The sequence below is a fragment of the Rothia sp. HMSC064D08 genome, from assembly GCF_001809525.1.
Lineage (GTDB): Bacteria > Actinomycetota > Actinomycetes > Actinomycetales > Micrococcaceae > Rothia > Rothia dentocariosa.
In genome coordinates this window covers 768,965-818,819 of record NZ_KV797900.1, presented here as the reverse complement: position 1 = coordinate 818,819, position 49,855 = coordinate 768,965, and the positions used below count along the sequence as shown (strand labels likewise).

General features: G+C 51.2%; 44 protein-coding genes. 33 read left to right on the top strand and 11 right to left on the bottom strand.

Annotation, left to right across the window (positions count from 1 at the left end):
* The first annotated feature begins 569 nt into the window (after positions 1–569).
* On the top strand, positions 570–1,925 hold the full coding sequence (locus tag HMPREF2625_RS10230) for an S-layer homology domain-containing protein (protein ID WP_070524325.1): 1,356 nt from the start codon (positions 570–572) through the stop codon (positions 1,923–1,925).
* A 93-nt stretch (positions 1,926–2,018) separates the two neighbouring features.
* On the opposite strand, the gene HMPREF2625_RS10225 is transcribed toward HMPREF2625_RS10230, so the two are convergent.
* From HMPREF2625_RS10225 to HMPREF2625_RS10930, 4 genes are all read right to left on the bottom strand, one after another.
* Positions 2,019–2,735, bottom strand: a complete 717-nt coding sequence (locus HMPREF2625_RS10225; RefSeq protein ID WP_013397437.1) for a PspA/IM30 family protein — start codon at positions 2,733–2,735, stop codon at positions 2,019–2,021.
* Positions 2,736–2,922: 187 nt separating this feature from the next.
* Positions 2,923–4,962, bottom strand: coding sequence for a TPM domain-containing protein (locus HMPREF2625_RS10220; protein ID WP_070524323.1), 2,040 nt, complete (start codon positions 4,960–4,962; stop codon positions 2,923–2,925).
* Positions 4,963–5,198: 236 nt separating this feature from the next.
* The gene (locus tag HMPREF2625_RS10215) at positions 5,199–6,032 is read right to left on the bottom strand and encodes a hypothetical protein (RefSeq protein ID WP_246826786.1); all 834 of its coding nucleotides are present in this window, start codon (positions 6,030–6,032) and stop codon (positions 5,199–5,201) included.
* Positions 6,033–6,345: 313 nt separating this feature from the next.
* Positions 6,346–6,507 carry a hypothetical protein gene (locus HMPREF2625_RS10930; RefSeq protein ID WP_168162335.1) on the bottom strand — a complete coding sequence of 54 codons (162 nt, stop codon included), beginning with the start codon at positions 6,505–6,507 and terminating at the stop codon, positions 6,346–6,348.
* 297 nt (positions 6,508–6,804) lie between these two features.
* On the opposite strand from HMPREF2625_RS10930, the gene HMPREF2625_RS10210 reads away from it, so the two are divergent.
* The 3 genes from HMPREF2625_RS10210 (at position 6,805) to HMPREF2625_RS10200 (ending at position 10,173) form a co-directional block, all read left to right on the top strand.
* Positions 6,805–8,139 (top strand): S1C family serine protease, encoded by a 1,335-nt coding sequence (locus HMPREF2625_RS10210; protein WP_070524321.1) that lies wholly within the window; start codon positions 6,805–6,807, stop codon positions 8,137–8,139.
* Between the two features lie 189 nt (positions 8,140–8,328).
* Positions 8,329–9,150 carry an electron transfer flavoprotein subunit beta/FixA family protein gene (locus HMPREF2625_RS10205; RefSeq protein ID WP_070524319.1) on the top strand — a complete coding sequence of 274 codons (822 nt, stop codon included), beginning with the start codon at positions 8,329–8,331 and terminating at the stop codon, positions 9,148–9,150.
* Positions 9,151–9,168: 18 nt separating this feature from the next.
* Entirely contained in the window at positions 9,169–10,173 is a 1,005-nt protein-coding gene (locus tag HMPREF2625_RS10200; RefSeq protein WP_070524318.1) for an electron transfer flavoprotein subunit alpha/FixB family protein, read from the top strand.
* Positions 10,174–10,224: 51 nt separating this feature from the next.
* Here the strand turns inward: HMPREF2625_RS10200 and HMPREF2625_RS10195 are convergent, their stop codons facing one another.
* Positions 10,225–10,842 (bottom strand): uracil-DNA glycosylase family protein, encoded by a 618-nt coding sequence (locus HMPREF2625_RS10195; RefSeq protein ID WP_070524316.1) that lies wholly within the window; start codon positions 10,840–10,842, stop codon positions 10,225–10,227.
* Between the two features lie 4 nt (positions 10,843–10,846).
* On the bottom strand, positions 10,847–11,314 hold the full coding sequence (locus tag HMPREF2625_RS10190; RefSeq protein WP_070524313.1) for a tRNA (cytidine(34)-2'-O)-methyltransferase: 468 nt from the start codon (positions 11,312–11,314) through the stop codon (positions 10,847–10,849).
* A gap of 137 nt (positions 11,315–11,451) precedes the next feature.
* On the opposite strand from HMPREF2625_RS10190, the gene HMPREF2625_RS10185 reads away from it, so the two are divergent.
* The 10 genes from HMPREF2625_RS10185 (at position 11,452) to secA (ending at position 24,463) form a co-directional block, all read left to right on the top strand.
* A complete protein-coding gene (locus HMPREF2625_RS10185; protein ID WP_070524311.1) occupies positions 11,452–12,681 on the top strand; it encodes a cysteine desulfurase family protein in 1,230 nt (409 codons plus the stop codon).
* 97 nt (positions 12,682–12,778) lie between these two features.
* The gene (gene mnmA / locus HMPREF2625_RS10180) at positions 12,779–13,990 is read left to right on the top strand and encodes a tRNA 2-thiouridine(34) synthase MnmA (RefSeq protein WP_070524308.1); all 1,212 of its coding nucleotides are present in this window, start codon (positions 12,779–12,781) and stop codon (positions 13,988–13,990) included.
* Between the two features lie 25 nt (positions 13,991–14,015).
* Positions 14,016–14,405: a chorismate mutase gene (locus tag HMPREF2625_RS10175; protein WP_013397426.1), complete on the top strand. Its 390-nt coding sequence runs from the start codon at positions 14,016–14,018 to the stop codon at positions 14,403–14,405.
* Positions 14,406–14,422: 17 nt separating this feature from the next.
* Positions 14,423–15,682, top strand: coding sequence for a uroporphyrinogen decarboxylase/cobalamine-independent methonine synthase family protein (locus tag HMPREF2625_RS10170; protein ID WP_070524306.1), 1,260 nt, complete (start codon positions 14,423–14,425; stop codon positions 15,680–15,682).
* A gap of 37 nt (positions 15,683–15,719) precedes the next feature.
* Positions 15,720–16,415 (top strand): MtrAB system response regulator MtrA, encoded by a 696-nt coding sequence (mtrA, locus tag HMPREF2625_RS10165; RefSeq protein ID WP_004005047.1) that lies wholly within the window; start codon positions 15,720–15,722, stop codon positions 16,413–16,415.
* A gap of 54 nt (positions 16,416–16,469) precedes the next feature.
* On the top strand, positions 16,470–18,218 hold the full coding sequence (gene mtrB / locus HMPREF2625_RS10160; RefSeq protein ID WP_070524304.1) for an MtrAB system histidine kinase MtrB: 1,749 nt from the start codon (positions 16,470–16,472) through the stop codon (positions 18,216–18,218).
* Positions 18,218–19,960 (top strand): LpqB family beta-propeller domain-containing protein, encoded by a 1,743-nt coding sequence (locus HMPREF2625_RS10155; protein ID WP_070524302.1) that lies wholly within the window; start codon positions 18,218–18,220, stop codon positions 19,958–19,960. Before mtrB ends, HMPREF2625_RS10155 begins: the two co-directional genes overlap by 1 nt.
* Positions 19,961–20,144: 184 nt before the next feature.
* On the top strand, positions 20,145–20,792 hold the full coding sequence (locus HMPREF2625_RS10150; protein ID WP_246826785.1) for a ComF family protein: 648 nt from the start codon (positions 20,145–20,147) through the stop codon (positions 20,790–20,792).
* A 173-nt stretch (positions 20,793–20,965) separates the two neighbouring features.
* A complete protein-coding gene (gene hpf / locus HMPREF2625_RS10145; protein WP_037231053.1) occupies positions 20,966–21,601 on the top strand; it encodes a ribosome hibernation-promoting factor, HPF/YfiA family in 636 nt (211 codons plus the stop codon).
* Positions 21,602–21,853: 252 nt separating this feature from the next.
* Positions 21,854–24,463, top strand: coding sequence for a preprotein translocase subunit SecA (secA, locus tag HMPREF2625_RS10140; protein WP_013397419.1), 2,610 nt, complete (start codon positions 21,854–21,856; stop codon positions 24,461–24,463).
* A 74-nt stretch (positions 24,464–24,537) separates the two neighbouring features.
* Here secA and HMPREF2625_RS10135 read toward each other — a convergent pair whose 3' ends face one another.
* Together HMPREF2625_RS10135 and HMPREF2625_RS10130 are read right to left on the bottom strand one after the other, a co-directional pair.
* The gene (locus HMPREF2625_RS10135; RefSeq protein WP_070524297.1) at positions 24,538–25,167 is read right to left on the bottom strand and encodes an Rv3235 family protein; all 630 of its coding nucleotides are present in this window, start codon (positions 25,165–25,167) and stop codon (positions 24,538–24,540) included.
* A 57-nt stretch (positions 25,168–25,224) separates the two neighbouring features.
* Positions 25,225–26,259, bottom strand: a complete 1,035-nt coding sequence (locus tag HMPREF2625_RS10130) for a LysM peptidoglycan-binding domain-containing protein (RefSeq protein ID WP_070524295.1) — start codon at positions 26,257–26,259, stop codon at positions 25,225–25,227.
* Positions 26,260–26,449: 190 nt separating this feature from the next.
* Here HMPREF2625_RS10130 and HMPREF2625_RS10125 point away from each other — a divergent pair, with 190 nt between their 5' ends.
* On the top strand, positions 26,450–27,025 hold the full coding sequence (locus HMPREF2625_RS10125) for a hypothetical protein (RefSeq protein WP_070524293.1): 576 nt from the start codon (positions 26,450–26,452) through the stop codon (positions 27,023–27,025).
* Here HMPREF2625_RS10125 and HMPREF2625_RS10120 read toward each other — a convergent pair.
* Positions 27,022–27,252 (bottom strand): helix-turn-helix domain-containing protein, encoded by a 231-nt coding sequence (locus tag HMPREF2625_RS10120; protein WP_004005036.1) that lies wholly within the window; start codon positions 27,250–27,252, stop codon positions 27,022–27,024. The genes HMPREF2625_RS10125 and HMPREF2625_RS10120 overlap by 4 nt on opposite strands.
* A gap of 366 nt (positions 27,253–27,618) precedes the next feature.
* Here HMPREF2625_RS10120 and HMPREF2625_RS10115 point away from each other — a divergent pair, with 366 nt between their 5' ends.
* The 3 genes from HMPREF2625_RS10115 (at position 27,619) to HMPREF2625_RS10105 (ending at position 31,578) form a co-directional block, all read left to right on the top strand.
* A complete protein-coding gene (locus HMPREF2625_RS10115; RefSeq protein ID WP_070524291.1) occupies positions 27,619–28,299 on the top strand; it encodes an SAF domain-containing protein in 681 nt (226 codons plus the stop codon).
* Positions 28,300–29,859, top strand: coding sequence for a CpaE/TadZ family protein (locus tag HMPREF2625_RS10110; protein ID WP_070524289.1), 1,560 nt, complete (start codon positions 28,300–28,302; stop codon positions 29,857–29,859).
* Between the two features lie 153 nt (positions 29,860–30,012).
* Complete coding sequence (locus tag HMPREF2625_RS10105) at positions 30,013–31,578, top strand: sensor histidine kinase (protein ID WP_070524287.1); 1,566 nt, start codon at positions 30,013–30,015, stop codon at positions 31,576–31,578.
* Positions 31,579–31,683: 105 nt separating this feature from the next.
* On the opposite strand, the gene HMPREF2625_RS10100 is transcribed toward HMPREF2625_RS10105, so the two are convergent.
* Positions 31,684–31,932, bottom strand: coding sequence for a WhiB family transcriptional regulator (locus HMPREF2625_RS10100; RefSeq protein ID WP_004005030.1), 249 nt, complete (start codon positions 31,930–31,932; stop codon positions 31,684–31,686).
* A gap of 411 nt (positions 31,933–32,343) precedes the next feature.
* On the opposite strand from HMPREF2625_RS10100, the gene HMPREF2625_RS10095 reads away from it, so the two are divergent.
* On the top strand, positions 32,344–32,820 hold the full coding sequence (locus HMPREF2625_RS10095; RefSeq protein WP_013397412.1) for a hypothetical protein: 477 nt from the start codon (positions 32,344–32,346) through the stop codon (positions 32,818–32,820).
* A 2-nt stretch (positions 32,821–32,822) separates the two neighbouring features.
* Here HMPREF2625_RS10095 and HMPREF2625_RS10090 read toward each other — a convergent pair whose 3' ends face one another.
* Positions 32,823–36,566, bottom strand: coding sequence for an FtsK/SpoIIIE domain-containing protein (locus HMPREF2625_RS10090; RefSeq protein WP_246826784.1), 3,744 nt, complete (start codon positions 36,564–36,566; stop codon positions 32,823–32,825).
* A 1,042-nt stretch (positions 36,567–37,608) separates the two neighbouring features.
* On the opposite strand from HMPREF2625_RS10090, the gene glf reads away from it, so the two are divergent.
* From glf to HMPREF2625_RS10020, 14 genes are all read left to right on the top strand, one after another.
* Positions 37,609–38,796 carry a UDP-galactopyranose mutase gene (gene glf, locus HMPREF2625_RS10085; RefSeq protein WP_004005025.1) on the top strand — a complete coding sequence of 396 codons (1,188 nt, stop codon included), beginning with the start codon at positions 37,609–37,611 and terminating at the stop codon, positions 38,794–38,796.
* A 2-nt stretch (positions 38,797–38,798) separates the two neighbouring features.
* A complete protein-coding gene (locus HMPREF2625_RS10080; protein WP_070524284.1) occupies positions 38,799–40,808 on the top strand; it encodes a glycosyltransferase in 2,010 nt (669 codons plus the stop codon).
* Positions 40,805–41,683, top strand: coding sequence for an ABC transporter permease (locus HMPREF2625_RS10075; RefSeq protein ID WP_004005022.1), 879 nt, complete (start codon positions 40,805–40,807; stop codon positions 41,681–41,683). The genes HMPREF2625_RS10080 and HMPREF2625_RS10075 overlap by 4 nt, the downstream gene beginning before the upstream one ends.
* A 5-nt stretch (positions 41,684–41,688) precedes the next feature.
* The gene (locus HMPREF2625_RS10070) at positions 41,689–42,456 is read left to right on the top strand and encodes an ABC transporter ATP-binding protein (RefSeq protein ID WP_004005021.1); all 768 of its coding nucleotides are present in this window, start codon (positions 41,689–41,691) and stop codon (positions 42,454–42,456) included.
* A gap of 265 nt (positions 42,457–42,721) precedes the next feature.
* Positions 42,722–43,984 carry a TadA family conjugal transfer-associated ATPase gene (locus HMPREF2625_RS10065; RefSeq protein ID WP_004005019.1) on the top strand — a complete coding sequence of 421 codons (1,263 nt, stop codon included), beginning with the start codon at positions 42,722–42,724 and terminating at the stop codon, positions 43,982–43,984.
* On the top strand, positions 43,984–44,838 hold the full coding sequence (locus tag HMPREF2625_RS10060; RefSeq protein WP_070524282.1) for a type II secretion system F family protein: 855 nt from the start codon (positions 43,984–43,986) through the stop codon (positions 44,836–44,838). The genes HMPREF2625_RS10065 and HMPREF2625_RS10060 overlap by 1 nt, the downstream gene beginning before the upstream one ends.
* Positions 44,835–45,767 (top strand): type II secretion system F family protein, encoded by a 933-nt coding sequence (locus HMPREF2625_RS10055; RefSeq protein ID WP_004005017.1) that lies wholly within the window; start codon positions 44,835–44,837, stop codon positions 45,765–45,767. Before HMPREF2625_RS10060 ends, HMPREF2625_RS10055 begins: the two co-directional genes overlap by 4 nt.
* Before the next feature lie 61 nt (positions 45,768–45,828).
* Positions 45,829–46,047: a hypothetical protein gene (locus HMPREF2625_RS10050; RefSeq protein ID WP_070524281.1), complete on the top strand. Its 219-nt coding sequence runs from the start codon at positions 45,829–45,831 to the stop codon at positions 46,045–46,047.
* A gap of 4 nt (positions 46,048–46,051) precedes the next feature.
* Positions 46,052–46,462, top strand: coding sequence for a TadE/TadG family type IV pilus assembly protein (locus tag HMPREF2625_RS10045; protein ID WP_070697263.1), 411 nt, complete (start codon positions 46,052–46,054; stop codon positions 46,460–46,462).
* Between the two features lie 133 nt (positions 46,463–46,595).
* Positions 46,596–46,958: a pilus assembly protein TadE gene (locus HMPREF2625_RS10040; protein WP_246826783.1), complete on the top strand. Its 363-nt coding sequence runs from the start codon at positions 46,596–46,598 to the stop codon at positions 46,956–46,958.
* Between the two features lie 10 nt (positions 46,959–46,968).
* Positions 46,969–47,439: a pilus assembly protein TadG-related protein gene (locus HMPREF2625_RS10035; RefSeq protein ID WP_070524275.1), complete on the top strand. Its 471-nt coding sequence runs from the start codon at positions 46,969–46,971 to the stop codon at positions 47,437–47,439.
* A 68-nt stretch (positions 47,440–47,507) separates the two neighbouring features.
* Positions 47,508–48,635, top strand: coding sequence for a peptide chain release factor 2 (gene prfB / locus HMPREF2625_RS10030; protein ID WP_013397399.1), 1,128 nt, complete (start codon positions 47,508–47,510; stop codon positions 48,633–48,635).
* A gap of 14 nt (positions 48,636–48,649) precedes the next feature.
* Positions 48,650–49,144, top strand: coding sequence for an SsrA-binding protein SmpB (gene smpB, locus HMPREF2625_RS10025; protein WP_070524274.1), 495 nt, complete (start codon positions 48,650–48,652; stop codon positions 49,142–49,144).
* Between the two features lie 208 nt (positions 49,145–49,352).
* Entirely contained in the window at positions 49,353–49,829 is a 477-nt protein-coding gene (locus HMPREF2625_RS10020; protein WP_070524272.1) for a DUF4190 domain-containing protein, read from the top strand.
* Positions 49,830–49,855: the final 26 nt, after the last annotated feature.

The following is a 49,855-nucleotide window of genomic DNA, read 5'->3' as shown; positions in this document are numbered from 1 at the left end:
TCGGTTGCACCCGACCTGGCCCAACATGTAAAACTCAGGGGTTCACGAAAGAATAAATATTTTTCCGTGAGCTCCTGAGCGAACCCTTCAGGGTATCTTAGAAGCAAACTCTCTATAACCATGTGATCATTATCGCAATGGTATAAGAATAAAATCAGGACACCTTTACTTTAAAAATCTATTGAGAATTAGAAAAAGCTACAAACCGCGATATAGTGCGATTCTGCTGTGATAGCAGGTGTACATTGTCTCTCATGTATATTCTTGCCAAACGTCAATTCTTAAGAACCTCTTGATCGGCATACCATACCGAAAATTTCACCTATGTTTTTATTTAATATTATTTAACTGGTAATTTAACTCTATTGAACGCTTTACTCCGCTATTGCAGACTTCGTAAAGCTCCCAAATCTGAGGGGACTAATATCAAGTCCCAGCAGATTATCACTGCTCCGTAGGCGGAATTAGTCCTGCCGGAGTCTATCACTCACAACACAAACATAGCGGCTGAATTCAGCGCACATTATTCAGCACATAGCGACAAGAAAATCGAGAACCGAGGACTATCTATGACCCGCATCAGAAAGATGCGTGCCGGAACCCTGGCCGCGCTTACCGTACCCGCTATTGTGGGCGCTACCCTTACTGCACCCGCCCATGCAACCGTCGCATCCGGCACATACCGCAGCTACACCGCCCCGAACGGCCTTAACTCTCAGTACCATGTGTATGCAAACGGTATCGACTGGTCAAAACCCGTGGGCGTAGTCTTCTACATTGATGGCGACTATTGGCGTAACGACCAGTCTAAGATTCACAGCCCCGAGCAGGGCATGCTCCCCGCTATGGGCCGTATAGCAAATGCCCGCAACATGGTTTTTGTACCCGTCGTGTCTCCAGATAAAAATGCATCCGGTAACGGCATTACCTGGTGGGAAAACCTCGACGCCAACGGCGACTATTTCCGCTCCTTTGCGCAGCAATTTATTTCGAGTAACGGAATCGACCCCTCACAGGTGTGGACGATGGGTTATTCCGGAGGCGCCGAGTTTATCACTTATGAGCTGAATGCGGATCGTCAGGGCACTTGGCGCTCTGGCGGCGGTTCTATCCTCGTTGCGGGCGGCGGTTATGAACGCATGCAGACCGAGGCACCGCAGAACATTAAGAACCAGCCTATGTACTGGTGGGTCGGCGCCGCCGATACTTCTGGTACAACGAACCCTCCAACGTGGAGCGCCCGAGGTGCTGTTGAACAGGGCTACGCTGCGTACCGCAACAGCGGCTTTACCAATACCCAGATGAAACTGATCCCAGGTTTTAGCCACCAAGATTATGACCTGCCGCTCATCATGGCGCAGTCCCTAGATGCAGGCGGTCACCGTTTTGGCGCAGGGTACAGCGACCTTCCGACCACGAATCCGTTCTACACAGAGATTAGTTGGAACTCAGATCGCCGCATTATGACCGGTTTTGCCGATCGCACTTTCCGTCCGTACAGCGCTGTAAATCGCGCCCAGGTGGCAACGTATCTCTACCGTCTTGCGGGTAGCCCTGCCGTGGAGCTTCCCGCGACTTCTCCGTTCCCAGATGTTACGCCGAACCACCCGGCATATAAGGAAATCGTGTGGCTTAAACAGCAGGGAATTACGACCGGATGGTCTGACGGTACCTTCCGCCCACATGATGCTATCAGCCGTGAGGCACTGGCGGCGTTTTTCTACCGTTTCAACGGTTCTCCCGCGTATGCACCGGGTGCACAGCAGTTTGCTGATGTAAACCCCTCTACTATGTTCTATAAAGAAATCTCATGGATGGCAGATCAGGGTATTACTACTGGCTGGCCTGACAGCACTTTCCGACCTGGCGAAGCTACCTCACGTGAGGCCATGGCGGCGTTCCTGTACCGTGTCTCTAAGCTTTAGAATCAGGTTTTCAGTGTAGAACGTAAAGCGCAGATGCTCCCCAACCTAAGGTTGGGGAGCATCTGCGTAATCTAGCAGCCGATCAGGCTAAGACTATGCGTTCTTGTTTTTGAGAGCCGCAAGACGCGCATCAAGTTCAGACTGACGACCAAGCTCTTCAAGGTCATTGAACTGAGCGTCCAGGGAGGAAGCTGCAAGTTCCTGCTGACCCTGCACGCGAGCCTCTTCGCGGCGAACCTTCTCTTCAAAGCGTGAGACCTCGCTCGTGGGGTCCATAACATCGAATGCCTTGAGTGCATCATTCACCTGAGACTGAGCGGCAGCGGTCTTCTGGCGGGCGTTAAGCTCATCGCGCTTGGACTTAAGCTCATCCAGTTTTGCACGCATCTTGGTGAGACCGTCTTTGAGCTGCTCAACCACCTGGGTCTGCGATGCGATCTGCGGTTCTGCGGCCTTTGCCTCACGTTCAGCCTGCATCTGCTTGCCCAGAGCAATTTTTGCGAGATTATCGAACTTATCCGCGTTAGCGGTGTCGCCTGCAGCACGGAACTCATCGGCTTTATTGGAGGCAGCCAGAGCCTTAGAACCCCACTCATCGGCGTCGCGCAGGTCTTCTGCATGATCCTGCTCCAGAAGACGCAGGTTACCAATAGTCTGAGCCACAGCTGCTTCTGCTTCTACAATGTTATTTGTATAGTCACGAACCATCTGATCTAACATTTTCTGCGGGTCTTCTGCCGCATCAATGAGGGCGTTAATATTAGCCTTTGCTAGCTGTGCGATACGACCGAAAATGGACTGTTTTACCATGTTATTTCCTTTTCTTTCACGCGGCACCGGGAAGGAGCTTATTCGCACGTACAGCGCCGCAACTTTTCTTATTATCGTGGGTCAGCCTGAAAAATTACTGGGAAAATATCGCCTATAAGGTGACGAGTACAAGAACATGAGGTTAACGAGAGCCCTAACACGTTTCTGGTGCTTATATTCTTGAACGTTAGAAGCTGCCGCCGTCTCCACCGCCGAAGTCGCCGCCACCGCCTCCGAAATCCCAGCCTCCACCGGAGTCACCGCCGCCCCAGTGATGACCGGTGGAAGCTGAAGCAGAGTGTGAGCCCATCGCGCTAAAAATAGCACCTAAGAGCATGCCTTGCGCTAGGGAATCGCCGCCGTAGCTTTGACCATAACGGTTATCGTCCCAGTAATTGTTGACATCCTGATTTGCGGAGTTCTGCGCATCGCTCGCCAAAGAAATAGCTTCATATGCCCTGTTGAGCGAATTTACCGGATCGGACTCCCGCAAACGGTGTGCATCGTTCAGGGCAGTTTGCGCCTCAGACAGATAGGTACGAGCTTGTGAACCGACACCGCGCCGACGGTTGTTAATGAAGTCCGATGCGCTGCGCACCTGAGCCTCTGCAGAACGTAAGGTACGAGACAGACTTTCTTTAGCCGCCTGCTCACGCTCACGGTCGGCGCGAAGCGATGACATGGAACGATTCAGCTCGCTTGTGAGCTGATGCAGTTGTTCCGTGAGGGCAATAGGATCATTCGGGCGTTCTTGTGCCTGTTGTGAAACCTGCCCAAGAATAGCCTCCATACCGGCTGCCGTCGCGGCGAGTTCGGCACGGTTCTGAGACTCCGCGAGGCTCTTAGCCTCAGCTACGTCACGTTGAATACTCAAAATATCGGTGCTAAGACTGGATTGTGCAGATTCCAAAGCTGAGGCGTGATTGCTGACTGCTTCTGTTAGCGACGTAATTTGGGCCGCAGACTCTTCTGCGTTGCGCAGATGCACAACAGCTTCGGACCGGGAAGTATCTACTAAACGAGATGCCTCCTGAAGTTCCTGAGCCACCAGGCTTTGGTGTGAATCCAACAGAGCTGCAGATTTATTGATCGGTTCTAACGCACTCGGCAAGTACTGGTCTTTGAGTCGCGCGTATGTATGCTGCGCGGTTTCGACTATCTGCTGAAGTTCCGGTATACGCCCCTGGAGCCTAGCAATAGCCTGGGGAGCTTCATGTTCCAGATTGCGCATTTCAGAGAGCTTCTGCGCCTGATCTCGGGAAATATCAGAAATCTCCTGAGAATTATCGATAATTTCGCTCAGCCAAGCGCGCTGTTCCGCAACGGTGTCCGGAACATCATCGTTGAGAAGTTTCTGGCGGTGGAATGATGCCTGCATGAGCTCTTGGGCGCGTGTTAGCTCCTCTTCAAAAGGCTTGACGTGTTCATTACCGTATTGGGCGCGGGCAAATTCAAGTTCCTGCTTCGACTGCACCATAGAATTATCTGCCTGAACAAGTGCTGCACCGGCACGGGTGCGCAGCTCCTCCAACGAGACTTCAGGTACTTTAGATGTTGAGTATGCAGGCGTACTTCCCGGCTCGTTTTTGGAGCGACGGCGTTTCATAATGTAGTACCCAGCGCCCGCTACACCTGCTACACCTAGGGCGCCGCCGCTTATAGCGACAGCGGGGCTAATGCCCCCTTTTTGAGCGTTAATACCGTTGACCGCCTCAAGAGCTGCACCTTTGTAATCCCCGCTTTGCAGTTTTGGCTTGATGTATTTTTGGTACACCTCCGACTGCTGATCAGAACTGAGCGCCTTATTACTCCCAGCGGCGAAGTAAGCACGGCGGCTTTCTGTCGCTATGACAAGAATGGCGTCCGCATTACCGTAGCTGTTCTTTTTCGCTGTCTCTTCAGTCCATGCCTTAGCCTCTTCGGGGCTCTCAAACTTATCAATAGTCAGCACATGCAGATCAATATTGTGGTTTTTAGAGAGTTCGCTGATTTTAGAGTTAAGTTCTGAGGTATCGCCCAAGACATTGGTCGTGTCTTGTACTCTACCTGTGATAGTCATGGGAGTTTGGGCTTGCGCGGTACTGATACCGGGCGTCAAGAACGAAGAGCCCGCCATCGGTAGCGCGACGGAAAGCATAGTGGCGCCAAAAGCTAAAGCACCTACGCTGAGGGCACGTCGGATGCGCCGAGAACCAAACGGACGGTCAGCATTCGTGATATTACTCAAAGGAAGACTCCCATTCTTTCGCATATGCCGCGCGGTGATTATCCACGGCGTGGGAGGAATAAACCCACACGTACTTCCATCTTACCGGTCACCAACCTGTCATGAGCTGTAGTCATCACAGAGCGTACATAACTGAAGAAATTCCGGGCTAATTCTCAGGATACGATCGTCGACTGTTTACTCCAGGAGTACCGCTTTTGTTCACGATGCGGTACTTATTGGATGAATAATATTGGCTAATTCAGATCGTAGCCGCGGTTCTTCATATATTCCGTATCCGTCACCATATGGTGCCCGGGACGATTCGGCATTTGATACTGCTGAGGAACTTGTACCTGCGAAGGATCGCGGAGCGGCAGGTCGTTCTGCCATTTTTGTAATTCTGCCGTTTTTCGACGGTTTTTACGTACGATGCGGATGATGAGGACAGGAATTCCAAGCAGAATAAACAGGACAAAAACCAACACGCCTGCGGCAACAAGAAAATTTTCGAACCAGCCATCGGCTTCGGAAATATCGCTTAGCCCTTGGGGGATATTGCCGTCATTGCTCGCGGAGTAGTCATGATCCCCGATAAAAATATCAGTGAACATGCGCCCGGCGGTACCGTAAAGACCATGATCCGCGATAACACGCTTGATACTGCTGTTTTGGGAGCCCGAATTGTCTTTAACGTACAGGGCGTGTGCCCATGCATCGCTCATAAAACTCTGGTCATTGCTGATAATAGTGCCTTGATTCTTAGACGTATCGATAAGCAAAACTACTGTGCGTGGGCGAGCATGGTTGAGACTCAAGAATTCTTGACCCCACTCCTTGAGCGGTTTGCCATTGGTCCCGGAGACCAACACCATATAGGCTTCTACCGAGTGAAGGGCATTACTGGTACTCAAACCTTCGGTGAGCTCGTCTTCAAGCCCATCCGATAGGGCATTAAGAGTTCCGTCCCGGTCAATAATAGGGGTTTGTGGATTTAGCGTGACCTCGAAAGGTGCTTGAGCGTGGGCCGCCGTCGGGTAAGCAATGAAACTAGCGCCGATACCTGCTAATGCGCATACGAAAGACAGCATGAGGGCGACCACAATACGGGGCAGAGGTCTTTGAGGTAAACGGGGTCTAGATGTGGCACCATAAAAATTTTGAGAGACAGTGTTTCGGCGATGAATAGTCATACCAATAAACATACCCTGTTTTAGACCGGCTTAAGGGAATTTTTCTGAAGAAATATCACCTTGCGATATGACTCAGCTGCACCACGAGTTGTTTAGAGACTCTACGAAGCTTAAGAAAAGGTGACGTTACCCCACTTAGTAGACGGCACTTCTTAGCTTGTATTACGAGCTTTCGTCGTTGGTGCGTGTAATACTAAGATCTTCGTGATTTTTATAAGCTGGTCGCCGAGCTAAGTTGCTGCTCAAGCGCAGAAGAACAAGACTGCGCACGCGCCAAACGACGATGCACTATGCCTGCACAGCACGCTACCAGGCCGGTACCTAAGCCAAGAATAACGGCCAGCACGGTACCAATAATGAGTGCTGTCAGCATGTCTGTTCCTTTCTTGATGCGATCTCGTTAAACCTTAGAGCCCGTCTTTAAGCGTAGGCTGTGAAGTTGACTCTGGAAGGCTGTACCTCTTGAAATATTTTTGTGGAGTTACCCCGGAAATTGAGGGTTCTCAGCAAACTCCCAGGAAATTCCGGGTGCAACCTCAGAGAAAACGGAGGTATAAAACAAGAACTGCGTTTACAGTAGAAAAAGACGCGTGCCTGTTGGCGCTGTCGCCAATATGGTTATTTAGATATCACCTAAGATTTATTGAGAGCCCCTCAAGGAGAGACCACAATGACCCAATACCCTGGTGGCTGGAACCAAGATTCTGGCGCTAACGGTTATAACGATGCAACCCGTCCGATGCAGCAGTCTGCACCCGGATCCTATGCTCAACAGGACTACCAGAATACGGGTTATCAACAGCAGGGCTACCAGCAAAATTACCAAACTTCCGGGTATCAACAGAGTTCCCAGAACCCCCAGAATGGATATCAGAACCAGTACTCCGGGCAGAGGCAGAATCCTCAGCAAGAGCCCAAGAAGAAATATGGAACCGGTGTCGTACTTACCGCTGCTTTGCTTGCAGCCCTTGTGGGCGGCGGCGTAGGTGCTGGTGTTGGAGGCGGTATTGCCGCATCTACAAGCAGTAATAGTTCATCCGTCACCGGCAGAAATGCTGGAGGCAGCGCAACAAATCCCACAGTCGTAACCGATACAGCTAAGAAGGTGCTTCCTTCGACCGTCACTGTAGGATCAAAGCTGACCGACGGTAACGGCGTTGGTACAGGTGAAGTTCTCGATAACCAGGGACATATTCTCACTAATAATCACGTAGTCTCTACAAACGGTACCCAGCAGTCCTCTAGAGTCGAAGTGCGTTTGCATGACGGAAGTATTCGCGTGGCAAAGATCGTGGGTACCGATGTAACCTCGGATCTTGCGGTCATTAAGATTGACCCCAGTGGGCTAGACCTTAAACCCATTACCTTTGGCGACTCCTCGAAGGTCGTTCCTGGTGAAACCGTGGTGGCGCTTGGCTCGCCACATAATCTGCAGGATACCGTGACTGCGGGTGTTATATCTAACACCGACCGTGCTGCAGAAGCAGAAAAAGACGGCGTATACATTCCCATGATTCAGACCGATGCGCCAGTGAACCACGGTAACTCGGGCGGTCCTTTGGTGAACTCCAGCGGGGCGCTCGTGGGCATCAACTCTCAGATCGAGTCTGAAGGCGGCGGTAATGAGGGCATCGCGTACGCCATTCCCTCGAACTACGCTAAGCGTATTTCTGACGAAATTATTAGCAAAGGCAAAGCAACCCATGGGTACCTAGGCGCGAATATTGAAAGCGCTCCTGGGCAGACCAATGAGGGAGAATCTCGGTTCTTCCCGGATGGTGTGCGGGTCACCAATATCTCTAGCGGAAGCCCCGCAGAAAAGGCTGGTCTGCAGAAGGGAGATGTTATCGTCGAGGCGGATGGTCACCGCATCGAACAGAGTAAGACCCTCAACGGCGTAGTGCGTGCACAAGCAGCAGGTGCCACAGTGGATATGAAGATTAAACGGGGGTCAGAGACAAAGAACATCAAAGTGACGCTCGGCGACGCCGATAATCAGCATTAACAGAGCTATAAAACCGCCCGAGGCGGCGTTTCACATGAAGAAACGCCGCCTCTCCTTTGTCTGCTGTGTTCAGGAATATACCGCTCTCATATCCGGGTTTTCCTAACTGAAGATTTCACGGCAAGGTAGAATATAGCCAAACCTAACTAAACCCCACAGACGCGCCGCACACACATGAGGCGCAGGAGGATGAGCGTGAGCGAAAACGCATATCGCATCGCCGTACTTACCAAGTACGTGCCAGACACCCAATTTGAACAAAAACTTGACGATACTTTGCGGGTAGACCGCAGCGAATCGGTGATGAGTGAGCTTGACGAATACGCTGTAGAAGCCGCCATGCAGATCGTCGAAGCGGAAGATACCGATGCAGCGAACTCTGCAGTTATCGCCTTTACGTTAGGCGCAGCAGATGCCTCTAAGGGGCTGCGCCGTGCGCTGCAGATGGGGGCACACGAAGGCGTACACATTCTCGACGATGCTTTCGCAGGGGCTGATGCTCTGGCGACCTCACGCATCATAGCCGCTGCACTCTCCGCCTACGAGCAGGAACACGGCACCTTCGACCTGATTCTGACGGGTATGGCATCAACCGAAGGTGAGACTTCATTGGTGCCCGTTCAGGTGAGCGAACTTTTGGGGCGCCCCGGAATCTCTCAAGTAGCGTCGCTGAGCGTTGAAGGCAGAACTGTTAGGGCACGCCGGGACCTGGATGCTCGCTCACAGCATTGTGAAACTGAATTGCCAGCTTTGATTTCTGTGACCGACCAGGTGAACACTCCGCGATACCCCAACTTTAAGGCGCTGATGGCAGCAAAAAAGAAGCCTATTACGACCGTGAACGCAGTGGATATTGCGGATGAGCTTGCTAAGTTCGGCGGCAGCGCATCGGCCGTTACCGTGATCGAAGCGCAGGCGCGGGAAGAACGCACCGCAGGTGAAACCATCGTGGATGAAGGCGACGGCGGCATACAGCTGGTCGAATTCTTGGCCTCCCGAAACCTCATTTAACCAGTACAGGAGATAACGATGACGACTGCATACCGTGTGCTGGTTATAGGCGGCACAACGAATTTTGCGACCGAACCTAGCGGCGTGGACCGGGAACTTTTAGCGTTGGCACGACTGCGAGCTGGTGTTGGACAGGGCGGAACTCAACTGGGAGTATTGACATTCGCCCAAGGCTCCGCCGATGTTGCACAGTTTTACGCTAAACAGGGCGCGGCACGTGTCTTTGCCCCAGCGCAATCCATGACAGATACTTTGCCTGCTGCCCGAGTGGAACTCGCCGTACAGGCTATTACTGAGTTTGGTCCTGATGTGGTTCTTGCCCCGCATGATATTGACTCGATTGAGCTTCTGGGGCGCGTGGCCGTGCGCCTCGGGAAGTCTGAGGCGGTATCTCGTCCCGTAGGCGTTGTGACGGGCGCTCATGACGTGGATGATGCGCTCAATATTCGTAAGAATGTTTTGGCGGGTGAGTACGACAGCACCGTGCGGGTTGCGGGTCTGCCGCTGGTAACCCTACGCCCCAACTCGGTAGATACGGCGAAGGCGCCCACTGCGATGGGGGAGGGCGTACTCACCACCTATACTCTGCCCGGATACGATACGGTGCACATCACCGAGGTGACCGAGAAGCCTGCATCTGCCCGCCCCAACCTTGAAGAAGCAGCTACCGTTGTGGCGGCTGGCCGCGGTATCGGCGGAAATTTAGCCCCCATTGAGGATCTGGCGGATGCGCTCGGTGCTGCGATCGGCTCGACCCGCGCCGTCACAGACGCAGGATGGCTGGATCACTCTACTCAGATTGGGCAAACCGGCAAGAGCGTTTCTCCCGAACTATACGTTTCCGTGGGTATTTCGGGGGCTCTTCAACAGAAGGTTGGCATGGATACTTCAAAGACTATTGTCGCCATCAACAAGGATGCGGACGCGGCCATATTCGAGATTGCCGACTTTGGCGTCATTGGGGATCTTTTCACTGTCATCCCGCAGGCTGTTGAAGAAATTAAGAGGCGCCGCAACGCCTAGTTTCTAACAGGTCAGCGTCCTGAAAACCTAGTCTAGGTTTTCAGGACGCTTTCACAAGATTAGACTATGTACCAAGATTTTACGTACCCGCTCACGCAGATCGGGTATATTCTCGGCCTCAAACCAGGGATTACGCTTGCGCCAGCCAATATTGAGCGGAGAAGGGTGCACCAGAGGCACAAAACCCGGCAGATAATCCTCTGCGTGTGCCACCGTTTCCGTAAGGCTGCTGCGAAGCCGCGGAGCAGAAACTCCATCGAGATAATACTTCTGCGCGTAGGCACCTACCAGAATGGTTAATTGTGCATGCGGCATCAAAGCGCGCAGTCGCGGATGCCAAAGCGACGCGAAATCCTTACGCGGTGGTAAATCACCATGCTTACCCTTTCCGGGATAATAAAAATCCATCGGCATCAGGGCAAACAGCTCGGGGTTATAAAACTCGTCATCGCTCACGCTCAACCATGTACGAAGTAACCGACCACTCACATCATTCCATGGGATACGAGTCTCTTGTGCAATACGCCCGGGTGCCTGGCCCACCAGAATAATGCGTGATTGGGCGCTCGCCGAATATACGGGCTCCCACCCGCGTGATGTGTAGTCGACGTTCATCGGATCGGCGGCTATATCCTCAAAAAGTAGGGGAACCTGGCGTTTGGCACACATGAAACTAAATCTTTCCTCCCGTAAATCCGTGTTGGCGCCATGCCTCAAAAATTGCGATGGACGCGGAGTTCGCTAGATTAAGGGAGCGGCGCCCAGGAATCATGGGGATTTTTACACGTTCTGTAATATGCTCATCCTGCTGTACATCGGCTGGTAAGCCCACGGACTCCGGACCAAACATCAGTACATCGCCATCACGGTATTCAAGATCCGCATACGAGGTTGCTGCCGTGGTGGTAAAGGCGAAAACACGCGCAGGCATGAGAGCTTTCCAAGCATCCTGCAGGGTCTTATGAACCGTCACGACCGCAAGATCGTGATAATCCAGCCCGGCACGGCGCAGATGCGCATCTTCAAAATTGAATCCTAGAGGCTCGACGAGGTGAAGTTCAGCCCCGGTTACCGCAGCTAGACGAATGGCGTTACCCGTATTCCCCGGGATTTCGGGGGTATAGAAAAGAATCTTGAACACGTACCCCAGTGTACCGCGCCTATTTCCACCGAACGTGAGTCTTCGCAGGTTTAGCCTGCGGCGCATTTATGACGAATTCTTCCCGAAAGTTCGAGGAACAGCGATAGAATAAGGGCAATACGCCAGAGGAGGAAATAGTGAACCGGGTCTATCTAGATCACGCAGCGACTACCGATGTCCTGCCAGCTGCTATAGACGCAATGGTACAGCAGATGCGTGCGGGCGGTAACCCCTCCTCGCTGCACGCTACCGGACGCGATGCCCGTGCCACCGTTGAATATGCCCGCGAACGTATCGCCCGAGCTGTAGGATGCGATGCCGCCGAGGTTATTTTTACCTCTGGAGGAACCGAAGCAGACAACCTTGCGGTTAAGGGGATGTACTGGAAACGCAGGGAAGCAGACCCGGTGCGACGGCGCATCCTAGTATCAAGTATTGAGCATCATGCGGTGGAAGAAACCTGTGAATGGCTGCAGAAGACCGAGGGCGCGGTTATCGACTGGGTTCCGGTGGATTCGCAAGGGCTGGTAGACCCCGAAAGCGTGCGGGAACTGATAGCCCAGAACCCTGCGGATGTTGCGTTAGTTACCGTTATGTGGGCAAATAATGAAGTTGGCACTGTACAGCCCATTCAAGATATTGCCGCCATAGCCTCTGAATACGGTATTCCCATGCATACGGATGCGGTGCAGGCTTTCGGTGCGGTACCCGTTAACTTCCGCGACAGCGGGGTTGATACGATGGCGATTTCCGGGCATAAAATTGGCGGTCCCATGGGCATCGGTGCGCTTATCGCCACACGAACAGCGCAGCTCACCCCGGTTTTGCACGGGGGCGGGCAAGAGCGTTCCGTGCGTTCCGGCACCATTGATGCCCCCGCGATCGCAGGATTTGCCGAGGCCGCCGCGCATGTGATTGAGCATCTTAAAGAAGAATCCATCCGTATTGCAGCACTTCGCAATGAGCTAATAGCGGCGGTACAGGCGGTTATTCCACAAGCTCACCTGAGCGGCATCGACCCAACAACCGAGGCCTTTCCCGGCGAAAAAAGGCTGCCTGCAAATGCTCACTTTACTTTTGAAGGCGCAGAAGGAGACACTATCCTCTTTCTGCTCGACATGCAGGGGATTCAAACCTCAACCGGTTCGGCCTGTAACGCGGGAGTAACAAGACCATCCCATGTGCTTCTCGCCATGGGGCTGGACGTAGACACCGCCCGCAGTGCGCAACGATTTACTCTTGGGCATTCCAGCACCGGCGAAGACATTGCTCGGTTGCTCGCGGCCCTACCCGAAGCCTATGCACAGGCAGCAAAAGCGGGTCTTTCCTCACATCTGCCTGATGCTCAACGCTGGTACGGCGGATAATTGCGAAGAACCTGCGCACATGCAATAAGAAGCGTACAATAGAACCTCACATTTATTCTCACCACGAAACCGTACCCAACGTTTATAAGGAAACTCTGTGAAGATTTTGGCTGCTATGAGTGGCGGCGTCGATTCAGCTGTTGCTGCCGCCCGTGCCGTTGAGGCGGGGCATGAGGTGGTTGGCGTGCATTTGGCGCTTTCTCGCATGCCCGGAACGCTCCGCACCGGTTCTCGTGGGTGCTGCACCCTTGAAGATTCTATGGATGCGCGCCGCGTATGCGCCCAGTTGGGCATACCCTTCTTCGTATGGGACTTCTCGGAGCGTTTCAAGGAAGATGTGGTCGACGACTTTATCGCCGAATACGAAGCGGGACGAACCCCCAACCCCTGCATGCGCTGTAACGAGAAAATCAAATTTGCCGCGCTTTTGGAACGTGCCGTCTCCCTAGGGTTTGATGCGGTAGTTACCGGTCATTACGCCCGCGTTATCACCAACGACGACGGTAACCGAGAACTGCATCGAGCCGCAGACTGGGCAAAAGATCAGTCCTATGTGCTGGGTGTCCTTACCCACGAACAGCTCAAACACGCCTGGTTCCCCCTAGCAACCACGCCCTCGAAGGCGGAGGTTCGTGCGGAGGCTGAACGGCGTGGTTTTTCGGTTGCCAAGAAACCGGACTCTTACGATATTTGCTTTATTCCCGAGGGCGATACCCGTGCCTGGCTAGGCGAGCACATTCAAATGCGCCCTGGCATGATTAAAGATACCTCCGGCAATGTGGTGGGGGAACACCCTGGTGCTCAAGGATTCACTGTTGGGCAGCGTAAGGGGCTAGCCTTAGGCACTCCGGCGCCTGACGGGAAGCCCCGCTTTGTTCTAGAAATCCGACCAAAAACGAATGAAGTTATTGTCGGTTCTCGTGAGTTACTTTCTATCGACGAAATCCGCGGAATTCGGGCCACCTGGGCTGGAATTCCTGTTCCGGAAGCAGAACATTTTCTTGCTCAGGAACCAAAACTCGGCGCGCGCAGCGAGACCTTTGATGTTACCGCCCAAGTGCGTGCACATGCAGACCCGGTGCGCGGTACCGCGCATCTTGAATGGGTAGAAGATACCGATGCCGAAACCCCTGGAAAACTCCGTGTAGAGACTGTGGTGCGTCTGCACGATGGGCTCTTTGGTGTAGCACCCGGGCAAACTATGGTGCTTTACCAGGGCACACGAGTTTTAGGACAGTCCACCATAGCCCGTGCTTACTCACTTGCTCGTGAAGACCTTGATGATCTTCGTGAAAACGCAGCCGTGTAATGCTCGTAACTCTTAAGGACCTATAATGACCCAGCAAGAATTTGATCCGCGTGCCACCTCCATGGGAGACGAAGTTTCCGCTGAGGTTTACGAAGAACTCTTCGCGATGCGGCGCTCTATTGATAATTTCGATGCCGCGTTGGTTCATATTCTTGCGGAGCGTTTTCGAGCCACCCAGCGCGTTGGGGTTCTTAAAGCACAGCATAACCTGCCTGCGGGTGATCCAGGAAGAGAAGAAGCCCAGATAGCTCGTCTGAGGGCTATGGCGAAAGAGTCTAGTCTTGATCCCGAATTTGCGGAGAAATTTTTGAACTTCATTATTTCCGAGGTTATTCGACACCACGAAAAAATAGCGCACGCGCATAAGGACGAGCTGGCTCAAAACGATGATTCTCTCGACCGTCAGACGGATTAGATGCTAGCGTAGATTTGATGACCTCGTTCTCTACCAGATTTGCGGACGAAAACACCCGAAAACAGTATGTGCCCGAGCGCCTGCTGCTACCGGGTGATTATCGTGCACCCGAACGTGAGCTCGCTACCGAGCTTGCTGAGCGCGATACTGTTGCGATACGAGCCAGCGGACTAGGCGAATTTCCCGGCATGCAGATAATAGATGCCCTGCATCGTGTGCGCGGTGAGTTGGGGCATCCGCATCTTCCATTCTTACCGGAGCTTCCAGAGCGTGGCTGGCAGAGCACTACTCTTGCTCGCACCATTGCCACGCTCTCTGGAATGGAACTTGAAGGCGCATCCTATGGATGGCGATTAGTTCACGCTAGAGGCGGCGGTACCCGCGAAAGTGCGCGTGCGCGATCCCGTTATGTCTCAGATATTAACGCACTCGCCGATGTCGTAGGCGGTGAGTCTTCTGGAGCTTTAGCGCCTGAGGATGCTGCACCCAGTTTCAAAATTCAGCTGTGCGGACCATACACCTTTGCTGCGCGGGTCTATGCGCCTAATGGCGAGCGTGCCATCAGTGATGCGGGGGCGGCACGCGATATACGGGATGCCTTTCTAGAAGGGCTAGGGGAGAGCATCTCTCTTATCCGTCAAGCCCTCAACCAGCCCGAAGCCCGTCTTACGGTACAACTGGACGAGCCGGAACTTGGGCGCATTATTTCGGGTACTATCCCTACGGTGAGTGGTTTTCGCACTATCCCAGCGGTACCGGTTAGCGAAATCTACGAAAGTTACCGTATCTGCGCCAATACTTTTGCCGAACTTACCATAACGCCTATGCTGAACCTCACCAAGGTTCCCTTGACGTATCCTGATGATCGCACGTCGAACCTCAGCTCTGTAGCAGATGCTTGCGCTATAGCCCGTACGTTTTCAACGGCAGATAATCCTGCCGAACTACTTTTTGACCCGGACGAGGCAAGCCAGAATCTGATTCAGGCACAGCCTCTTAGCGACCCGCATCGCTGGGAAATAGCGGCAGCCGTACTAGAATCCGGAGCAAGGCTTTGGCTGCCCATCGTAGAATCGGATGCTATACCGCAGCAAGCACAGAGATTGTGGAGACTGTGGAATGATGTTGGACTACAGAAAACCGAGATACGTTCGGTTGGGCTAACACATCGTGCAAATACTACACATATAAACCCGCATGAGGCCACACTTCAGATGGCGAGAACCACAGAGTATGCGCGAATAGTCGCAGAAATGGCGGCTGAGGGCTTAGGATAATTACTATAATCACCGAATAATATAGAGGAGAGACGCCATGACCACCACCACCTCGACCGTCCTGGTCGTTGATGATGATGACGCTCTTGCAGAAATGATCGGCATTGTCCTGGCACAGGAAGGATATAACGCAGTTTTTTGCGAAAACGGCTCTCGCGCCTTTGAGACGTTTATGCGGCATTCACCAGATTTGGTATTGCTGGACCTCATGCTTCCGGGGAAGAGCGGTATCGAAGTCTGTGAGCAGATCCGTTCGTCATCTAACGTGCCTATCATCATGCTGACTGCTAAAAGCGATACTGAAGATGTGGTAAAAGGGCTGGAAGCTGGCGCTGACGATTACATCGCAAAGCCCTTCAAACATCTTGAGCTTATGGCCCGTATCCGTGCTCGTTTGCGCCCGCGTGAGAGCCGCCAGTTGGTGGTGCGGGTGGGAGATACCATCATGGATATGGATGGCCGAACCCTCAAGTATAAAGGTGCTGAAGTACCTATGACACCTTTGGAATTCGACCTTCTTGCAGCTTTGGTTCGCCGTCCGGGGCAGGCCATGAGCCGTCAAGAGCTGTTAGAGACTGTCTGGGGCTATAGCGATGTGAGCGATTCTCTGGTAAACGTTCACGTGCAGCGTCTTCGCGCGAAGTTTACGGATATTGGTGCCGAACAGGTTATCCAAACGGTGCGCGGCGTCGGATATAAAGTACCCCTAGAGAACGTTGGAGGTGCCGCCTAACGTGATATTTCAGCCCGCTATGCGCATCTTCATATCTGGAAAGTAACTTTGCCTATGCCCACACCTGACGCAACCTCTGGAGCCTCCGATAGTCGGGACTTGGACGCTAAGTCTAAGCCCCGGAAAAAGCGAACCCTCAACCCATTCCGCGCAATTCACCGGTTGTGGGTTCATTCTCTGCAATTTCGGTCCGTGACCAGCGCGGGCATCATGATGCTTATTGCTTTTATTGCGGTAGGAACCTCGCTGTCTAACCAGATTGCAACATCGCTTTTTGAGAATAAAAAGAACCAAGCGTTAGAAGAAACTAGTAAGGGATTTGAGACTGTACAGAGAGTGTTGGATCCTATTAGTGCGCGTGAAGACAGCGAAGTTCGACGTACTGTTAAACACAACCTCACGGTTCTTGACGCTGGCGGCGATACTCAGCGGCGCTGGGTTTTAGTGTCCTTGGATCAGCAATCGAAGAAGGGGTTTATTCCTGAGCAGAGTAGCGATAACGCGCCTTTAGATGCCTCGGTAATACCCACAGATTTTAAAGATACTGTGCGGGATTCTCCCGGTGTTTTTTGGGAGAAAACGACGCTTTCAGAACCTGGAAAATCCAATGGCGAGCCTTACCCGGCCTTGATTATTGGAACGAGTGTATCCATTCCTCAGAATCCCAATTATGGGCTGTTTATGGTATACGACTTAAGCGAGTCTGAATCGACCATTACGTATATCAATGTTGTGTTAAGTACCGGATTCACAGTGTTGCTGATTCTAGTACTTTCAATTGTGTGGTTTGTCACTCGTTTAGTGGTACGCCCGATCACTTCGACCGCTATTACAGCAGAGAAACTTGCTGCCGGTGACCTAAACCGCCGCGTTAACATTCGTGGTAAACATCAGGCTGCGCGATTAGGAATTTCCTTTAATAAAATGGCGGATAGTCTGCAGGATCAGATTACACAGCTGGAGAGACTATCGACGCTGCAGCAGCGATTCGTCTCGGATGTGTCGCATGAGCTGCGTACACCGCTATCGACGGTACGTCTGAGCAGCGAACTCCTTTATGACTCGCGTGACACCCTCAACCCTGTGCAGTCGCGCAGTGTGGAGCTTATGCATAACCAGGTGGATCGCTTCCAAGCCTTGCTTTCTGACCTTCTGGAAATTTCGCGTTTCGATGCTGGCAGCGCGGTTTTGAACATCGACGCTGAAGACTTTATGAGTGTTCTTAACGATGTTTTGGTCGAGGTTATTCCGCATCTGGAACGTACCGGGACCAGGCTTATTGTGCATTCTGAGCAGGCGCATATTGATATTGATATCGATAGGGTTCGCATTGAACGTGTTTTGCGTAATCTCCTCTTTAACGCTATCGAGCATGGTGAATCCAAGCCCGTCGATATTTACATCGCCACGAATGCAACAAACTTGGGTGTGGCGGTACGCGATCATGGCATCGGTTTGAGTGAGGAGGAAGCAGCACAGGTCTTCAACCGCTTCTGGCGTGCAGATACCTCACGCAAACGTACTCTAGGGGGTACTGGGTTGGGCTTGTCTATTACCGCCGAGGATGTACGTTTGCACGGTGGGCGTATTGAGGCTTGGGGCATGAAAGGAAAAGGCGCCTGCTTCACGATGAACTTGCCACTTGTTCAGGGGGGAGAGCTCGGTCCTTCCCCGGTCTTGATTACCGGAGAACCTGAGCCAGAGGCATATGCTCACAGCGCTCTTGCGGGCGATACTCTTTCGACATCATTGCGTAAAACCCGTCATGAAACTCAAGATGATGCGTCTGAAGGACAGATATAATGCGCAGAATATTTCAAAACTCTTCGCACAAACAGACGCTGTCAGAGACCCTGCCCACTCTTTCACGCCGCACGATGCTTCTGGGCGGAGTCGGAAGTATTGCTTTATTGGTGCAGGCATGCTCTGGATTGCCAGATCCCAAGGGTATTCAAAAGTATTCAGAGTCTTTGGATAATGCAGACGATAGAAAGTCTGCAATCCATGCTATGAGTCCTCAGGTTGGCGGAACTCCGGAAGGCATTATTGAAGGCTTTCTGCGTGCTGGTGTTGATAGCTCCGATAATTACGGAGTGGCTCGCCAGTACTTAACGACAGAGTTTGCTCAACAATGGGTTCCAGAGGTTCAGACCCGTATATATTCTGAGACCGCGCGTATCACTCGTGGCGAGGATAATATTTATAAGGTTTCGATTAAGCAAACTGCTCGTGTGGATGAGCGAGGTTTAGTTACTTCCTTTATCAACGCTCCTGCACCAACTCCGGAAACGTTCGAGATGATTCAGGAGGGCGGTGAGTGGCGCATACGTAACTGCCCCAACGGGTTGTGGATAGACGGTAGTGAATTTGACCGTTCTTTCAAATCCTACCGTCTGTATTACTACGATCCTAGCTATACCTACGCGGTGCCAGATTTACGCTGGTTCGCACGTAGCGATGAAATTTTTAAAACGCTGGCTCAAACCCTAATCATGGGACCAGCAAATTACCTCAAGGAATCTGTCTTCTCAGCGACTTATGAGTCCATGAAAGTTAATGGTGCTAACTTTGACACTGAAAAGCATACGATAAAGGTTGATTTTGGAGGCGAATCTACAGATGAACTTCAATTAGCACGTTTACGCCAGCAGATTGTGCATCTTGCCAGCAATTTTACGGGTATTGAGACTGTAGTTTTCTGCTATAACGGCCACGAAATTTCATCATCAGATAAGCCCGAAGGATTTCATGAAATACCTTTGGTGACGCAGTCTAATACTAGAATTGTGGCGTTTAATGAAGACCGTTTAGTAACTCAGCGTGATTTTGATGCTGGGGATTCGCAGCGCACGCTAGTGGAAAAAATTAAGGATCCTTCGGCGCCAACTATCGGATATGACGGCACTACCTACGCTTACTTAAGCGAGGGGCGTAAAAAGCTTTATACAGTGCGCGATACAAATTCCTCAAAAGTTTGGGAAACACGCGACTTATCTCGCCCCAGCATTGACCATTATGGATGGGTATGGGCCACCGATCATAGCGGAACAGTACGCGCCTTTAACCCGGCATCCGATAGCGTTGAGGAAAGAGAAAAAGGCATTAACATCTCTGTTCCCTGGCAAAATGGTCTCGTTTTTAACTCTCTTAAAATTTCACGGGACGGCACTCGGGGCGCGTTTATCACCACGCGAGATAATGCGTCAATGCTAGTTATTTCAGGGATTATACGTGATGAGAGTGGCAAACCGCGTAGCTTTACCGAATTAGTGCGGGTTAACGCCTCTGTATCTCCCCATTGTGTAGATTGGGCGGGAGAACAGACCCTTGCCGTCGTCAACACCACCACAGGGGAAGCAGAACTAACCTCTCTCAACAGCGAGGAGACAAAACTGGATCGGTTGGAGGGACTGCGCTCTATGTCTGCAGCAGGGGACAGCGGTCATATTATTGGGCATGTCGATACGGGAGAGTGCTATCTTCTGGAAGACCGCGGCTGGAAACTCATAAGCGGATCGCTGAGTGAGATTACGTACGCAGGATAAAAGAGCAATGGATAAAACACCTCGAAAGAGAGGTAAAAAGGCTCTTTACGCAGTGTGGGAGCTGTTCTTTCCGGCAACATGTGTTGGATGCGGTGTAGGCGGTACGGCGCTTTTAGATGCTGCCGGTACTCGCCGGGCTTTATGCTCTCGGTGTGAGACTTCATTGAGAAAACAAACCTCCGCCGTGTATACTCCTGTGCTGCAGCACCCCGTACCGGGAGCGGTTGCAGCAGGTATCTATGAGAAAACACTCGCGCATGTGATCCTTTCCATGAAGAATGCGGGCCGCACTGATACTGTTCCCGAACTAGCGCGCGCATTGGGCAGAGCCGTGGCAACGATTATTGACCGTGCGCAGGTTCCCGCAGGAACGCGCATCCTATTGATACCCGCCCCTTCATCACAACGTAGCGTGCAGCGTCGTGGTTACGTACCGGCTGAGTTGCTTGCGCGACAGGTAGAACACGAGCTCAATCGTTCTGTAGCTCTGCACAGACGTAAAGTGCGGGTGAAGACACATCATATCTTGAGTTTAGAAAAAGAAAACATATACCAGCGTTTAATAAGACCGAATACAGCAGGACAGAAAACGCTCGGAGCTAGCGCGCGAGCCCAGCGTATGGAGGGAGCGATGCGGGTGTCCCCCAGAGCAAGTGTAGCTGGGGCACTGTGCATTGTGTGCGATGATGTGATGACTACCGGTGCCACCGTGTTTGAAGCAGCACGAGTCTTGCGCCAGGGCGGCGCGAGAGTTCTGGGAGCAGCCTGTGTAGCCGCTGTGTCGATGCAGAAAAAAGTGGACGAGGAAGCCCTTATGGTACACCCGGACTAAGGCTATTCTGCGTTTTGATACACAGTGTTCGTACTACGAAAATAATTGTCATTTCCGGTGACATGCACCATAAGAATGTAATAAAATAATGACAAGGAGCCTCAAGGACGGGCTCCCGGTATCGAACTCAACCGAGTACGGTGCATAACCCCCACACTTTGGAGGGAAATATCGTGGAAGTCAACATCTACGGACGTAATATCAAGATTTCGGATCGTCTTCGTGAATATGTCGAAGAGAAGGTCGAAAAGTTCGAGCAGCTTGGCGACAACGTGAGCGATATCGACGTCAAAGTTACTAAAGATGGCCATCTTGGTGGCGAGTCAATTCGTGTTGAGATTACCGTTGTTGGACGTGGACCGGTGCTTCGTGCAGAAGCCCAAGGACATGATAAATTTGCGGTCTTTGATGAGACTTATGGAAAGCTCTTGGAACGCCTGCGTCGAGCACGTGATCGTCGTAAGCTACGCAAACATGGTGGTAAGCATCCTGTTTCTGTCGCAGATGCTACAGGATCGCTTCCTACGGTTACCGAGACGATTACGGAAATTTTGCTACCCGATGTTCCTGTTGAAGAAGCAGCCTTCGACAATAGCGAAGTTACCCTCGTCGATGAAGCAGCTTCACCAATTGAGATTCGTCACAAGAGTTTTGTAGGTGAAAAGCTGACTCCGGCAGAAGCCGTGGATCGTATGGAGCTCGTTGGTCATGACTTCTACCTTTATATTGACAAAGAAACAGGAGCACCGGCAGCCGCATATCGCCGTAAAGGATGGAGCTACGGTATTATCACTCTCACCGAAGAGTAGACGACACTCCTCATTATTAATACTCATTTAGATTTAGAACCCGAAATGCTTTCTTTCAAGCGAGTGTTTCGGGTTCTGCTATATTCCTGTGAGGAAAATAATTATTATTTCTACCCGCGCAGAGCGTAAAAATGAGGACTGTGACTGTCAGATGGATACCTCTGCCCTACAATAGTTAGGAAAGCCTCAAGCCGTGGGCGCATTTTGTGTCGCCCTCATGAGGGGACGAAGACAACAAGGAGTAGAAGCTCAGTGGCATCTTTCTTAGAGAAAATCCTCCGCACTGGCGATAAAAAAATTCTTCGACAGTTAGAAGCGTATAGCGCGGCGGTCGATTCGCTTGAGGATAGTTTTGCGTCTATGACCGATGCCGAGCTTCGCGGCGAGACCGATAAGTTCCGTGCCCGAATTGAGGACGGCGAATCCCTGGATATTATGCTTCCTGAAGCCTTCGCTGTTGTCCGGGAAGCATCTAAGCGTACCCTTGGAAAACGTCACTACAAGGTTCAGGTTATGGGCGGAGCTGCCCTGCATTTGGGAAATATCGCTGAGATGAAAACCGGTGAGGGTAAAACTCTTGTCGCAACTCTGCCCGCATACCTAAACGCACTCAGTGGCAAAGGTGTGCACGTGGTAACGGTGAATGATTACCTTGCCGAATATCAGGCGAATCTGATGGGTCGTGTCTACCGGTTCCTTGGTATGGAATCTGGCGTGATTCTCTCGTCGATGGACCCGGACCAACGCCGTAAACAGTATGAAGCCGATATTACCTACGGTACGAATAATGAGTTTGGCTTCGATTACCTGCGTGACAATATGGCATGGACCGTTGACGAGCAGGTACAGCGCGGGCATAACTTTGCCATTATTGATGAGGTCGATTCGATCTTGATTGATGAGGCGCGTACCCCCCTTATTATCTCGGGACCAGCTGCAGGTGAAGCGAACCGTTGGTACGGTGAATTCGCGCGCATCGCAAAAAACGTTCTTAAAGAAGATGAAGATTACGAGGTAGACGAGAAAAAACGCACCGTCGGTATTCTCGAATCTGGCATCGATAAAGTTGAAGACCATTTGGGTATTAAGAATCTGTACGAATCCAGGAATACTCCACTTATTGGTTTCTTAAATAACTCCATCAAAGCGAAAGAGCTGTTTACCAATAACAAAGACTATGTGGTGATCGACGGTGAAGTCCTGATCGTGGATGAGCACACTGGTCGTATTCTTCCTGGACGCCGCTATAACGATGGTATCCATCAGGCTATTGAGGCTAAAGAAGGTGTCGAAATTAAGCCTGAAAACCAGACGATGGCAACCGTAACCTTGCAGAACTATTTCCGTATGTACGATAAGCTTTCCGGCATGACTGGTACTGCGGAGACTGAGGCATCTGAATTTATGAGCACCTACGAGCTGGGTGTTGTTGCTATTCCCACGAATAAGGATGTGCAGCGTATTGACAACCCGGATAAGGTGTACCGTAACGAGGTAGCCAAGTTCAAAGCCGTTGTTAAAGACATTAAGAAACGCCATGAAAAGGGACAGCCTATTCTGGTAGGTACGACGAGCGTTGAGAAGTCGGAGTACCTCTCGCGTCAACTTGCAAAAGAAGGCGTGCGCCATGAGGTGTTGAACGCCAAGAACAATGAGCGTGAGGCTCACATCGTGGCTCAGGCAGGGCGCAAGGGTGCCGTAACGGTGGCCACCAACATGGCAGGTCGTGGTACCGATATTATGCTTGGTGGTAACCCAGAATTCGAGGCTGTCGCCAAGATGGCTGAATTGGGCCTTGACCCGAACCGCGATTCTGAAGCATATGAGAAACGCTGGCCCGACATTCTGGAACAGTGTGAGGAAGAGGCAGCGGCCGAGCACGATGAGGTAACGGAACTTGGTGGTCTTTATGTGCTAGGCACCGAACGCCATGAGTCGCGCCGCATCGATAACCAGCTGCGTGGTCGTTCTGGCCGTCAGGGTGATCCTGGCGAGTCCCGGTTCTACCTTTCACTCACTGACGAACTTATGCGCCTGTTTAATACCGGCGCTGCAACTCGCCTCATGGCGATGGCTCCGGAAGATTCTTCTCTAGATTCGAAGTTGGTGACACGTGCTATCGCGACTGCGCAGTCAAACGTTGAGTCACGTAACGCAGAACAGCGTAAGAACGTGCTGAAATACGATGATGTTCTTAACCGTCAGCGTGAAGCCATCTATAAGGACCGTTCTCTGATTCTGCACGGCGACGATCTCAAGGAACAGATCTCTGGTTTCGTGGACGAGGTCTTGACGACCGCCATTGACGAACGTGTCAGTGAAGGGCACGCAGAAGATTGGGACCTTGACGACCTGTGGGAGGCTCTTGAGAGCATCTATCCCGTCAGTATTACCGCCGACGACCTGGCGGAAGATGCCGGGGATCGAACCCAGATTACTCGCGATCAGATAGTCAAAGAGATCCTTGCAGATGCGCATCTTGTCTATGATGAACGCGAAGAATCTGTGGGCGAAGATTCTATGCGTGAGATTGAGCGTCGTGTAATGCTCTCGACTATTGGAGAACGCTGGCCTGAACATCTGTACGAGATGGACTACCTGAAAGAAGGCATCGGACTACGTGCGATGGCACAACGCGACCCCCTAGTGGAATACCAGCGTGAGGGCTACAGCATGTACCAGGCTATGCTTGATGCTATTCGTGAAGAGACCGTTAGCTACCTCTTCAATTTGGATTTGTCGAAGCAGCGAACCAAGGCCTCGGCGGTGCAGCTTCAGTCTCCGAGCCGCCCAAAGTTCTTGCAGTACTCTGCACCCAATGAAGAAGGTGGCACCGATGTTCGCGTAGAGAACGCTGACTAGCAGCTTCTTCACTATTTTTATTATGCATGTGGGCACTCCCAAAAGCTTGGGGTGCCCACATCTGGTTATGCGGTTTAGATAAAGTGCAGTGCAGTAATATACCACCCGCCGTAGCGAGCCTGCACCCGCATTGCCATAGCCCTGGTTACAACACCGTCCGTGAGAATAATACATGCCTCATATGTCTCGTCATTAAGTCTTTGAGCACGGCTCCGCGCTACGTGCGGGGTCTTGGTAAAAGCGAGATAACTAGCATGTTGCTCTTGTAAGGAACGGCGCTGTTCCAACGCCGTGAAGCATTCGGGTGATAGCCAGTGTTTGAACTGCTGTGCGGATCGCTTTTTCATAAGAACCTCAAGAACCGCTAAACCTATGCCTGCGCAAAGCGACTCAATGCGTAGGGTTCCAGAATCGGAACGCTTAAGAGGTCGCCCGTGAGATGCACTTTTCCGGGAACGAATGCGTGCCCTAACAGCAGTGTTCTGTGGCAACATATGGTGAGATTCTCTATTCTGTTGATCTTGAGCGTACATATTGATCGGGGAAAGGACTACTCCATATTGTGATTGGACAAGATTTCCTGGCGCGGTCGATGGTGGTACATCGGGAATATCACCCTGTTGCGCTCTGGCAGCTGCTTCTTCGAGAAGATGGCTCTCGATCTTCTTGGAGAGATCGTGAAGAGAAATATTGATAGCGGTCATGATTTAGCTCCTTTGCATAGTGGTTGGGCATATCGGTCGAGAAGAAAAATAGCGTACTTATCGGTCAGGTAATGTGAGAGTTTGACCCGGATATAGGATATTGGGGTTATCCCCCATAACGTCCAGGTTGGCAGCGTGAATTCTCAGGGAGTATTCCAGAATCTCCGGAGGAGAGGCATCGTCGCTCAGCTCTTGGCAGGCAATGGACCAGAGAGAATCACCCACAACAACTTGGTGGCTGGAACGCGTAGTGTGGTTTCGAGATGCTGGTGCTACCTCTCTGGAAGGTGCGCCTTCTCGTTGACCGCCGAAGAACGGGCTCAAACTCTGATGTTCTGCTTGAGGCTGGGTTGTTGAAGGAACCGCCGGTTCGGCAGATATGTTTGGCGGCGGCGTACCATAGGGCTGCGCGTAGGGTGAAAGACTTGGAAGTTGCTGCTGGTGCTTTTTAACGGGTGCTGCCGGGCTCTCAGAAGACTCATGAGGAGAAGCGGAAGCCCCAGTAGCCTGCGGAGATGAGGCAGCAGCCTGGTAGAACGGAGAGTTCTGAGACGGTACCCCTTGAGGGGTTCCTGCGGCTGACTCCTGCGGTGAGGCATTCGCCTCCGTGCTGGGCGTAGAATTTTCCACAGATGCCTCTGACGACGACGAAGCCGAGTGGGCAGCAGGGGAAGCCGAAAGCTGATACGGCGCAGATATTGCAGGGCTGCTGATATTCGGATGCGCATCTGCGGCCTGTGCAGGTGCAAATGCCGCGCTAAGACCTAATGCTGCACCGCCTAGAGTAAGAATAGTGTTGCGTATATACCGGGGGAGCAGAAAAGTTCCACGATCCTCACGGTGGTGCAGGCGTATGGAACCGGCTCTGACTTTCAGAAGGTATCCAACACCGAGGATAACGCCAAGAGCCCACCAGAGCATGACGGCTGCAGAGAGGACTTCAACGCTTATCATCATAGCGTTTTCCAAACCCGTCAAAGATACAGATATAACGCGAACACTATGCGCTAGCACCCCTGAGAGAAGGGATAGTGTGGGAACTCCGATGCTAAGCACTCCATCAAGGACGCTCATCTGAGCTTGTGACTTCATCGTATTCCCCCCTGGCGTTGGTAGTCGTTGACGTTCTTATATGTAATATTTACCGCGCCTACATAGTCGGTGTAAATCTGAAGGGGAGAATCTTAATCATTTAGTAATAATTCTCGAAGAAATGCTGATTTTTCGGGGCTTGTGGAGGTGCAGTATGCCTCAAGACTTTAGAATGCAGTAGGCTCATAGCATGAGAATGCAACGATTATTCCGAGATTTAGACATACAGTTTGAAGCGGAACAGCTCCGGACTCTTGAGAATCAGGCACAACGACGTGCCCGCATGCAGTATCTGGCGGTGACCATGCGTGAGCGATGTGCGGCCCAACATGGGAGCAGGATAAAAGTCTGTGGCACGGATGGGATGGTTCGTGAAGGGTGTCTTGAAGCGATTGGTCAGGGGTGGATTCAGCTCAGCACAGGACGAGAGAATATCCTTATTCCAGAATCGAGCATCCTGTGGTGGGAATGCGAGAATCAGGCGGCAAAAGTCAAGGTTGATGTGCAGGCTCGTGCCTATAGGTTCAGCACGTCTGATGCTTGCTACGCCTTGATGATGGCGCAAGAGCCAGTGCGGGTATCTTGTGATTCGCCAGTAAACACGATGTTTGAAGGTGTTATCGCACGAGTTGGGGCAGACTTTATCGAAATGACGCTATCTCCATGCGAACCTTATTCCGCATACTCCAATGCGCTGGCATATAAAGAACGGGGTGTGAGGATAATCCCCACATCCCGTATATGCGCTATTGTGACGGTCAATTAGTTGGCTTTGATTTTCGTCATTTTGCCGGAGGCGATGGCTTCTAGTGTCTGTTCGTGGCGTTCGTTAATGTACTCTTCGAAGCGTGTGCGCTCAATACGCCATTGGTTGCGACCACCAATTTGAATTGCTGGTAGTTCACCGCTACGAACGAGTGCTCGTACCTGGCTCAACGACACCTGCAACTCCTCGGCGACATCGCTGAGTGTCAAAAAACGTGGTGCAGACATGGTAAAAATCCTTCCGCTACAGAGTCTTTGGGTCCCTTTGTGCTCTTGGGGAGCAGCTAATGTGTAGTTTCAGTATAGTCTACTAAATAGGCTTATGCCAGCTTATTTATACACATAAGCCTGAAAAAATTATCTAGCTGCACATCTCATATTCATAGGTTTGTAGTTTAGATATTATGCACACAAAGAGATGATATCGCGCTCAAAGTTGTAATAATTGCTTTCAAGGTGTGCAGTGTGGTGCTATATAATTTAGACGCTTGTTCCCTGATGAAAGCGCAGAAAACAGCTACAAACCACTAGGGTAGCGACACTTCCGGATGAAAGGTCTATGCAGTGAAGCATAATAAAATCTCCAGAACGAATATGCATCAATCTGAAGAAAGTAGTATGCGTATGCACAAGCCGGGTTTTAAGGACCCGAAGCTTATTGTTGGTCTTATCTTAATTCTGATTTCAATAGCGGGAGTTATTGGAATTATTAGAATTAATAATCAGACTTATACATATTACACTGCGAAGAATGATATTTCTATTGGGCAAAAGATTACTCCAGATATGCTGATTGAAAAACAGGTTAATCTGGGTGATAGTAAAGATCGCTATCTTTCACGTGAGCAACTTGAATCAGGAAAGTATATCGCTGTGCGGCAAATTCCTGCGGGGGAGCTTATTAGCTCGGCATCTGCACACGAGAATATCCAGGAGCGCAGACGGCTTGTTACAGTAACCCTTGATCGTGGAATAGCTTCTACTTTTAAAGCTGGCGAGCGTGTGGATATCTGGGTCATCTCCTCCGGCAAGGAAAAGCAGAAAGTGCCTGAGGGCGAAGGCAAAAACGAGGATATTGAGTCTGAACAAAAACCTCTTGTTCAGAATGCAGAAATATCAACTATTGCGGTTGATGAAGGGGTTTTGGGTGCGAACGGGCATGCCAATGTACAGCTTTGGATAGAATCCGAAAAGCTACCGGACATTCTGCATGCCATGTCATCAGAGACAAAAATTACCCTTGTGCCTATTGAATATAAATCTGAGGGGAACTAAGTGATCCATAATATCCCTCTGGTACTTTTAGGAGACGATGGTACCATCCTGAACGCTATCGAATCTCAACGGGGGCGTGTTAGCGTTGCTCGAAGCGCTCATACTTTTGCGGATGCTTTAGGCTATGCCCACGCCGGAATAGCGTGTGCTATTCTCAGCGTGGGTCTGCCCCAGGAAGCTACCGTATCTATTCTGCACGAACTGGACGAAGCAGATGTAAAATTTATTGCTTTGGTTCCTGAAGATACTCCGCTTCCGGATCTTGTTATGCCTCTTGCAACAGATACGGAACCGCATCAACTGCCAGCGGTAGTGGAAAAACTACTTGATGAGGCATCTGCTGAGCCTGAACAGGAACTCGGCATAACTCCTCAAAAAGCGGAGAACGGGTATGGGTACGACTCGGGATATTCCGGACACTACGGATATGATACGCAGAATCTCTACAACGGATCGGGGGAATATCTGCACCCCGATACTTCTGGATACGGCTATGCCCTGGTAAATCCTGATAGGAACCAGACCGAGCAAAACAGTATTATAGATTTTCCTCTGCCTCGTCTTCCGCAAGAGCAGCTAGAAGTGCCGCAGCGTCAAGAGGCTTACGAAGCCTCTGCCCATCTTGGACGTAATATACAGCAGTCAACACTGAATGAACTTAGAGATCCGACCAGGCAATATTATCCACAGTTTTCTGCGCCTCAAATAGACGACACTGTAGAAGCTGGAAACCGAGGAACTATTGTTGCCGTTTGGGGCACAGGGGGAGCGCCGGGGCGTAGCACTTTAGCGCTTAACCTAGCGAACTGCGCTGCCGCTGAGGGGATGCGTGTATGCTTAGTCGATGCCGATACCTATAACCCCTCATTAAGTCCTCTTTTAGGTCTTCTAGATGATTATTCTGGTATCGCACAGCTGTGTCATTTTATCGAGCGTGGGCAGCTTGACACCCAGATTAGCGATGAGGCAATTAGCACTCTGCGGGTGGGAAAGTATTATCTTGATTTTTTGAGCGGTATAACTCGTCCCGATCGCTGGCCTGAGCTGCGAACGCGTGCGCTCCGCGATAGTATAAAGTGGCTTGCGCATCGCTATGATGTCATTATTCTTGACACAGCAGCATGTCTTGAGTCAGATGCCGAGCTTGGTTTTGCGCAGGCTGGTCCCCGCCGCAATGGTGCTGCTATAACGGCTCTTGAAATGGCGGATCATATTGTATTACTGGGAAACGCCGATATTATCGGTATCCCTCGAACGATCCGTGCGTATGACCAAATGCATGAAGGTGCCTGTACGCTTCGTGATACTGCCAAGGTTCATATCTGGCTTAACAAGGTTCGTGCTGAGGCAACCGGACGGGACGCGGAACGAGAACTGGCGAATACCTGGCAGCGTTTTGGGCCGCGAAACCCTATTTCGGGGTTTTTACCGTATGACCGGAAAACCGTGGATCGGGCATGGTTTCGTGGGCAGACTCTTCTGGAATATGCGCCCAGAAGCCCGCTTATTGTTGGGATTCGCAAGCTATACACATCGTTGGGCCTTAGGAAACTGAGGTGAGCCTTTTCTCGGGATACGAAACCGAAAAGTAACAATAGGATCTATTGCGCATGAATAAGGCGTAAAAACTATAAACTCTCCACGTCATATATCCAGAAAACATGGTTGAACCGTAGAATAGGTTAGACGTATTCAACTTCTTGGGAGAGCCCAATGTCTTTTACAGAGAGTAATCTCAGCCCTGGTGGTTTCGGTCCTGGTGATACCGAGTGGATTCACCTCATCATCGGGGAGTGGCAGATTATTGCCGATATTGCTCAGAGTGACCTTGTTGTATGGTTCCCCACTGACTATGTGGTGGCTGATGGGAGCGGGCCGGATAGCGTTTCTGGACCGTCGGCGTCCAGCGGGTTTTCAGCAATAGCACATGTGCGCCCGTCTAACGTTCACACTCTGTTTCATCACGATATTGTGGATCACACGATGGACGATAATATCTGCGATGAAGCACGTAAATCTTGGCATACCCAGAAGATTGTTCACCATGTTATGGAAGCCGGGCCCAGTATGCGCCCCGGAGTGAAAGTGACCTTTGTGCCGATAGTGCGTAATAGCCGTACTATTGCGCTTCTGAGTATGCATACAATTCCCACTGTAGTGCGGGCATCATCTCAAGCTGAAGAAATCTATAACTGGGTTACCGAGAATATGCTTGAGATGATTCACCTCGGTATTTGGCCTGATCCTCTGGCGCAGGAGAATAATACTCGTGGTAATCCGCGTGCCATTGATGGAATTATCGTCATTAATCCACAGGGTCAGGTCGTTTTGGCCTCACCCAATGCAAACTCAATGTATGCGCGCTTGGGGCTAGGTGACCATCTTGAGAACCTCAACCTGGCGGATGTTACCCGAGATATGCTTCCTTCTGGGGAGGAAGCTGATGAGACTTTGCAGCTCGTTCTAGCGGGCCGTGCGGATATACGTACTGAACTTACGATTGGCCGCACTCGAGTAACGATGCGCTCTATTCCACTCGTGCATAGTACTACTTTTCGGCTGGAACGTCGTGGTGCACTTATTTTGTGCCGTGATGTCACTGAGCTGCGTCGTCGCGAGCTGGAGCTTATGACAAAAGATGCAACAATCCGAGAGATTCACCATCGTGTTAAGAATAATCTTCAAACGGTTTCGGCGCTTTTACGGTTGCAGTCGCGGCGCATGACAACACCTGAAGCAAAGCAGGGACTGGAACAAGCTATGCGACGCGTGGCTACAATTGCAACGGTGCATGAAGCTTTATCGCAGGGGTTAACGCAGAGTGTAGATTTTGATGAGCTTATCGAGCGGCAATTCCATATTGCTGCCGAGCTCGCTTCTCCCGGGCAGACCGTAGATACAGAGCTCTTGGGGCACTTTGGGTTACTCCCTAGTCAGTTTGCCACTCCGCTTGCCCTAGTTATCAACGAGGTTGTTGCAAATGCTGTGGAGCATGGGCTGAACGGTGAAACTGGGCGTGTGACTCTTGAAGGGTGCCGAAACATCAATGAGCAGGGGGATAATACCCTGACCGTTATTATTACGGATAACGGCAGAGGTATGGGGGATGACCCCATCGAAGAATCTGGTGCGGATGCATACCGGCCTACAGCGGAGCATGAAGGATTAGGAATGCAGATCGTACGTACTCTAGTTGCCAGTGAGCTTAACGGCTCGATCCGTTGGGAAGCGAATGAGCCTTCTGGCACGCGCGTTATTATCAACGCCGTCTTGAGTTAGTACGACGTAGCACTGTGGTATGAAGAAAATAGCAGAAGCCCGGTGTCACTCCTGCCGGAAGTAGGAGTGACACCGGGCTTCTACTTTGAGAATACGCGCCTATAGTTAGGAAGCACGGCGGGCACGAGCGGCGCGACGTTTCATCGCACGACGCTCATCCTCGCTGGTACCTCCCCAAACGCCAGAATCTTGACCGGTTTCGATAGCCCATTTGAGGCATACGTCAATAACCTCGCACGAGCGGCAAACAGTTTTTGCCTCTTCAATCTGCAAGAGAGCAGGCCCGGTGTTTCCAACAGGGAAAAATAGTTCTGGATCCTTATCCAAGCAAGCAGCACGGCTACGCCAATCCACAGCTGGACCTCCTTCTATCTTATGGTTTGCTCGTGCTTCGCTACTGCACGGTAGCTGACAACAAGCGATAACTTAACTTGTTCTGTGTGCGTGTAGGCAAATCTTTACGTCAATGAGTGGTGCAAAAATTTGACTTATCAACTTTCGCATGGATATTCCTCTCTGACAAGGGGTTTTCCAAAAAAAATCTTAAAATTTTGGAGGTTTGCATCACTTAGGGTCTCCTTGTATCTAAGTTTCAATACTTAAGAAACTCCTATAACTATGTTCAAAAATCATGAAAGAAAAGCAAATTACGTGAACTTCTACGAATGCACGACATAAAACGTCGGACCATGCGTGCTTAACGACTGCCAGTTAGAATTAAAAGCCTATAAGCCTCGCATCTGAGCCCACCGCAAGGAGAGTACGATGGGGAAGACCACCAACACGATGAAAGCACGCATCACCGTACCGATTACTGTAAAAATAACCTCCGGTATATTAGGATTTTTTGCCGTCGTGCTTGTGTACCGCGGAATTATCGCACCCTTCATCATGAATGACTCTGAGAGGAACGCAGATCGTATCGTCAACAGTCTCATTCAAGTTGCTTTGGGGGTAGGCATCATGTTCTGTGCTGTTCGTTTCTATCAGGGACATGCTCGTGTCTGGGTGATGCTCATCAGCCTGTGTGCTGCTTTTGTAGGCGCTTCTAACCTCTCCATATACTTTAGTCTTACCCCAGAAGTACAAGCTGCTGCCGTAACATTTTTAGTGATTAACTGTGTGGAAATTCTCTTAGCTGGAACGGCATTCGCGCTCCTCTTCACCCGTGCAACCCGAGAATATACACTCAAAGTTACTGAGGAAGAGGAACGAGAATTATCCCGTTATGCGGGTCGATAAATTTACTCTTGATAAGCCTGAATGGCATCATGTGCAGACTGATACACCTCATCGGGAACCTGAAAAGCCTGTACACGGCCCGCATCCACAAGTACTCCGCGCCCAGCCGGTAACATCCCCTCGGTATACATATCGCGTGGGATCTCATGCAAAGAACAAATGTCCCCATCAGAGATAGAGGTAGGAGCCAGAAGAACCGCTCGCGAGCATCCAGAAAGTGCCGTCAAAATGGGGGATGAATGCCACCGGGCCCATGGCGTATATGCTACCCAAACAGCCCTGAAACGCGGTCCGAGCTCAAGAAGCACCTGCTGAGTGGCTGCCGGTATATAGGCAAGATCATCAATGAGAATCAGAGTTTTCTCGGGATCTTGTACCGACTCGCACATCTGGCGAATTTTCTGGGCATCGGGTGGGGTGTTCCCATTGATGTAGAGAGCTCCCAGATGCGGGTTAAGCATTCGAAGCGCAGAAAGAAAATGTGTTTTACCTGAGGCCCGGGAACCCACAACGGGTATAAAAACGCCTTCCTTGGCCTGAAGAAAGCTAGGAGTGCCCGTACGGGAGTAGCCGCACAATATATGTGTTCCCTGGGCGTTGTAGCCTCTATGCCACATGATGATTGTCTCTAGCTGTGGCATGGGAAAAGTCTGCGGGAACTGACGGAGTGAGAGCGACTTATCGCATGAAAAGTCGGAGTTACCCGATTGCAGCTCGATGATATTTTCACATGAGGTCACGACAGGGCACAACGTTGATGCTTCCAGAGGAACATCACCCACAAGGGCGGTATTGAGCCCGCCTTCGATCGCAAAATGTGTGGCGTTCGGTAGAGGATAGCTCTTAGAAGACTTGCGCAGTAAATCCGATTCCACAAACCTGCGGCTGAGAAGGGTTGAATATGCGACCGAATTGAACCTGCCTCGCAGAGGAAGAGCTGAGGTAAAAACAACCTGGTAGCCCTCACGGTGGCTTTGAGCCAATACATCGTAGAGATATGACTCCGTCTGGGGGTCTCTCATGAGCATTTCAAGCCATCCATCAACTCCGTCACAGATGAGCAGAGGCTGCTGAGTGCTCTGGTCAGCATGATGACTCGAACGTATTTTTTCGAGGCAGAATCGAAGATGCTGAGGCTCATGGGGGCCAACGAGTACGGCAAGACTATCTGCGTACGAGTACAGGCGTCGATGATACCCGGCATCTGAGGTGAGAACATAGACAGGGTTCTGCCGCGCAATAGCCTGGGCTATGAGCGCGTTTATGATTGCGGTGCGTTCGGGAACAGTTCCTAGCACGGCAAGGGCACCCGGATGCGCCTCCAAATTCAGCCGGATAGGCTGCCGCTTACCGTACTGCGGGATTTCGATGGCGCCCAAAAGATAACCGTGTCCACGTGCGCCGTCTGAGCCGAGGATTTGATGAAGACCGGTATCAAGGGTACGGGTTAGAGGAAAATTCTCCGGTAACGCTTGCGGTATAGGAGTATACCGTGCGCGGGCATAAGCAACACTGCTTGGATTCTGCTCGGACTGGTCAACAAACGCAGGGCTCTTGTGCGAAGACAGGTATAAGTCACGAATACTGTGCACGGCACGGGTTAGGAGCGTATCCTCACCTTCGGTTGAAACTTGTTGTACGGAAGGTATCTCGTTTAGGGGAACCCATCCCGGAGTCTCCCACCGATATATCTGTTGGAAGTCCGCATGTTGCTGCGGAAGAGCGTCCACAAGTGGGGCACGGAAAGCTAGAATACGACCATCTGGAAGACTGACATATCCAGCCCCGGGAGAGGACGCGGAAATATGCGCGGCCTTTTCATGCCCTAAGAGATTGTATGAATCCTGTGCAGATGCCACACGCAAACAGATATTGGTAGCAATATTGGCGCGAATATCCTGTGAAATACTTCCCTGAGGTCGTTGAGTTGCTAAGAGCAGGTGAATACCTAAGGAACGACCAATAGTAGCGATGCGCATTAGCTCGGTCATAGCATCCGGCATAGACTCAACGAGCATACGGAACTCATCGACCACAATCACAACTTCCGGGTACTGTGGTATTTCGCCCGTTGAAGCGCACAACCGCAGGTAGTCATGATAAGAATTTACCCCTAAGTTGCGTAAATCAAGCTCACGTCGGTTCACATCGGCACGTAAAAACTCAAGCGCGCGGCGAACGGCGGCAACATCGAAATCGCTCAGCAAACTGAGTGTATGGGGAAGCTCAACTAGAGGACCAAGCCCGGCGGAACCCTTGAAATCTACCAGAATAAGCCCCAACCGTTCTGGGGAATATCGCAGAGCCGCACTGAGGATGAGCGAACGCAAAAGTTGAGATTTTCCTGCGCCGGTGGTGCCTCCCAGAAGCCAATGTGGGCCGTACGTTGTGAACCCAATATCGCAAAATCCTTCGGTGGTGGCCCCTAAAAGACAACGAATATCCTCTGCGTAGCGGTTGTGTTCCCACCGCTGAAGACACTGCTCGTAGAGGAGATTCGTAGACTGCTGGGTAAGCTCAGAGAAAGCAAGCGTGCGTGCATGGACCGAACCGGTGCCGTGTCCTGACCCTGCGGGAGATGACGCCTGGACCGCAGATAAAGCCCCCAAAGTACGAATGTATGTGTCAGTACTGAGCCCATCCGCTGTAGCACATATATCGTGCAGGTCTAAGGGGTGGTTCTGAACGATCCCTTCGTGAGGCGTAAGTCCTGCGTGTTGAGAAGAACCGGTGATTTTGTGGGCTGTATCATCAGTGATGCTGCCGCGAAGCAGATATTGCACAGATTCTAGGTAATCGCCGTGGGTATGTACCTGCAGGTGGGGTATATGGGTGAATACCGAAGCAGAGCGAGGTGAATCAACGGTTCCACGGGCGACAGGCATGTGAACAATGCATAACCTTGCTCCCTGCGCGGCTCGTTTAATCAACGCAGCCGGTATGGAACGCACTAGTGATGCGGAAATGATGAAAAGTTGGTCGTCTCCAGCCTCCTGTGAAGTCGATAAAGCTGTTTCTGAGCGTTCTGCAGCATCACATATCTTTTCGAGAATATGGTGAGCCTGAGACGCACCCTCGTGAAGAAACACACGGGGGCAGACACCTAAGGAACGTAAAGCACCGTAAAGCGGTGTTTTGGCATGCTCAGCATCGGTTATGACCGTGATGGTATCGCGCGCATGAGCTACAAGCTGTACTAAATAAGCATGAAGATGTTCGGCACGCAGCGATACGTCGTGAGGTAAGCCTGGTACTGGGACCGGAATATAATGTGGAGCCTGTGGATGCGGGGAAATCTTCTCAAATCGTACGTTTCGCCCCGAAATATAGGGGAGACGAGGACCGTATCCTAGGACTACGGCAGGTGACCGTGCAGCGTCAGGAGCCGCTGCGTGCAACAGTGTTCCTGCTGTCGGCAGTGCCTGTGCTCGTTCTAACTCTTGTTTTGCGCTGCTCTTTACCAACGCAGCGGCACCGCGGTTTTCCGCTCTGCCCCCGAAAAAATGCATCAGCATAAAAAGTGAAGAAGCCACAGACATGAGCAAGAAAATCCACATACCTGTAAAAAGGGCGAAGGCCACACCCGCCACGAGCGGTAACAGGATAGTCATCAGCATCATGCCCAGTTTTCGGGGAGCGGGCGGATTAACAATAACCGGAGTAAAAGGCGAAGAATCGTGTGAGGGCGTGGGAAGTTCCGGGGCTTTTCCGGGAGGACAGATGACACACAGTGAAGTACCTACCATAAAAGGTTTGTTCCACTGTAGAATTTGAGGCTTTGGGCGCGCACGGGAGCCGGTTCTTTGCGCAGTCCCCTCCGGCTCTAGAACCCTGAGAGTCACCCCTGAACCAGAAGCATCAAATTCGGCGTGGCGTGGCTTGATATACGGATCATTGAGTGAAATACCGCTACGCGTTTCGGAGCGGCCTAGAACGGTTAACCCACGAGGGAGTGAGAAGGAGCGGCCCGCATCTGGTCCCCGAAGTACGCAAAGAGTACTAACCGATGCTGGTCTCTCATCGGAAGGTTGCTCGGGTTTGAGCCAGGCTCCATGTACCAGAGGTGCGGCTGCAGCCACGCAATCTTCTAAACGAGTGGAATCACCGCTAGGAGAAAAGACACTATATACATTTTTAGAGGGCGAAATTATGTGTTGTACTTGTGCCCCCGAGGACTGTTCGGAACATTCAAGAGATAAGAGGCTTGGATAGAAATCGTGATCGGTCAAGCGCTCCTGGGCGCTCGCATCTGCGATATCAGGGGTGTGGAAAAGCCGAAGTTTCATATTTCTATATCAGTCGGTATGCCATGTGCTTTCAACCGCTTTGTCGTGGTTCTGTGGATAACGTGTGAGATTCAGATGTGATGAGCAGGTTATCCACAGATATTTTGGAAATTTACCGGTAATAACGGCGAAAAACCGGAAATATTACGTGATGTGCAGGTTCGCGTGGTTGCCTCGGAGAGAGGTTGCATAGACGTGCAGTTTGAACCAAAAGTTGAGACACTCCGTATACCTCAGCCCGGTTCTTCGGTAGGATTGGTACACTCGAATTTCGGAATTATCGCTTATACCGTGTGCGTCGTGGGTTTAAACCCCAGTCTGCTGTGCCGGGAAAATATGCAACTGACGGTGTTATCGGGTAACTTTAGATAATGACTAAAATCGTTGTGTCAGTGGCAGCGTATGCCGTAAACACAACAGAATTGGCTCCCTTGCACAGGGCGTCTACGGCAGGTGAATTCGCTGATATAACGCGAGTTCCCATGACATACAGGAGTAAATAATGACTGCGGATCTCGTGGTTGTCGGATCCGGCCTTTTCGGTCTGACCATTGCAGAACAGGCAGCGACCGAATTAGGCCTGAAGGTCGTTCTGCTGGATCGTCGTTCTCATATCGGCGGTAATGCATACAGCGAGAATGAAGAGCAGACTGGTATTGAGGTGCACCGCTATGGTGCTCACCTTTTCCATACCTCCAACGAGCGTGTCTGGGAATATGTAAACCGATTTACTGGGTTCACCAATTACGTGCACCGTGTATACACTCGTCACAACGGTATTGTGTACCCCATGCCTATCAACCTGGGCACCATTAACCAGTTCTTTAACGCTGCTTACTCTCCCGCGGAAGCAAAGGCGCTCATCGCAGAACAAGCTGGCGAACTGGCAGGTACCGACCCGCAAAACCTCAACGACAAAGGTATTTCACTCATCGGGCGCCCACTGTACGAAGCCTTTATTAAACACTACACCGCCAAACAATGGCAGACCCCGCCGGAGGAACTGCCTGCATCCATTATTTCGCGTCTGCCTGTGCGGTACACCTACGACAACCGTTACTTCAACGATAAATATGAAGGTCTACCGGTCGACGGGTATGCAGCGTGGCTGGAACGCATGGCGGCGCATCCGAATATTGAAGTTCGTCTGAATACGGACTTCTTCTCGGATGATCATGAGTATTCTCGTGAGAAGGTTCTGGGGCAGATTCCTGTGGTTTACACCGGTCCCGTCGATCGTTACTTCGATTATGCAGAGGGCGACCTCTCATGGCGCACCATTGATCTGGAAGAAGAAGTTCTGCCGATTGAAGATTTCCAGGGTTGTTCCGTGATGAACTATCCTGATGCGGATGTTCCTTTTACCCGTATTCACGAGTTCCGTCACTTCCACCCCGAGCGTGATTACACCAAGGATGCAACCGTTATTATGCGCGAATACTCACGCTTTGCAAATAAGGGCGATGAGCCCTATTACCCGGTAAATACCTCTGTAGACCGTGAAAAACTTTTGAAGTACCGCGATCTGGCAAAGGGCGAGCAGAACGTTCTTTTTGGGGGTCGTCTGGGTACTTACAAGTACCTCGATATGCATATGGCGATCGGCGCGGCGCTGTCGATGTTTGATAACAAGATTCGTCCGCACTTTGCACAGGGTGCCAAGATTGAATCTGGTGGAGTTGACGCATAATTATGGCTGAAACTCAAGCTCTGAAAACCCTGCAGCGCGTTATTTTCCCTAGCGCGGTTGAAACCGACGTGGTACCCCTGTATGTGGATGCTGGCGTAGCCGCTGGCGTTCAGTTGCCAACCCGTATTGATGGTGACGCTACCACGAGTATTACAGAGGCGGCGCAGGTACAGGAACAAAGCGCCGCTAATATCGCTGCTAACCGAACCGCAGCTGAAGGCCTTATCGGTCGTCGCTCCATCAACGTTAATCCCGGGCAAAGTCTCTCATTTGGCACCTATTTCAATGCGTTCCCAGCATCGTATTGGCGCCGTTGGACCGATCTTAAAGAGGTCGTACTGAGCGTCCAAACCCGTGGCGAAGGCATGGTGATCGTATACAAATCCAACGGTCGTGGTGTTATTCAGCGCGTGGATGCAAAGCTCCTTTCGGGGGACGAAACATCAATCTTTACCCTGCCCCTAGCGCCTTTCGGTGATGGCGGTTGGTATTGGTTTGATCTTTCTGGAACTGAAGATCTTGAGCTGGTTGAGGCTAATTGGCTAGGTGATATTGAGCCCCGTGCCGATGTCCAAGCTGGTCAAGCGACGGTTCAGATTACAACCATGAATAAGGTTGATTACTGCATTAACAATATTCGCGCGCTTGGCAACAGTCCCGAGATTTTTGATGCTGTCCACGAGTTCCTGATCGTCGATCAAGGCAGCTCAAAGGTGCAGGAACACGAAGAATTCGAAGAAGCAGTTAAGCCTCTTGCCGGTAAGTTCCGCATCATTAACCAGGGGAACCTGGGTGGTTCCGGTGGTTTCTCGCGCGGTATGTTCGAGGCAGTCAAGAACGGCAGCGATTATGTGCTTCTGCTTGATGACGATGTGATCGTGGAGCCAGAAGCAATTTTGCGCATGGTGACTTTCGCGAACTATTGCAAAGACCCCACAATCGTGGGCGCGCACATGTTCGATATGTTCGACCGCTCGGTACTTCATGCATTCGGCGAAGTCGTTGATCCGTGGCGTAATTTCTACGCGAAGCCTCACGAGGATATGGCGATGGGTCACGACTTAGGCCGCAGCAACCTGCGCAGCACGCACTGGCTGCATCGTCGTGTAGACGTGGATTATAACGGTTGGTGGATGTGCCTTATCCCAACTTCGGTAATCCGCAAGATCGGCCTGTCGTTACCGCTTTTCCTTAAATGGGATGACGCTGAGTATGGCTTGCGCGCAAAGGCTGCTGGTATCCCTACAGTGTCCTTCCCTGGAGCAGGTGTATGGCACGTTTCATGGACCGATAAGGACGATTCGGTGGGCTGGCAGGCTTATTACCATGAACGTAACCGTCTGATTACCGCGTTACTGCATTCTCCTTTTGATAAGGGTGGCCGCGTGCTGGTTGACTCTATGTTCTTGGACGTCAAGCACACGTTGTCAATGCAGTATTACACTCAAGCAGGCCGCCTCATGGCGCTGGAAGATTTGCTGGCCGGACCGGAACACTTGCATGAGTCACTTTCGGCTCGTTTACCGGTAATTCGTCAGTTGGCGGGGGAGTACCCGGAGTCTCAGATGAAGCCGAATGTGGACGATTTTCCCACGGTTAAATCGAAGAAGCCGCCTTTCCGCGGCCGCCGCAATTTCAAGTCACCGGGATATAAGAAACTTGTGCCGTGGACCGCAAGAACGGTCGCACGTCAGCTGTTCAAACCCGTAGATGATGAAGCGAAAGAACATCCGCAGATTCAGCTCAACTACGGGGAAACTAACTGGTGGACGCTGTCTAAGTTTGATTCAGCGCTGGCTACGAACGCGGAGGGAACCGGATTGTTCTGGTATCGCCGTGATCCCCAGCAGCTGCGGTCAAAGCTAATTCACGCTACCAGATTGCACGCTAAGATCATTAAAAATTGGGAGCAGTTGCGCAAGCAGTATCAAGATGCTGCAGCCGATGTCGCTTCCTATGATGCATGGGCAGAAACTTTTGCAAAGCATACGGAGTCTGAACTTAAGCGATGAGCACTTTGCACGATGAACCTTTGAAAGCCCCTGGCCGCGGGCGGGGAATCCTGGATGCCATTCGTAATCGGTACCTTTTGAGGCTACTGGTTGATAAGGAAATCCAGGTTCGCTACCGTGGCTCGGTTCTAGGGATCCTGTGGTCGTACATTAAGCCGGGCGTCCAGTTCGGCGTGTTCTATGTTGCCATGGGCTTATTCTTAGGCTTGGAACGAGGAATGCACAACTATGCGATCTACCTGTTTTCGGGCATGATCGTGATTAATTTCTTCTCGGAAGGATTCGGGAACGGTGCCCGCACGATGGTGGTTAACAGCGCCCTGATTCGGAAGATTTATCTTCCGAGGGAGCTCTTCTCACTTTCAACTGTGTGGGTGGCGGTAGTACATTTCATACCCCAAATCGTGGTGATGCTTATCGCTTGCTTCTTTGCGGGATGGCGTCCTGGGCTGCGCAATATTGCCGCGATTTTTGCTGGGATGGCTATCGTGATGCTTCTGTCCTACGGCCTGGGACTCATCTTTGGTGTGGCAAACGTGTTCTTCCGCGACTCCGAGAATATCGTTGATATGCTCCTGATGGTAGCAACATGGTTCTCCCCGGTGTTGTACTCCTGGACCATGGTACGTGACACTCTGTATCCGTGGGTTTTCAACGTGTTTATGTTGAACCCATTGACTGTTGCGGTTGAACTTTTCCACTACGGTTTTTGGCGCCCTACGGCAGACCTCGAAAAGTCGGGACATTTTGCTGAGATTGTTCCGCATCTGTTTAGTTTCTGGACTCCGGTAGGTATTGGTATTTCCTTACTGACCGTTCTAATCGGCGATTTGCTCTTCCGTAAGTTTGAGGGCAACTTCGCTCAGGAGCTCTGATTCTTGTGAAGATTGAGAAAATAGATCTGCCTGAGATTGATCCGAATGCTCCGGTTGTTATTCAAGTCGATGAGCTCGTTAAAAGCTTTGTGCTGCGTCATACGCGTTCTATGAAAGAAGCCTTTGTATGGCTTATGAAGGGGCGTAAAGGTGACCTGTCTGAGAAGTTTAACGCTCTCAATGGTATTACTCTGAATGTAAAACAGGGTGAACGTGTGGCACTTTTGGGGCTCAATGGCTCCGGTAAATCAACCCTTTTGAAGCTGATTTCCGGTGTGATGCAGCCTGAAGGCGGACAGGTTCTCAACCGCGGTAAAATCGCGGGCCTTATTGAGGTGGGTGCAGGCTTTCATCCTGATCTCACGGGGCGCGATAATGTATTCCTCAATGGCGCTATTCTGGGTATGACCAAAAAAGAGATTGAAGATGCCTTTGACGATATTGTGGCATTCTCTGAAATTGAGGAATTTATTGATACCGAGGTGAAGTTTTATTCATCCGGTATGTACCTGCGTCTTGCGTTTTCGGTAGCTGTGCATACTAACCCAGATATTTTCTTGGTGGATGAGATTCTAGCGGTTGGCGATGAACCTTTCCAAAAGAAATGTATTGCAAGGATTCAAGAGCTCATCCAAGCGGGCAAGACTCTGGTTGTCGTAAGTCATGACCTCGATCTGGTATCACAGATATGTGATCGCGGTGTAGTACTTGACCACGGTAATTTAAGTTTCGACGGGGATATCAAGGATGCGGTCAAGATGATTCGTGGCTAGGGGCTCTAGGCTCTTGTATGTTTTGACGGGGTGAGGGGAGAACAACCATAATGGTTGTTCTCCCCTCACCCCGTTTACGCATTAATTGACAGCCCTATAAGTCTTAGCAGGAGAGTCAGAAATTATTCGAGGAACATTACGCATAAAATATATGTAGTTTTGGTGAATGTTTTCCAGTGGATATATTGTGACATCAACGCGAAATTTTTGATTTAAGAGAGCGTTGAGAATACCAACCACACTAAACTTCACCGGGAGAACATCAATGGAGACCCCGAGATCTGCTGTCGTGCCAGATTATTATTCTCTGCTCGATGCCGAGATCCGTGATGCGATTCGCGACGGAGACCTTGACCCTTACACGTCACAGGATGCCGTCGAAGGGCTCATTAGAAGTACTGTTTCCGCCTACGAAAGACGGATGGTACGCGCTTCCCTTCCTCCTCTTGAGAACGTCGAAGAGATTATCCATCGGCTGCGTAACGATCTCTGTGGATATGGCCCGCTTCAACCTTATCTTGATGATGAAGAGGTCGAAGAAATCTGGATCAATTCACCCGATGAAATCTTTGTGGCTCGTGCTGGCGAGAGTGAACTGACAGGGCTGCACCTCAGCGATGAGGCTATTCAACAGCTCTTGGAACGTATGCTCAAGCCCTCGGGACGACGTGTCGATTTATCATCTCCCTTCGTCGATGCTTCGTTGCCGGATGGATCTCGTCTGCACGCCGTGATTCCCGATATTACGAGAGCCCACACCTCCCTCAACATTCGTAAATTTGTGGTGCGCGCCAAACGTCTTCCCGACCTCGTAAAGCTTGGTTCCCTGAGCGCGGGAGCCGCATCGTTTTTACATGCTGCTGTCGAAAGCGGAGTCAATATTTTAGTGTCCGGGGCTACTCAAGCGGGTAAAACCACAATGCTAAATTGTTTGGCAGCATCTATACCGCCGCGTGAACGGGTGGTGACCTGTGAAGAAATCTTTGAGCTTTCTATTCCTCTGCGCGATGTTGTTGGAATGCAATGCAGACAGCCTAATCTAGAGGGTAAAGGCGCAATAGCTCTTCGCCGCCTCGTCAAAGAGGCTCTGCGTATGAGACCGGATCGACTACTCATTGGCGAGGTTCGCGAAGCGGAATCCCTCGATATGCTCATCGCTCTTAACGCGGGTTTACCGGGTATGTGTACTATTCACGCGAATTCTGCACGGGATGCAGTCACTAAAATTTGTACTCTTCCGTTGCTGGCAGGAGACAACATCTCATCCGCCTTCGTGGTGCCCACTGTAGCGAGCTGTTTCGATCTCGTAATTCATTGTGGACGCGACACTCACGGGCATCGTCAGGTAGAAGAGATCTATATGCTGGGCGGTCGTGTAGAAGACGGCGTCATTGAGATGTCACCGCTTTTTACCCGTCAACAAGGTGAAATGGTGTGCGTAGCCTTAGAAATCCCAACACCCGAAAAATGGGTTCGCGCCGGACACCGGCCCGATCAAGTATTAGCAGCAGCAAAGGTGGGACGCTAATGGGTGTTATCTATGGCTTAGCAATGGGGATCGGGGTTTTCCTCGTATGGTGGTCATGCTGGAGCATGCCGCAAGGAGCCGTCAAGACTGGACGGGAACCGAAGATAGCGGTAACTCTTCGTAAAGCTGGGATGCACACTATTACTCCCTCGGCTTTTACCGGAGTGAGTATCCTCAGTGGGGTTTTAGCAGGAGTGCTTCTTTTCGCCCTGACCGGGCTGTGGAGTTTCGCCTTTCTAGGGATGGGAGGTGGTTTCATCACGCCTCGCGTGGTCGTAAATCACCGTGCGAAAGTACGTGAGGGTAAGCTCTGGCAGCTCTGGCCGGATGCCGTTGATCACTTACGATCGGCTATTCGTGCTGGACTTTCACTGCCAGAGGCTCTTATCCAGCTTTCGTACCGCGGACCTTATGAACTTCGAGAGGCTTTTGCACGTTTTGGATCGGATTATCGTGCAACCGGTGACTTTGTAGCTTCCTTGAATCGGCTCAAGGAGTATGTTGCTGATCCAGTCGCCGATAATATCGTTGAAGCACTCAAAATAGCGCGTGAAGTCGGCGGCAGTGACTTGGGACGACTACTGGGCACATTGAGTAATTTCTTACGAGAAAATGCGCGTACCCGAGCAGAACTTCAAGCACGCCAATCTTGGACTGTCAACGCCGCCCGGTTGGCCTGTGTTGCTCCATGGGTAGTACTGATGCTGATGGCCACACAGCCTGCGGTTCGAAATATTTATAACTCTTTTGCCGGTTTCGTTCTTATGTTCGCGGGTGCTGGACTGTCGGTAATCGCGTACCGCATCATGCTCCGTATTGGGGCGCTACCTCAAGAAAGGAGGGTTTTTGCATGAACTTTGCTATTATCTTCGGGCTTTTCTTCGCGTTTGGTGTAATGCTCATAGCATCTTCATTGCGTAAGAGACGTGGGCCGAACTTTGGAGAACGTATTGCGCCGCAGATGCGCTCCGTTTCGATACGCGAATCCCTGCACCGTGAGAATCAGGCCTCAGGAACTAGCGTTTTAGATGCCCTTTATTCGTTCCTGGAACCTATGATGCAGTCGTTCCTAGGGCGGGTACGTTCTACAGAGTCTAGGGACGAAGCCCTTGCTGCTCGCTTGCGCCGCGCGGGAAGTGATCAGACTGTAAGTGCTTTTCGTGCCGAACAAATCCTCTGGGCGGTTAGTTCGGTGGCTCTTTTAGGAGTATTGAGCGTTATTGGGCTGTTGGAAAACCAATTGTCACTCTGGAGCGGCCTGATGCTCATTATCCTGGGTGGTGTTACCGGTTTTCTGGCGCGAGACTGGTGGCTGGGTCAGATTATTGTACGTCGTGAGAAACAGCTCATTGCGGAGTTTCCCGCGCTTGCAGAGATGATGGCGCTTTCGGTGGCTGCGGGTGAATCTGCTCTTGCTTCCCTGGAGCGCATTTGCCGTACTTCTCGCGGGGAATTGGCCCGAGAATTTAACGATATTCTTGCGCAAACGCGAGCTGGATCCAGCCTACTGGCGGCGCTCAACGAATTCGCACAGAGTACACAAATTCCAGCCCTTAGCCGATTTGTCGATGGTGTAGCCGTAGCCATCGAACGCGGTACTCCTTTGGCAGATGTTCTACGGGCACAGGCCCAAGATGTGCGCGACAACGCGAAACGCGAGCTTCTCGAAGTAGCCGGGAAAAAGGAGATCGCCATGTTGGCGCCTGTCGTATTTTTAATTCTGCCTTTGACCGTAGTCTTTGCGATTTTCCCCGGTCTTTCACTGATGAAACTTGCGTTTTAACGCATCACAACCTCGCCCCTAAGGCGGGTTCCAAATAGCTCAATCACATAAGGAAAATACTATGTTTACTCGATTTCGTATGTTGCTTCTGTCTGTTCCCGGTATTGCTCTCCTGCTTACCTCTTATAGAGGCATGCATGACGACCCCGAACGTGGAGATGTACCCGGATGGGTCATGATTACCATGATGAGCGCGATCCTTGTCGCCGCGATTTTAGCTATTGCCCAACCGGCTTTGATCAAGATGTTTAACGATGCTATCGCGCTTATTCGTCCCTAGTCGTATGAGCCGACATCAAAAACAAGAGCTTGCAGCACCGCCGTCAGAACGAGGGGATGCCAGCACTGAGTTCGTCATGGTTTCTGCTCTCTTAGTACTGCTGACCGTCGCAATTTTGCAGGTTTCCTATGCGTTTTACACACGCAATATTCTGTTGGATGCGGCAAGCGCGGGCGCTCGCTACGGAACGTTGTACGACCGCACCCCTGAGGAAGGTCGGGAACGAGCAGAGCAGATTATTCGGGGGAATTTGCCTGAGAATTATGCGCAAGATGTTCATACGTCGGTGTATGTTGATCCGTCTGGAATTCGTATTCTTGAGGTTCACGTTACTGCTCCTTTGCCAGTACTGGGGCCGTGGGGGTTTCCAGGTTCTATTTCGGTAAGTGGTCATGCTGCATATATTCAGTCTTAGAAACCTGGCGCTGTGTCTGCGGACTCGTGCAGAGGATTCAGAGAATACCGATCATGAACATGAGCGCGGGAGCGCAATTGTTGAATTTCTCGGGCTCGGTGTTACGCTGCTGCTCCCTATCATGTATGGGGTCTTGACGATTTTTTCAGTGCAGGCTTCGATCTTGGGGGCGCACGCCGCAAGCGCGCAGATAGCTCAATATATTCAGGAGCTGCCGCCTGAGACTTCAATGTCGCAGGAACAGGCTCAACGTTTGAGTGCGCTTGTGGCACGCGATTTTGGGATTGCAGAATCTGATATCTCGGTATCTTTGAGCTGTTCAGGGTCGTGTAGCGCGCGGGAGAGTATTAGAGTCCAGGTTCAGGTAAATGCACACCTTCCCCTAATTCCGCAGGGGCTCGGCGCAAGCGTTATCCCGGTATCCTCACAATCAGTGACTTGGGGACAGGCTGAGATAGGCTCTGCTACTTCATCCGCTTCCCGGGAAACTCCGTAAGGAAAATTAGATGGTAGTTTCGTATATTCCTGCCGTTCAGAGCCGTGACGGTGATAACGATGAGGGGAGCATTAGTCCGCTCATCGTTGGCATGTGCGCTCTGGTACTGTTGATAGCATCAGTGACTTTAGCGGTCACGGGTGCTCACGTACAAACCCACAGACTCGAAGACCTTGCGGATGCGCAAGCCATTTCTATTGCACGAACTATAGAGCATGGATTCTCGGAATATTCCGATAAATCTGCAGACAACGCTCGAGCTAGGCAGCTTGCTGCCAAATATCTGGAGGAGAGTGGAGCTTCTCACGAATTCGTGAACTTGCAGGTAGACTCGGTGCAGATTAGCGATGACCGTACTGTTCATGTCACGTTACGTGCTAGGATTCATCCTCCGATCGTTTCGGCCGTGGTTCCTGATGGTTTTGAGGTGAAGGCTCAGGCTCGCGCCCGCATCCACCAGAAACAGAAGGACGAAAAGTAAATGCGTCTGTAGCGTTGTAAAGTAATTCGGCGGGACTTTCCGTCTGATTCACGCTAGTCTTAAATGCTATGGCATCTTTCGACTTTTCGGCTGAGATTAAGGATCTGCGTTCCATATACGCCTCAATTGTTGCGGTGAGTGACCTTGAGGGTATCAAGTGCGCTCTTGAAGACCTATCTCAGCAAGCTTCAGCACCTGAGCTTTGGGATGATCCTGAGCACGCTCAACGGGTAACAAGCGCGCTTTCCCATAAGCAAGCTGAACTGAATCGTCTAACGAACTTAGCGTCTCGTATTGATGATGTTGAGGTCATGGTCGAGCTGGCACAGACCGAAGATGAATCATCCGCAGAGGACCTATTGGCGGAGGCTGAAGCCGAGTGTAAAGAACTGAGGAAGAAGCTGGATGAACTTGAAGTCTTGGTGCTGCTCTCTGGCGAGTACGATCAGCGTGAGGCTGTTGTAACGATTCGTTCAGGCGCGGGTGGTGTGGACGCGGCAGATTTTGCAGAGATGCTTTTGCGCATGTACTTGCGGTGGGCTGAAAAGAATGGCTATCCGACGAAAGTGCTGGACACTTCGTATGCTGAAGAAGCAGGGCTGAAATCCGTAACTTTTGAGGTCAACGCGCCCTACGCTTTTGGTCGCCTTTCTGTTGAAGCGGGCACCCATCGGCTAGTACGTATCTCTCCATTTGATAATCAGGGGCGCAGGCAAACCTCATTTGCCGCGGTTGAAGTTATTCCTCTGATCGAGCAGACCGATGCGCTTGAGATCCCCGAGTCTGAGATTAAGGTTGATGTATTTCGTTCCTCTGGACCGGGCGGTCAATCCGTCAATACAACGGACTCGGCGGTGCGTATGACGCATATTCCGACGGGTATTGTCGTGTCAATGCAGAATGAAAAATCGCAGATTCAAAACCGGGCTGCGGCTCTGCGCGTGCTGCAATCGCGTTTACTTATGCTTCGTCAAGAGCAGGAGGACGCCAAAAAGAAAGAGCTGGCGGGTGATATTAAAGCAAGCTGGGGCGATCAAATGCGATCCTACGTGCTCCATCCGTACCAGATGGTGAAGGATCTGCGTACCGGATACGAGGAAGGCAACACATCAAGTGTGCTTGACGGGGGGCTCAATAGATTTATCGAAGAAGGTATTCGTTGGCGCGCCTCCGGTCGCCGTGTTAACGAAGGCTAAACATAAGGAATATCATGGCTCAGAAAAAGAAAAAAGGCTCTAAAACGGACCCGAATAATTCGATTATTGCGCAGAATAAGAAAGCACGACATAACTACAATATTGTCGATACCTATGAAGCGGGCGTGGTTCTTTTAGGAACAGAGGTGAAATCTCTGCGCGACGGGGGAGCCTCCATCACTGACGGGTTCTGCCATGTGAAGGATCACGAACTCTGGCTGGAAGGCATTCATATTGCTGAGTATGGCTATGGTACGTGGACGAATCATTCGGCACGCCGCAGCCGTAAGCTGTTACTACATCGTTCAGAGATTAACCGGTTAGAGCAGAAACTCAAAGAAACCGGGTATACAGTGGTGCCCCTCAAGCTGTATTTTAGCGGTGGGCGTGTGAAGGTTGAGATTGCCTTGGCGACAGGTAAACGTGAGTACGATAAGCGTCAGGCGCTGCGTGAGAGGCAGGATAATTTGGAAGCGGCACGTGCTATGCGGTACCGCAACTTGGGATAGTTATCTAGGCTAGATGAGTTGGACGTTACTGGTTGATGCCTCTGAAACACTGCCATTAGGGGACATCAAGACTTAGCTGTTTTAGCTAGAAATCTGCACCATTAATGCATATGTAGGATATACTTACTAGCAAGACATAAACGCGTATTTACTCGATGGGACGTGTAAGTATGCGACAACACAACAGACAGAAATATGGAGGAGTTTTATGTCTGAGAATACACCCGGTCGCTCTGAAGGACAGCCCGAGCAACCGAAATTTGTTCCTGCTGCGCCACCCGTTGCGCCTGCCGGGAATGCATACACCGGTTACGTTCCGACGAAGCTCCCTGCTGGCTTGGCGATTGCCTCGCTGGTGTTGGGTATTGTGAGTATAGTTGGGGCTATCCCTTTAAGCTTCGTCACTATCGTTGTTGCCCTTGTAGGTCTGATCCTTGGCATTATTGCGCTTCGCAAGGTAAGCAAAGGTACCGGCGGTGGTAAGGGAATGGCTATCGGTGGTGTTGTTACTAGTGCTATCGGCTTTATACTATCAGCCGTGGTTCTTATCTTTGTTATTATCACCTTGATGATGGTTCAGGACTGCAAGAATACTGGTGTACAGAATAGTGACGGCTCTGTCACCTGCTCAATTAATGGACAGCAGATGACTGTCCGTACCGATGGGACTACTTCTGTTCGGTAGCCAAGTATATTGTTCGTCGTGTGGGG

What these genes read in the sequence shown, in the direction of transcription:
- HMPREF2625_RS10230 (WP_070524325.1), top strand. Translation starts at nt 570, where the DNA reads ATGACCCGCATCAGAAAGATGCGTGCCGGAACCCTGGCCGCGCTTACC.
- HMPREF2625_RS10225 (WP_013397437.1), bottom strand. Translation starts at nt 2,735, where the DNA reads ATGGTAAAACAGTCCATTTTCGGTCGTATCGCACAGCTAGCAAAGGCT.
- HMPREF2625_RS10215 (WP_246826786.1), bottom strand. Translation starts at nt 6,032, where the DNA reads ATGCTGTCTTTCGTATGCGCATTAGCAGGTATCGGCGCTAGTTTCATT.
- HMPREF2625_RS10930 (WP_168162335.1), bottom strand. Translation starts at nt 6,507, where the DNA reads ATGCTGACAGCACTCATTATTGGTACCGTGCTGGCCGTTATTCTTGGC.
- HMPREF2625_RS10210 (WP_070524321.1), top strand. Translation starts at nt 6,805, where the DNA reads ATGACCCAATACCCTGGTGGCTGGAACCAAGATTCTGGCGCTAACGGT.
- HMPREF2625_RS10205 (WP_070524319.1), top strand. Translation starts at nt 8,329, where the DNA reads ATGAGCGTGAGCGAAAACGCATATCGCATCGCCGTACTTACCAAGTAC.
- HMPREF2625_RS10200 (WP_070524318.1), top strand. Translation starts at nt 9,169, where the DNA reads ATGACGACTGCATACCGTGTGCTGGTTATAGGCGGCACAACGAATTTT.
- HMPREF2625_RS10195 (WP_070524316.1), bottom strand. Translation starts at nt 10,842, where the DNA reads ATGTGTGCCAAACGCCAGGTTCCCCTACTTTTTGAGGATATAGCCGCC.
- HMPREF2625_RS10175 (WP_013397426.1), top strand. Translation starts at nt 14,016, where the DNA reads ATGACCCAGCAAGAATTTGATCCGCGTGCCACCTCCATGGGAGACGAA.
- HMPREF2625_RS10170 (WP_070524306.1), top strand. Translation starts at nt 14,423, where the DNA reads ATGACCTCGTTCTCTACCAGATTTGCGGACGAAAACACCCGAAAACAG.
- mtrA (WP_004005047.1), top strand. Translation starts at nt 15,720, where the DNA reads ATGACCACCACCACCTCGACCGTCCTGGTCGTTGATGATGATGACGCT.
- mtrB (WP_070524304.1), top strand. Translation starts at nt 16,470, where the DNA reads ATGCCCACACCTGACGCAACCTCTGGAGCCTCCGATAGTCGGGACTTG.
- HMPREF2625_RS10155 (WP_070524302.1), top strand. Translation starts at nt 18,218, where the DNA reads ATGCGCAGAATATTTCAAAACTCTTCGCACAAACAGACGCTGTCAGAG.
- HMPREF2625_RS10135 (WP_070524297.1), bottom strand. Translation starts at nt 25,167, where the DNA reads ATGACCGCTATCAATATTTCTCTTCACGATCTCTCCAAGAAGATCGAG.
- HMPREF2625_RS10130 (WP_070524295.1), bottom strand. Translation starts at nt 26,259, where the DNA reads ATGAAGTCACAAGCTCAGATGAGCGTCCTTGATGGAGTGCTTAGCATC.
- HMPREF2625_RS10125 (WP_070524293.1), top strand. Translation starts at nt 26,450, where the DNA reads ATGAGAATGCAACGATTATTCCGAGATTTAGACATACAGTTTGAAGCG.
- HMPREF2625_RS10120 (WP_004005036.1), bottom strand. Translation starts at nt 27,252, where the DNA reads ATGTCTGCACCACGTTTTTTGACACTCAGCGATGTCGCCGAGGAGTTG.
- HMPREF2625_RS10115 (WP_070524291.1), top strand. Translation starts at nt 27,619, where the DNA reads ATGCATCAATCTGAAGAAAGTAGTATGCGTATGCACAAGCCGGGTTTT.
- HMPREF2625_RS10105 (WP_070524287.1), top strand. Translation starts at nt 30,013, where the DNA reads ATGTCTTTTACAGAGAGTAATCTCAGCCCTGGTGGTTTCGGTCCTGGT.
- HMPREF2625_RS10095 (WP_013397412.1), top strand. Translation starts at nt 32,344, where the DNA reads ATGGGGAAGACCACCAACACGATGAAAGCACGCATCACCGTACCGATT.
- HMPREF2625_RS10090 (WP_246826784.1), bottom strand. Translation starts at nt 36,566, where the DNA reads ATGGTAGGTACTTCACTGTGTGTCATCTGTCCTCCCGGAAAAGCCCCG.
- glf (WP_004005025.1), top strand. Translation starts at nt 37,609, where the DNA reads ATGACTGCGGATCTCGTGGTTGTCGGATCCGGCCTTTTCGGTCTGACC.
- HMPREF2625_RS10080 (WP_070524284.1), top strand. Translation starts at nt 38,799, where the DNA reads ATGGCTGAAACTCAAGCTCTGAAAACCCTGCAGCGCGTTATTTTCCCT.
- HMPREF2625_RS10075 (WP_004005022.1), top strand. Translation starts at nt 40,805, where the DNA reads ATGAGCACTTTGCACGATGAACCTTTGAAAGCCCCTGGCCGCGGGCGG.
- HMPREF2625_RS10065 (WP_004005019.1), top strand. Translation starts at nt 42,722, where the DNA reads ATGGAGACCCCGAGATCTGCTGTCGTGCCAGATTATTATTCTCTGCTC.
- HMPREF2625_RS10060 (WP_070524282.1), top strand. Translation starts at nt 43,984, where the DNA reads ATGGGTGTTATCTATGGCTTAGCAATGGGGATCGGGGTTTTCCTCGTA.
- HMPREF2625_RS10055 (WP_004005017.1), top strand. Translation starts at nt 44,835, where the DNA reads ATGAACTTTGCTATTATCTTCGGGCTTTTCTTCGCGTTTGGTGTAATG.
- HMPREF2625_RS10050 (WP_070524281.1), top strand. Translation starts at nt 45,829, where the DNA reads ATGTTTACTCGATTTCGTATGTTGCTTCTGTCTGTTCCCGGTATTGCT.
- HMPREF2625_RS10045 (WP_070697263.1), top strand. Translation starts at nt 46,052, where the DNA reads ATGAGCCGACATCAAAAACAAGAGCTTGCAGCACCGCCGTCAGAACGA.
- HMPREF2625_RS10035 (WP_070524275.1), top strand. Translation starts at nt 46,969, where the DNA reads ATGGTAGTTTCGTATATTCCTGCCGTTCAGAGCCGTGACGGTGATAAC.
- prfB (WP_013397399.1), top strand. Translation starts at nt 47,508, where the DNA reads ATGGCATCTTTCGACTTTTCGGCTGAGATTAAGGATCTGCGTTCCATA.
- smpB (WP_070524274.1), top strand. Translation starts at nt 48,650, where the DNA reads ATGGCTCAGAAAAAGAAAAAAGGCTCTAAAACGGACCCGAATAATTCG.
- HMPREF2625_RS10020 (WP_070524272.1), top strand. Translation starts at nt 49,353, where the DNA reads ATGTCTGAGAATACACCCGGTCGCTCTGAAGGACAGCCCGAGCAACCG.